Annotated in this window: 42 protein-coding genes (1 of these 42 only partly in view); 20 read left to right on the forward strand and 22 right to left on the reverse strand. The window is 62.3% G+C overall.

The window, feature by feature from the left end; translation table 11 throughout:
* The 3 genes in view from ACDK93_RS04280 to ACDK93_RS04290 are tightly spaced (at most 58 nt apart) and all read left to right on the forward strand, a layout consistent with a single transcriptional unit that may run on beyond the window.
* A protein-coding gene (locus ACDK93_RS04280) for an ABC transporter permease (RefSeq protein ID WP_458071353.1) crosses the window boundary here: on the forward strand, positions 1-289 show its 3' end. 530 nt of this gene lie to the left of the window's left edge; 289 of the gene's 819 nt are visible here — the last part of the coding sequence; the start codon falls outside the window, past its left edge; it ends in the stop codon at positions 287-289.
* On the forward strand, positions 279-1,637 hold the full coding sequence (locus ACDK93_RS04285; RefSeq protein ID WP_458071354.1) for an ABC transporter ATP-binding protein: 1,359 nt from the start codon (positions 279-281) through the stop codon (positions 1,635-1,637). Before ACDK93_RS04280 ends, ACDK93_RS04285 begins: the two co-directional genes overlap by 11 nt.
* A 58-nt stretch (positions 1,638-1,695) precedes the next feature.
* On the forward strand, positions 1,696-4,848 hold the full coding sequence (locus ACDK93_RS04290; protein ID WP_458071355.1) for a glycosyltransferase: 3,153 nt from the start codon (positions 1,696-1,698) through the stop codon (positions 4,846-4,848).
* A gap of 460 nt (positions 4,849-5,308) precedes the next feature.
* On the opposite strand, the gene ACDK93_RS04295 is transcribed toward ACDK93_RS04290, so the two are convergent.
* Positions 5,309-6,241: a glycosyltransferase family 2 protein gene (locus tag ACDK93_RS04295; RefSeq protein WP_458072337.1), complete on the reverse strand. Its 933-nt coding sequence runs from the start codon at positions 6,239-6,241 to the stop codon at positions 5,309-5,311.
* A 52-nt stretch (positions 6,242-6,293) separates the two neighbouring features.
* Positions 6,294-8,096 carry a hypothetical protein gene (locus ACDK93_RS04300; RefSeq protein WP_458071356.1) on the reverse strand — a complete coding sequence of 601 codons (1,803 nt, stop codon included), beginning with the start codon at positions 8,094-8,096 and terminating at the stop codon, positions 6,294-6,296.
* Between the two features lie 440 nt (positions 8,097-8,536).
* Here ACDK93_RS04300 and wecB point away from each other — a divergent pair, with 440 nt between their 5' ends.
* A complete protein-coding gene (wecB, locus tag ACDK93_RS04305) occupies positions 8,537-9,676 on the forward strand; it encodes a non-hydrolyzing UDP-N-acetylglucosamine 2-epimerase (RefSeq protein ID WP_458071357.1) in 1,140 nt (379 codons plus the stop codon).
* Positions 9,677-9,752: 76 nt separating this feature from the next.
* Positions 9,753-11,834, forward strand: coding sequence for a glycosyltransferase (locus ACDK93_RS04310; RefSeq protein ID WP_458071358.1), 2,082 nt, complete (start codon positions 9,753-9,755; stop codon positions 11,832-11,834).
* A 275-nt stretch (positions 11,835-12,109) separates the two neighbouring features.
* Here ACDK93_RS04310 and ACDK93_RS04315 read toward each other — a convergent pair whose 3' ends face one another.
* A complete protein-coding gene (locus ACDK93_RS04315; protein ID WP_458071359.1) occupies positions 12,110-13,054 on the reverse strand; it encodes an electron transfer flavoprotein subunit alpha/FixB family protein in 945 nt (314 codons plus the stop codon).
* Positions 13,055-13,110: 56 nt separating this feature from the next.
* On the reverse strand, positions 13,111-13,857 hold the full coding sequence (locus tag ACDK93_RS04320) for an electron transfer flavoprotein subunit beta/FixA family protein (RefSeq protein WP_458071360.1): 747 nt from the start codon (positions 13,855-13,857) through the stop codon (positions 13,111-13,113).
* Positions 13,858-14,146: 289 nt separating this feature from the next.
* Between ACDK93_RS04320 and ACDK93_RS04325 the strand changes: the two genes are divergently transcribed.
* Together ACDK93_RS04325 and ACDK93_RS04330 are read left to right on the forward strand one after the other, a co-directional pair.
* Positions 14,147-15,133 carry a glycosyltransferase family 2 protein gene (locus ACDK93_RS04325; protein WP_458071361.1) on the forward strand — a complete coding sequence of 329 codons (987 nt, stop codon included), beginning with the start codon at positions 14,147-14,149 and terminating at the stop codon, positions 15,131-15,133.
* The gene (locus ACDK93_RS04330) at positions 15,126-16,061 is read left to right on the forward strand and encodes a glycosyltransferase family 2 protein (RefSeq protein WP_458071362.1); all 936 of its coding nucleotides are present in this window, start codon (positions 15,126-15,128) and stop codon (positions 16,059-16,061) included. Before ACDK93_RS04325 ends, ACDK93_RS04330 begins: the two co-directional genes overlap by 8 nt.
* A gap of 44 nt (positions 16,062-16,105) precedes the next feature.
* Here the strand turns inward: ACDK93_RS04330 and ACDK93_RS04335 are convergent, their stop codons facing one another.
* Entirely contained in the window at positions 16,106-17,707 is a 1,602-nt protein-coding gene (locus ACDK93_RS04335; protein WP_458071363.1) for a 4Fe-4S dicluster domain-containing protein, read from the reverse strand.
* 179 nt (positions 17,708-17,886) lie between these two features.
* Between ACDK93_RS04335 and ACDK93_RS04340 the strand changes: the two genes are divergently transcribed.
* The 8 genes from ACDK93_RS04340 (at position 17,887) to ACDK93_RS04375 (ending at position 27,236) form a co-directional block, all read left to right on the forward strand.
* Positions 17,887-19,284, forward strand: a complete 1,398-nt coding sequence (locus tag ACDK93_RS04340; RefSeq protein WP_458071364.1) for an amidase — start codon at positions 17,887-17,889, stop codon at positions 19,282-19,284.
* A gap of 85 nt (positions 19,285-19,369) precedes the next feature.
* Positions 19,370-20,287 (forward strand): sulfate adenylyltransferase subunit CysD, encoded by a 918-nt coding sequence (cysD, locus tag ACDK93_RS04345; protein WP_458071365.1) that lies wholly within the window; start codon positions 19,370-19,372, stop codon positions 20,285-20,287.
* A complete protein-coding gene (gene cysC, locus ACDK93_RS04350; RefSeq protein ID WP_458071366.1) occupies positions 20,287-22,164 on the forward strand; it encodes an adenylyl-sulfate kinase in 1,878 nt (625 codons plus the stop codon). The genes cysD and cysC overlap by 1 nt, the downstream gene beginning before the upstream one ends.
* Before the next feature lie 79 nt (positions 22,165-22,243).
* On the forward strand, positions 22,244-22,879 hold the full coding sequence (locus ACDK93_RS04355; protein ID WP_458071367.1) for an alpha-ketoglutarate-dependent dioxygenase AlkB family protein: 636 nt from the start codon (positions 22,244-22,246) through the stop codon (positions 22,877-22,879).
* A gap of 100 nt (positions 22,880-22,979) precedes the next feature.
* Positions 22,980-24,080, forward strand: coding sequence for a glycine cleavage system aminomethyltransferase GcvT (gene gcvT, locus ACDK93_RS04360; protein WP_458071368.1), 1,101 nt, complete (start codon positions 22,980-22,982; stop codon positions 24,078-24,080).
* 102 nt (positions 24,081-24,182) lie between these two features.
* Positions 24,183-24,578 carry a glycine cleavage system protein GcvH gene (gene gcvH, locus ACDK93_RS04365; protein ID WP_179482440.1) on the forward strand — a complete coding sequence of 132 codons (396 nt, stop codon included), beginning with the start codon at positions 24,183-24,185 and terminating at the stop codon, positions 24,576-24,578.
* Between the two features lie 701 nt (positions 24,579-25,279).
* The gene (gene metJ, locus ACDK93_RS04370) at positions 25,280-25,795 is read left to right on the forward strand and encodes a met regulon transcriptional regulator MetJ (protein WP_458071369.1); all 516 of its coding nucleotides are present in this window, start codon (positions 25,280-25,282) and stop codon (positions 25,793-25,795) included.
* Between the two features lie 391 nt (positions 25,796-26,186).
* Positions 26,187-27,236 carry an energy transducer TonB gene (locus ACDK93_RS04375; RefSeq protein WP_458071370.1) on the forward strand — a complete coding sequence of 350 codons (1,050 nt, stop codon included), beginning with the start codon at positions 26,187-26,189 and terminating at the stop codon, positions 27,234-27,236.
* A 74-nt stretch (positions 27,237-27,310) separates the two neighbouring features.
* Here ACDK93_RS04375 and ACDK93_RS04380 read toward each other — a convergent pair whose 3' ends face one another.
* A complete protein-coding gene (locus ACDK93_RS04380; RefSeq protein ID WP_458072338.1) occupies positions 27,311-28,588 on the reverse strand; it encodes a serine hydrolase domain-containing protein in 1,278 nt (425 codons plus the stop codon).
* Between the two features lie 271 nt (positions 28,589-28,859).
* Between ACDK93_RS04380 and ACDK93_RS04385 the strand changes: the two genes are divergently transcribed.
* Complete coding sequence (locus ACDK93_RS04385; RefSeq protein WP_458072339.1) at positions 28,860-30,128, forward strand: NTP/NDP exchange transporter; 1,269 nt, start codon at positions 28,860-28,862, stop codon at positions 30,126-30,128.
* Between the two features lie 3 nt (positions 30,129-30,131).
* On the opposite strand, the gene ACDK93_RS04390 is transcribed toward ACDK93_RS04385, so the two are convergent.
* The 3 genes from ACDK93_RS04390 to mtgA form a co-directional block, all read right to left on the reverse strand.
* Positions 30,132-30,560, reverse strand: a complete 429-nt coding sequence (locus tag ACDK93_RS04390) for a CBS domain-containing protein (protein WP_458071371.1) — start codon at positions 30,558-30,560, stop codon at positions 30,132-30,134.
* Positions 30,561-30,680: 120 nt separating this feature from the next.
* Positions 30,681-31,619 (reverse strand): glycosyltransferase family 2 protein, encoded by a 939-nt coding sequence (locus ACDK93_RS04395; protein WP_458071373.1) that lies wholly within the window; start codon positions 31,617-31,619, stop codon positions 30,681-30,683.
* 73 nt (positions 31,620-31,692) lie between these two features.
* Positions 31,693-32,430: a monofunctional biosynthetic peptidoglycan transglycosylase gene (gene mtgA / locus ACDK93_RS04400; protein ID WP_458071374.1), complete on the reverse strand. Its 738-nt coding sequence runs from the start codon at positions 32,428-32,430 to the stop codon at positions 31,693-31,695.
* A 128-nt stretch (positions 32,431-32,558) separates the two neighbouring features.
* Here mtgA and hslO point away from each other — a divergent pair, with 128 nt between their 5' ends.
* Positions 32,559-33,458: an Hsp33 family molecular chaperone HslO gene (gene hslO, locus ACDK93_RS04405; protein WP_458071375.1), complete on the forward strand. Its 900-nt coding sequence runs from the start codon at positions 32,559-32,561 to the stop codon at positions 33,456-33,458.
* 66 nt (positions 33,459-33,524) lie between these two features.
* On the opposite strand, the gene ACDK93_RS04410 is transcribed toward hslO, so the two are convergent.
* Complete coding sequence (locus ACDK93_RS04410) at positions 33,525-36,422, reverse strand: bifunctional diguanylate cyclase/phosphodiesterase (RefSeq protein WP_458071376.1); 2,898 nt, start codon at positions 36,420-36,422, stop codon at positions 33,525-33,527.
* 273 nt (positions 36,423-36,695) lie between these two features.
* Here ACDK93_RS04410 and ACDK93_RS04415 point away from each other — a divergent pair, with 273 nt between their 5' ends.
* On the forward strand, positions 36,696-37,610 hold the full coding sequence (locus ACDK93_RS04415; RefSeq protein ID WP_458071377.1) for a hypothetical protein: 915 nt from the start codon (positions 36,696-36,698) through the stop codon (positions 37,608-37,610).
* Positions 37,611-37,716: 106 nt separating this feature from the next.
* On the opposite strand, the gene ACDK93_RS04420 is transcribed toward ACDK93_RS04415, so the two are convergent.
* The 5 genes from ACDK93_RS04420 to ACDK93_RS04440 all read right to left on the reverse strand — a co-directional run bounded on the left by ACDK93_RS04420 (position 37,717) and on the right by ACDK93_RS04440 (position 42,323).
* Complete coding sequence (locus ACDK93_RS04420) at positions 37,717-38,619, reverse strand: DUF4097 family beta strand repeat-containing protein (protein ID WP_458071378.1); 903 nt, start codon at positions 38,617-38,619, stop codon at positions 37,717-37,719.
* Between the two features lie 21 nt (positions 38,620-38,640).
* A complete protein-coding gene (locus ACDK93_RS04425; RefSeq protein WP_458071379.1) occupies positions 38,641-39,093 on the reverse strand; it encodes a hypothetical protein in 453 nt (150 codons plus the stop codon).
* Entirely contained in the window at positions 39,090-39,653 is a 564-nt protein-coding gene (locus tag ACDK93_RS04430) for an RNA polymerase sigma factor (RefSeq protein ID WP_458071380.1), read from the reverse strand. Before ACDK93_RS04430 ends, ACDK93_RS04425 begins: the two co-directional genes overlap by 4 nt.
* Positions 39,654-39,832: 179 nt before the next feature.
* The gene (locus ACDK93_RS04435) at positions 39,833-41,680 is read right to left on the reverse strand and encodes a phosphoenolpyruvate carboxykinase (GTP) (RefSeq protein ID WP_458071382.1); all 1,848 of its coding nucleotides are present in this window, start codon (positions 41,678-41,680) and stop codon (positions 39,833-39,835) included.
* 64 nt (positions 41,681-41,744) lie between these two features.
* Positions 41,745-42,323: a TetR/AcrR family transcriptional regulator gene (locus ACDK93_RS04440; RefSeq protein WP_458071384.1), complete on the reverse strand. Its 579-nt coding sequence runs from the start codon at positions 42,321-42,323 to the stop codon at positions 41,745-41,747.
* A gap of 134 nt (positions 42,324-42,457) precedes the next feature.
* Between ACDK93_RS04440 and ACDK93_RS04445 the strand changes: the two genes are divergently transcribed.
* Together ACDK93_RS04445 and ACDK93_RS04450 are read left to right on the forward strand one after the other, a co-directional pair.
* Positions 42,458-43,417 carry an alpha/beta fold hydrolase gene (locus ACDK93_RS04445; protein ID WP_458071385.1) on the forward strand — a complete coding sequence of 320 codons (960 nt, stop codon included), beginning with the start codon at positions 42,458-42,460 and terminating at the stop codon, positions 43,415-43,417.
* Between the two features lie 12 nt (positions 43,418-43,429).
* A complete protein-coding gene (locus ACDK93_RS04450; protein ID WP_458071386.1) occupies positions 43,430-45,946 on the forward strand; it encodes an acyl-CoA dehydrogenase in 2,517 nt (838 codons plus the stop codon).
* 132 nt (positions 45,947-46,078) lie between these two features.
* Here the strand turns inward: ACDK93_RS04450 and ACDK93_RS04455 are convergent, their stop codons facing one another.
* The 7 genes from ACDK93_RS04455 to fusA all read right to left on the reverse strand — a co-directional run bounded on the left by ACDK93_RS04455 (position 46,079) and on the right by fusA (position 57,348).
* Positions 46,079-47,089 (reverse strand): diguanylate cyclase domain-containing protein, encoded by a 1,011-nt coding sequence (locus ACDK93_RS04455; protein WP_458072340.1) that lies wholly within the window; start codon positions 47,087-47,089, stop codon positions 46,079-46,081.
* Positions 47,090-47,107: 18 nt separating this feature from the next.
* The gene (locus ACDK93_RS04460; protein ID WP_458071387.1) at positions 47,108-47,674 is read right to left on the reverse strand and encodes a chemotaxis protein CheB; all 567 of its coding nucleotides are present in this window, start codon (positions 47,672-47,674) and stop codon (positions 47,108-47,110) included.
* Positions 47,661-48,530, reverse strand: coding sequence for a CheR family methyltransferase (locus ACDK93_RS04465; protein ID WP_458071388.1), 870 nt, complete (start codon positions 48,528-48,530; stop codon positions 47,661-47,663). The genes ACDK93_RS04460 and ACDK93_RS04465 overlap by 14 nt, the downstream gene beginning before the upstream one ends.
* A gap of 6 nt (positions 48,531-48,536) precedes the next feature.
* On the reverse strand, positions 48,537-52,187 hold the full coding sequence (locus tag ACDK93_RS04470; protein ID WP_458071389.1) for a response regulator: 3,651 nt from the start codon (positions 52,185-52,187) through the stop codon (positions 48,537-48,539).
* Between the two features lie 109 nt (positions 52,188-52,296).
* Positions 52,297-53,217, reverse strand: a complete 921-nt coding sequence (locus ACDK93_RS04475) for a CPBP family intramembrane glutamic endopeptidase (RefSeq protein WP_458071390.1) — start codon at positions 53,215-53,217, stop codon at positions 52,297-52,299.
* 152 nt (positions 53,218-53,369) lie between these two features.
* Positions 53,370-54,971 carry a peptide chain release factor 3 gene (locus ACDK93_RS04480; RefSeq protein WP_458071391.1) on the reverse strand — a complete coding sequence of 534 codons (1,602 nt, stop codon included), beginning with the start codon at positions 54,969-54,971 and terminating at the stop codon, positions 53,370-53,372.
* Positions 54,972-55,218: 247 nt separating this feature from the next.
* Positions 55,219-57,348, reverse strand: coding sequence for an elongation factor G (gene fusA / locus ACDK93_RS04485; RefSeq protein WP_458071392.1), 2,130 nt, complete (start codon positions 57,346-57,348; stop codon positions 55,219-55,221).
* Positions 57,349-57,671 lie beyond the last annotated feature (323 nt).

The following is a 57,671-nucleotide window of genomic DNA, read 5'->3' on the forward strand; positions in this document are numbered from 1 at the left end:
CGGCGTTTATGCCCGCGATGTGGGACAGTTGACCGGGCTGATCGTCATTGCCTTGCTGTACACGTCGCCGGTATTTTTTCCGCTGGAGCAGATGAAGCCTCTGATCCAGGCGGTGATGCGGCTTAACCCGTTGACCACGCTGATCGTCCAGGCGCGCAACGTGCTCTTGTGGGGGCAAATGCCTGATTGGTCAAGCCTGGGGGTGTACACACTGGGCGCTTTTGTTGCTTGTTGGCTGACGTATGTCTGGTTTCAGCGCACCCGGGCGGGGTTCATCGATGTCCTCTGAATTCGGCCGGAATTCCGCATCAAAACCATTGATTCGCGCGACGGGTATCGGCAAACGCTACCTCGGCTATGCCAAGCCGCACCATCGGCTGCTGCAGATGATGGGACGGAAAAGCTACGCCAAGGAATTCTGGGCGCTGCGCGAATTCGATCTGGAGGTCTGGCCGGGCGAGACGATCGGCATCATCGGCAAAAACGGTTCGGGCAAGTCGACGCTGCTGCAGATCATTTGCGGTCTGATCGCGCCGACCACCGGCAAGATCGAGGTCAATGCTCGAGTGGCCGGCTTGCTCGAGCTGGGCGCCGGTTTCAATCCCGAATTTACCGGGCTGGAAAACGTCTATCTCAAAGCCGGGCTGCTCGGCATGGGCCGGGCCAAGGTGGATGCCAAGCTGGATTCGATCCTGGCCTTTGCGGAAATTGGCGATTTCGTGAATCAGCCGGTGAAAACATATTCCAGCGGCATGTTCGTGCGGCTGGCGTTTGCTGTCGCGGTGGCGGTGGAACCGGACGTGCTTGTCGTCGACGAAGCGCTGGCCGTGGGCGATGCCTATTTTCAGCGCAAGTGTCATCGGCGCATTCAGGAGCTGCAGGAGTCCGGCAGCACGCTGCTGCTGGTGACGCACTCGACCGATGTAGTGGAGCGCATGTGTGACCGTGGAGTGGTCATCCAGTCCGGCAGCAAGATGTACGACGGGCCCGTGCGTGGCGCGATCTCCGATTACCTGAAGCTGATTTTCGGCTCGCATATCAGCGAACCCACCGAAGTAGCGGTGGCGGTGCAGGTAGTGGCCGAGACAGCGGATCAGGCGGCGACCGCACTGCTGGATTCCGGCGGCAGCGACGTGCTTTCGCAGCGCATGGGCTACAACCGCGACGAGATACGCATTGGCAACGGCAAGGCGCTGGTGGCTGATCTGCATGTCGCGGGGCAGTCCGGTGTGCCGATGCTCGTGCCGGGTCAGGACGCCGAAATTCTGGTCAAGTACGTTTTTTTGCAGCGGCTGAGCCGAGTGATCTTTGGCATGCGCCTGCGAACGCTGGAAGGCGAGCTTGTCTACAGCACCAATACCTTCCTGGAAAGCGGCGAGCTTTTTACGTATGAAGAAGGCAGCGTCGTCGTTGGGCGCTGGAAGTTTGGTGCGCACCTCATCCCCAAGCAGTACATGATGATGTTTGGCATCTCGCAATTCGATGATGTGGGCCAGGAGACGATTGCCATCGACAGGCGCTCGGATGTCATGCTGTTGTCCGTCTTGGGTGACACCGGCGCGGCGCAGGGCATTGCCAATCTGCAGGTGACATTCGATATTGAAACAACGTCCGCAGGCACGTCATTCGGGCAATAGCCCCTGTGGCTGAAGTGGTGTCCCGCGATCGATAGGGCTAGCTTTCAGGAACTGCATCTTGCGCACTACGCTGAATATCCAAGACCCGCTGTTCATTTCCGCGCCCAACGGCGGCGGCATCCTGTACGCACATCGCCATCTTCTGATACCGCTGATCGAGGAGGACGCCACTGGCTTGTCGATCATGGCCGACGGCTTGCTGTGGAGCGTACAGACCGCGGGAGCTCCCATTTTTCGGCGCATCAGGCAAGGGCAGTTCGGAGCGATCGAGCTGGGGACAGCGCCGCTGGATCTGCACGACGTACTGGTCCACGATTGCGGTACCTATGCCGTATTTACAGAAACAAACCAGGTCGTAAAGCTGGGGGATGATTTCAAGGTCGAGGAGAGTTGGTCGTTTGGCGACGAACCGGATTGTGCGCATGTCAACTGCATTGCGATGTACGAGGGCCGATTGGTTTGCTCGTTGTTTGGAGCGTTCACCACGCATAGGGGCTACAAACACCAGACACGCAAATCTGGCCGTGTCGTTGATGTCAAAACCGGCGAGGTATTGATCGACCGACTGTCGCAGCCGCACTCGCTGGTCGTAGCAGGCGACCGGCTCTGGTTGTGCAGTTCGGAAGATTGTTCGGTGCAATGCTACGACGAGCATTTTCAACGTCTGCGGGAGGTAACGCTGCCCGGTTACACGCGGGGTCTGGCTGTTGGCGCGCATCTCATCTATGTCGGCCTCAGTCGCTCAAGAAATCTCAAGTCGGGCGAAGCCGGTGAGTTCGGTTCTGCGGTGGTTGCGTTGCTTGATCGCGAGTCGCTGAACGTCATCGGGTACATGCCGATACCTTGGAACGAGATTTACGATATCAAGATCGCTCCCTCGGCCGACGTGGTTGCCGATGCCATGGCATCGGCGTGGGTCTATGAGCGTACTTTGCATGCAGCGCAAGTAGCCGATCTTCAGCGCGAGTGGGGCGATAGCCAGAGGACGCTGGCGGAGCGGGAAAAGGAACTGCGGCTATCGAAAGAATCTCTGTTGGCGCAGCAAATTGAAAGCCGGGGCGAAATCGTCAAGCGCGAAGCGCGAATCCAGTTACTCGATCAGACTCTTGAACAAGCGCGTGCCGAACTTGCGCTAATCAAGTCCAGTCGATCGTGGCGCTGGACCCGGCTTCTGCGGGTTATCCAGCGTACGATCCAGAATCGTGGTCTGAGCCTCGAAGATCGTCGCAGGCTGCTTCGGCTTCCAACTGCCAGCAACGCTGCTGCATCCGGGGATCAGCGGGAGGTCACCGGCTCGCCACGCGTCTGGTCGCCTCCCACGGACGTGTTACCCGCGCCCCGGGCACAAGCGAGCCGCGACTTTTTTTTCTGGGCTGTCATCGACTGGCACTTTCGCATTCAGCGGCCGCAGCAATTGGCGCGTGAATTGGCTGTGGCGGGCCACCGGGTGTTCTACGTTTCAAATAATTTTATCGATCGCCCTGAGCCTGGATTCAGCGTCGAAGCGCTTGATGATGACAGTCGTCTCTTTCAGATTCACCTGCATCTGCAGGGTAGCCCCACCATTTATCACGCGGCCCCGAGCGCGTCGGCCCAGGCGCAACTTAGTGCCGGCGTTTGCCTGCTTCTCGCATGGACGAAAAGCGCGGCTTGCGCCTCGCTGATCCAGCATCCGTACTGGATGGAGACGGCTCAGATTTTGCCCAACCAGCGACTGGTCTATGACTGCATGGATCATCATGGCGGCTTTGCCGACAACTCCGAAGAGGTCCTCGCGCGCGAACATGAATTGATGCGCGACGCTGATCTGTTGGTTGTGACGTCCGACTGGTTGTACGACGAGGCGGGAAAATACAATCCGCGACGTACCATCATCCGCAACGCTTGCCAGTATCAGCACTTCGCCAATCCGCCCGCAAAGATTTTCAAGGACAGACAGGGTCGTAAAGTGATCGGCTACTACGGCGCCATTGCCGAATGGTTTGATCTGGATCTGATGGAAAAGGTCGCGCGGAAATTCAGTGACTGTCTTTTGCTTCTCGTTGGTGCCGATACCAGCGGAGCCCACCGGCGGCTGCAGCCGCTGGGCAACGTAGAGTTCACCGGCGAAGTACCCTATGCGGACCTGCCGTATTACCTTGAGGGGTTCGATGTTTGCCTGCTTCCTTTTCAGGTGATTCCGCTCACGCTTGCGACAAATCCGGTAAAGGTCTACGAGTATTTGAGCGCAGGCAAGGAGGTGGTCTGCGTCGATCTGCCGGAAATTCGCCAATTTGGCGACCTGGTGCGCACGGGAGCTGACCATGCGTCTTTTATTGAGGCGGTAGCTGCCGCCCTTGGGCAATCTGCCGATCTTTCGTCCGTTGCGAATCGTCGAAGCTTCGCCGCGGCCCAGACGTGGGCGCACCGCGTGCGTGACCTGGTCAGCGCTATCGATGAATTACCTCAGCCACGGGTAAGCGTCATCGTCGTGACCTACAACAATATTGAGCTGACCAAGGCCTGTCTCGACAGTATCGAGCGCTACAGCGATTACAGGAATCTCGAAGTAATTGTGGTTGATAACGCGTCGGTTGACGGAACGCCTGCCTATCTTCAAGAGTGGGTGGAAAAGGCCGACGGCAGACAAATCGTTCTCAACGCGGACAATCGCGGATTTGCTGCGGCAAATAACCAGGGATTGACTCAGGCGAGCGGTGATTACCTGGTCATGCTCAATAACGACACGTATGTCACGCCGGGTTGGGTTGCCAAGCTGCTACGCCATCTGCAGCGCTCGGACACGCTGGGCATGGTCGGTCCTGTGACCAATAATATTGGCAACGAGGCGCGTATCGACATTCGATACAGCACCATGGACGAAATGCGCGCAGCGGCAGCCGAGTTCACGACGCGCCATGCCGGGCAGTTGACTCCGCTTCGCACCGCGGCATTTTTCTGCGTCATGCTTCGTCGCTCGGTTTACGAAAAGGTCGGACCGCTGGATGAAATGTTCGGGATAGGCTTTTTTGAGGACGACGATTATTGTCGGCGCGTCGAGATCGCCGGCTGGCACATTGCGTGCGCCGACGATGTATTTGTTCACCATCATCTTTCCGCGTCTTTCGACAAGATGAAGCAGGGAGCGCGCCAGGCGCTCTTCGAGAAGAACAAGGCAGCGTACGAAGCGAAGTGGGGCGCATGGACACCGCACGCGTATCGGCGAAGTTAGTGCGTTTGGGCAACGACTCGGGCGCCGATAGCCTTTGATTGCCGACTAATCCTGGTCTACGGCTGCACGTTATGTGACTCGTGAATGTTCTATGTGCTGCGCCCCCGAGATAAGCTACTTGCACCGCGCGCATCCCGGAACTATGTGCGCCGCAGGCCCAAGCCCGAACAGCGTGAAGCTATTCGTGACTGCGGATAGCCTCTGCGTATAGCCCAACCGTCTGAATGGGGCTGCTGAACCGCAATGCAATGACTGGGCTGGATGTTTGCAGGCAGAGGTTTGGATCGGGAATCTTTACCGCAGAAGAGCGTGGTGCATACGGTAGCGCCAGGGAAAACAGCGGCTCGCCGCTGGCGCAATGTGAAACACTTCTCGTATCAGGTAACTCCAAAAAACGAGGGGCTTCGGTGATAGCCAGCATCGTCAATCCGTGCCGGGGCAGCAAATGCCCCCGCAGCTGTCAGTGATCGCTCTCGAAAAATGGGTAAGAAAGGTAAGCCAGCGCTTTAATCTCCCGACGCCCGCGTGTCACCGTATCGAGAATGAGCCCGGTGACAAAGCTGAGGGAGCTGAGCAGCATGATGCCGGTAGCCAGGATAGCGGTGGGGAAGCGTGGCACGAGGCCGGTCCGTATGTATTCTTCCAGCAAGGGAAATCCCAGCGCTAGTGAAACAACCGCCAGCGCTGCAGCAATTGCTCCGAAGAATGTCATTGGCCTTTCGTGTTTGAACAGCTGCACGATCAGAAGCAAGATGCGTATACCGTCTTTATACGTGCTGAGCTTGCTGACGGAGCCCTCAGGGCGGCCGCCGTAATAGCCCGACAGATGTCCTACCGGCATCTGCATCTCCAGGGCGTGAACGGTCAGTTCGGTTTCTATACCGAAGCCGATTGAAGATGCCGGGAATGACTTCACATATCGTCTTGAAAAGACCTTGTACCCCGACAACATATCCTGCACCCGATCACCAAAAATCATTCGTACCGCGCCCGTCAACATACGATTGCCGAGCCGGTGGCCGGCCCTGTAAGCCTCGGTTGCCGTCGCCCGGCGCACGCAGTTGACGAGATCGAGCCGGTCGTTGATCGCCATATCAAGCATCTGAGTCGAAATGGAGGCGTCGTACGTCTGGTCGCCATCGACGATCACGTAAAAGTCGGCTTCAATATCACGGAACATCCGGCGCACCACGGCGCCCTTGCCCTGCTGCGATTCACTTCGAACGATCGCGCCTGCCGCCAGAGCGTTCGTCTTCGTGGCATCGCTGGAGTTGTTGTCGTAAACATAGACGCGTGCATGAGGCAGCGCGCGCTTGAACGACTCAACGACACCCGCAACGGTTGCTCCTTCGTTGTAGCAGGGAATCAGTACGGCAATATCTGGCCTTGGCATCGATCCATCCTTTTCAAAATCAGCGGTTGCCGTGGAGCCGTGGCTTGGCGTTCTACTCTTGATGCGCTGGCTTCGCAGCAGTTGCTTCACCGAAATGGCCAGTCAGCATGTGAAAGGCTTCCTTGCCATCGCGCTGCATGAAATCGGTTTCGCTGACCGTGTGAACTCCGGCTGCCGCAAGCGCCGCGGTGTAGGTATTCCGATCTTTTTCGTTCCAATAAACCAGGCGTATTTCCGGCCGGTTTGCGTTGGCGGCATGAGCTGACGCAATCGATGCTGGGCTGATATCCAGAAGATAGGGAACGCGGTTTTCCGTCAGCAGAGCGAAGGACATGAAAAACCCCCATTCTGGAAATGCATAAACGGCGTGCTGGCCTGTGCTTAGCGCCTGCTCGGCCAGGATGGTCAGCGCGTTGGATGATCTCCCTACGCCGCCCGTGCGCTCCAGCTCGTTGAAGTAGTGCTGCTGCTGAAGAAAATTGCCGCCCACAGCGAGCAGGGTGAAAGCAAGGATCAGTATTTTGCGCAGTCGGTAGCCTTCCGCTGGACGTAGTGCATTGACTATGCGGCCCAGCAGGAGCGCCAACAGGATGTACATCAATGGTGTCAGCAGCGCAAAGTGGTGCGCTCCCAAGCGGCCGCCGAAGACGCTCGCCACGGCGAGATAGGAGAGCGGCAGCAAGACCATCATCAGGTCCACATTATCCTTGCGGCGCCGGTACACGCTCATGGCCAGCGTTCCCACCATCCCCAGGGCGCTGACTACAAGAAGATAGATCTTTGCACTGCCCCATGCCGAATGCAGAGAGGCACCGAGCGTCATCATTTCATTTTCGTGGTTTGTCACAGCCAGCTTTGCAAATCCGAATACGATGCCTAGGTTTCTTAGAGGGCTGCCACTTCCCTGGAGGGGTTGCAGCGTGTTGAGACCGGAGTGGATGCTCTGCATCAGCTGCTGGAAACCTCCCACGGCCAGATACATCGACAGGTAGCCCAGCAGGTAAGGCGCCAGCCCTACTGCGACTCCAAGGCACCAGACAACCATAGCTTTTTTGCGGGAGGCAGCCTGTCTCAGCGTTATAGCCACCATCGCTGGATAGAAAAAAATCTGCACGAAATAGCCATAGGCTGCGAGTCCGCAGAACAGCCCTGAGAAAAAGACTCGGCGGCTACTGATGCCGGCATCGCTCGTTTCACTTGCCTTTTCAGGCAGCAGTATCAGCAGTGCCACGGTCAGCCAGGCAAAACCGCCCAAGACAATGTAATTCTGATCCCGGAACGATCCGATGAATGCGATATCGGTGGCAATTGCCAATCCGCAGGCCAGAGCCAAGGCGCCTGACCGGGTAAGCCGCGACACAATCGTGGTGCTGGCTGTCACGATGATCAGGCCGAATAAGGCCTGCGCCAGGCGGATGCTGGTGACCGATGAACCGAGAACGGCCAGAACCGGGATGGCTAGATAATAATTCTGTACGCCATGGTAGTAGTTCCCCAATATATTGAAGAAATGCGTCGGAAGTTCGTAGACCGGGTTATGCAGGCCTGGATTTAGTATGCGGGCAGCGAGGTAGTCGGGATTGACCTCGTCCATGTACAAACCGGGTAAGCCAATGCTTCTGAGGCTGCAGAGCAAAAACAGTAATGCGACCGGTAGGCAGGGATAGTCGCGCAGACGCCGCCAGGTAAGTTGCATGAATTGTCGCGCTGTCATGGGTGTGGTGCGGGTCCAGACCATCGTCGTGAAATAGCAGATCGCGTGTCTGCCGCCCTGGCGGTGCGTGCCATCTTTACATTGTTCCGCGTTCGAAAAAGCCGTCGATCCGGCCTGCTCATCTGCAAAGTGATAGATCAAGTGACGATGTTAGCAAACACGCTCTGGTAAATAGGTCAGATGCAATGAGCCTTGCGCTGACGCTCATTATATGGTTCTGACGAAAGTCCCTTCGCAGCGCCGTCGAATACTTCAGGTGTGCCGAAAAGGTGGACTGGCCTCGCCAACACGCTGGGCGCAGTTCCACCGGTCGCTGATTGAGTCAGTTAATATCGAGCGCCTGTAAAGGCAGTCGGTGTCGGGGCAGCCCAGTGGCGCCATGGTTGGCATTTTAAGGAATCGCGCATGCACGGCGCCACGCAATTCGATCGAACCGGGATAGACCGACTGTTCTCTTGCTGGTTTTTTGTCACGGCTGGACGGCGCGAGCTCATCCGGCAGCATGGTTCTACCGTAGCTTAGAAGTACCCTTTGCCTTGATGCAGCGTTAGTACCGGGTTGGAGCCAGAACCGTAGTCGCCATGACCAAAAAAAAGCATTTGCTCTGCATCATCGGAACACGGCCTGAGGGCATAAAAATGGCGCCCTTGATCAAGGCGCTGAAACACGAGCCGTGGGCCAGGGTTACGGTACTGGCCACAGCCCAGCATCGGGGTCTGCTTGATCAGGTGTTATCGCTGTTCGGCATATGCCCGGACATGGATCTCGACATCATGCGTGACAACCAGACGCTGCCTCAGCTCACAGCCAGACTGGTCACGGCGCTGGACGATGCGTTTGCGGACATTTCGCCAGACGCTGTGCTGGCACAGGGAGATACGACGACGGTGATGACCGCGGCGTTGGCAGCATTCTACCGACATATCCCTTTCGGCCATGTCGAGGCGGGCCTGCGAACGCATGATCTGGACAACCCGTTTCCGGAGGAAATGAACCGGCTGATTGCCGGTCATCTTGCGCGTTGGCATTTTGTACCGACGCAGAGATCGCGTCGAAATTTGCTGCGTGAGGGCATTGCGGACTCCTCGATCCATGTCACGGGCAATACGGTGATTGACGCCCTGCTTGAAGTCGCAGCAAAGGATTGGACACTTGACTTGCCACTCGATCCCGTCAAACGACTTGTATTGGTGACCGCTCATCGCCGCGAAAATTTTGGCGAGCCGTTGCGCGCCGTATGCAGGGCCATCCGCACCTTGATCGATCGATATCCTGATATTGAGGTGGTCTATCCTGTGCATCCCAATCCCAACGTGAAGGCGGTGGTGTGCGAACTGCTCGACGGGCACCCGCGCATCCACTTATGCGAGCCGCTCGACTACGCACCTTTTGTCGAAGCGCAGAAACGGGCATTCCTGATTTTGACGGACTCTGGCGGCGTGCAGGAGGAGGCTCCGGCGCTCGGCAAGCCGGTTCTTGTGATGCGTTCGGAGACGGAACGCCCCGAGGCGGTGGATGAAGGTGTGGTCCGGCTTGTCGGTACGGACGAAGCGTTGATCGTGTCCGAAGCCTCCCGCCTGCTTGACGACCCACAGGCGTATCGCGACATGGCGATAGGCGCTTCACCTTACGGTGATGGCAAAGCGTCGCAGCGCATCGTCAGCGTACTGCGCGATGCACTTTGCATCGCCGGTGACACGGCACTGCTGGAAGTGCGATAAGCATGCGACTATCAGGAACATGAGTGTGATTGAGCCGCTTGCCCGATACCCACGCCGAGTCGCCCGGGCTCGGCGCATGGTCGACTACTTGCTGGATTCTTTACGACTATCTTTAGCTTCGGCGCGTGATCTTTATCGCCGGAGAGCTCTTGCGCCGCCGGCCGTTCCTGTCGTTCCCAAGCTGAAAGATTTCGAACCCGCGGCTGAGTCAAGGCCACAGAAAGAAGCGGTATATCCATCCTTTCGCTATGAAAAAGCGCCCCTGGTCAGCATCGTAATACCGGTATACAACCATCTGGATCAGACGGTTCGATGTCTGCGCTCGCTAGCATCCGTAGGCGCAAATTGCACGTTCGAGGTCATTGTTGTCGATGACGGTTCAACGGACGGTTCCGCAGAGTGGCTTAACGTCTGCCTGAATGTCCGGCTGCATCGAATGCCTGCCAACGGCGGCTTCGTCGCTGCGTGCAATGATGGGGCTGCTATCGCACGCGGCTACTATCTGGTGTTCCTCAACAACGATACCGAGGTGACGGCCGATTGGCTTGATGCGCTGATTCGGTGTTTCACCAGCGAGGCACGCTGTGGAATGGTAGGCGCCAAATTGGTTTTTCCAGACGGAAGTTTGCAAGAGGCCGGTGGCATTGTGTTTGCCGACGGTAGCGCCTGCAATTACGGCCGCGGCGGTAATCCGCAGGATCCCCGATACGATTTTGTGCGCGAGGTGGATTACTGCTCGGGTGCGTGCGTTGCCATACCCAAGGCGCTATTCGAAGAGCTGGGCGGATTTGACCCGTATTACGCGCCGGCCTATTACGAAGACACCGATCTGGCTTTTTCGGTGCGTGCGGCAGGCTATCGTGTGATCTATCAGCCACGCGCCTGCGTTGTTCACTTCGAGGGTCAGACGGCCGGCACAGACGTTGCTCGAGGGGCGAAACAGTTCCAGGCAATCAATCGCAAAAAATTCATTTCCAAGCGGCGATCGGCGCTCTCGGGGCAGCCGTCCCCTCTCGATTTTTCCCAGCACCCCGAATGTTCTGCCACCCATCGCGGTGGCAGGCGCGTGCTGATAGTGGATGCGCACTATCCTCACGCGGATCGGGATTCCGGTTCCCTGCGCATGCTTAACATGCTCATTCTTCTGCGTGAGCTGGGTTGCCACGTGCAGTTCTGGGCTCAGCAGGGAATGTATCGGGATGATTATTCCAAGGCCCTCGAAGAGCATGGTATAGAACTCGTCATACCTCGATCGCGGGGCGAAGCATTGCGCTGGTGGTACGACCATGGCTCTGAACTGGACATCGTGCTTATGTCCCGACTGCCGGTTGCGCTTGGTTCGATGCGGTTGGTACGTCGCTACGCTTCCAAAGCATCGATTATTTTCGATACCGTCGATCTGCATTTTTTGCGGATCGCCAGAGGCGCCGCACTGCACCTCAGCAACAAGGAGGCCGTGTGGGCCGATGAACTGCGGCAGAAAGAGCTTGGCCTGATGCAGCAAGCCAACCTGACGCTGGTCGTGAGCGAATATGAACAGGCCCTGCTCCAGCAGCTCGTGCCTGCGGTAAACGTAAAAGTACTTTCCACCATCCATAAGGTCCATGGTCGCCAGTCAGCTTTTTCAGGACGATCCGGGCTGCTTTTTTTGGGAAATTTTGAACACGATCCGAACGTCGACGCGGCGCGCTGGCTCGTCGAGACAGTGATGCCGCTTCTTCGGGATCGTATTCCCGGCGTCAAGCTGCATATCGTTGGTTACGCGGCCGATGTTGCACTCGCCGGTTATGCTGGCGGGGACGTACTGGTTCATGGGTACGTTGCTGATCTCGCGCCCATTTTTACAAATATCAAACTGGCATTGGCGCCGTTACGTTATGGCGCAGGAGTCAAGGGCAAGATAAACATGGCGATGAGCTACGGCGTTCCTATCGTCACCACGACGATCGGTGCGGAAGGGATGGATCTGCTCGACAGACGTGATGCGATGATTGCCGACGATGCCCAGGATTTTGCCGACGCCATTGTCGAGGCCTACGATGATGAAGGCCTCTGGATAAGCCTTTCCGACTGCGGGATCGATAACGTAAAGCGTCATTTTTCGCCGGAAAAAGCACGAGACGTACTGAAAGATATTTTGTGCCTCTCAGCCAGATGAAATGACCGAAGGCAGCCTCGGGTTTACCCAATGAGAGCAGGCAGGTTTTGCCTTTCCAGGGCGCCAGCAACTTCTCAGTGCAGGCGCCAGCCAACGTGCAGGGACAAGGACTGCCTCTGAGCAAATGCTGATTCAGTGAAATACTGTCCAAACCACCCAGAGCGAACATTGGTGGATGCCTTCTTCGGATGGCTCCATCAAGTGGGCGCCGTTAGGAAAATGGGTGGCATCGTCAAGCCGCCCATTTCAGGTTATTGGCGGCAGCTCGCTTTCACTTAACCGATAGCCTGTTCCAGCTCCGGCAGTACCTTGAAGAGGTCGCCGACCAGACCGATATCGGCGATCTCGAAGATCGGCGCTTCGCCGTCCTTGTTGATGGCCACGATGGTGCCAGCGTCCTTGATGCCCGTCAGATGCTGGATGGCGCCGGAGATGCCGATGGCCATGTACAGCTCGGGGGCGATGATCTTGCCGGTCTGACCGACCTGCATCTCGTTGGGCACGTAGCCGGCGTCGACGGCGGCGCGCGAGGCGCCCACGGCGGCGCCGATCTTGTCGGCAAACTTGTAGATGATGTCGAAGTTCTCTTTCGAGCCGACGCCACGGCCGCCGGAGACGACCTTGCCGGCGCTCTGCAGGTCGGGACGATCGCTGCTGCCCTGCTTCAGTTCGATGAAGCGCGTATGCGTTGGCAGCGTGACGTTAAGCGAAAGGGCTTCAACCGGCGCACTGTTCGCGCCACTGTTGGCGGCCGGCCACGAGGCCGTGCGGATGGTCGCGACCACGGCATGATCGGCATTGGCCTCGACCGTGATGATGGCGTTGCCCGCGTAGATCGGCCGCTTGAACGTGTGGCTGGATTCGATAGTCATGACGTCGCTGACCTGGGCCACGCCAAGCAGGGCGGCGACGCGCGGGGCGACGTCCTTGCCGAACGTGGTGGACGGTGCGAACACGTGGCTGTAGCCGTCGGCGGCCTTGGCGATCTGCGGCGCCAGCACGGCGGCGAGCGGATGCGCGTTCTCAGGCCTGGCGACGGTCAGTACCTTGCTGACGCCTTCGATCTTGGCGGCTTCGGCAGCGACGGCGTCGATGCTGTCACCGAGCACCAGCACATCGATGGCTTCGGCCTTGACGGCGACGGCGGCGCTCACCGCGCGGGCGGTGGAAGAATTGAGTTTGCCGTCCAGATGTTCGGCAATGACGAGAATCTTGCTCATGGGAAATCTCCGGGATTTCTATATAAATGTCGGGCGGCCAGATATCAGGTTGCGAGTTACAGCAAACCTTTCTGCTTCAGCGCCGCGACGAGTTCGGCGGCATCTTTCACCATCACGCCCTTGCCGCGCTTGACCGGCGGCGCGTAGTGGGTGGTTTTCAGATGGTCATGTGCCTCGACGCCCAGCGAGGCGAACTCGATGCTGTCGATGGGCTTGGACTTGGCCTTCATGATGTCGGGCAGCTTGATGAAGCGTGGCTCGTTGAGGCGCAGATCGGTGGTGATCACGGCCGGCAGCTCGACTTCGATGGTTTCCAGGCCAGCATCGACCTCGCGCGTCACCGTTGCTTTGTTGTCTGCAATTTCGACCTTGCCGGCAAAGGTGGCCTGCGGGCGATCCCACAGCGCTGCGAGCATCTGGCCGGTCTGATTGGCGTCGTCGTCGATCGCCTGCTTGCCGACGATAAACAGCCCGGGCTGCTCCTTTTCGATCAGCTTGAGGAACACCCGCGCCGCCGTGAGCGGCTGTACGGCGTCGGAAGTGACCACGTGAATCGCGCGGTTGGCGCCCATGGCCAGGCCATTACGCAGATGGGCGGTGAGATCGGCCGGGCCGATACCGACCACGATGACCTCCTCGGCGACACCTTTCTCGCGCAGGCGCAGCGCTTCTTCCAGCGCAATATCGTCGAACGGATTGGCCGACAGCTTGACGCCGTCGGTGACCACGCCGCTGCCGTCGGGTTTGACCTGAATGCGCACGTTGTAATCCACCACGCGCTTGTAGCCGACCAGAATTTTCATCAACGATTCCTCTAAATAATGTCCACGGGGACGCGTGTAGCGATGAGACAGTGCACTATTCTAACCCGAGCGGACGTGCCGGCCCGACTGCCTTGAGGTCTTTGAAGCGGCTATCCGGCGGGTTTGCGAGTTATTGCTTCGGTATCATGCTCGACCCCCGCGTGAAGCGGAGACGAAAATCGCCGTTTAAAACGATCCCGGCGTTCAAGCGGCATTTGGACGCAGCAATCGGACGACGGCGTATCTGGACGGTCCCGCTTCACTTTCGCGCTTTTCTCAACGAGCAACCATGCCGCCACTGCGCCTTTCCATTGTGATGTGCACCTACAACGGAGCGACGTATCTGCAGGCGCAGCTCGATAGCCTGCTGGCGCAGACACGCTTGCCCGACGAGATGGTGATCAGCGACGACGCGTCGACCGATGGCACGCCAGCAATACTTGAAGCATTCGCCGTGACCGCCGGCGGTCTTGGCATCGACGTGCGCGTGTCGCGCCACACCAGCAACGTCGGCTTCGTGGAAAATTTTTCATCGGCGCTGCGTCAGGCCAGTGGCGACGTGGTGTTTCTTTGCGATCAGGACGATATCTGGCGCGCCGACAAGCTGGCCGTGATGGCGGCGCGATTCGCGCAGGATCCGGACCTGCTGCTGCTGCACAGCGATGCGCGGCTGGTCGATGCGCAGGGCAGGTCGCTGAACTGCTCGATGTTCGAGGCGCTGCAGATGACGGCGCAGGAAAAGCAGGCCATCCACGATGGTCGCGCGTTCGAGGTTGTGATGCGGCGCAGTTTCGTCACCGGCGCGACGGCCGCTATGCGCCGCGAGGTGATCGCGCTGGCGCTGCCGATCGCGGCGGACTGGATTCACGATGAATGGATCGCGGCGGTGGTGTCGGCGGTGGGAAAATTAGATTTCGTCGACGCGCCACTGATCGACTACCGCCAGCACGGCGGCAACCAGATCGGCGCTCGCAAGCGCACGCTCGCCATGAAGTGGCAGGATCTAATTCTTCCACGCGGCAAGTTTCTGGCTGACGAAGCGATGCGGCTTAGGCGCCTCGAAATGTTTCTGATGCAGGCGAGTTTCTTCGATGGCGCGGTGCGGGCGGCGCAGGTTACGCACAAGCGCGCGCACTTCGAGCGGCGCGTGGCGATTGGCCGTCTGCCACGCTACCGTCGAGCGATACCGGTGCTGCGCGAAGCGCGCGCGGGCGACTATCGACGCTTTGGCACCGGCGCGCGTTCAATGCTGCGGGATTTGTTGCGCCATGACTGATACCGCCGCGATCGATACATCGACGGTATGCGCGGTCATCGTTACCTATCAGCCCGATGCGGTCGCCCTGAATGCGCTGCTCGACGCGGTGACGCCGCAGGTCGGCGCCGTGGTGGTGGTCGATAACGCCAGCGATGGCGTCTGGCAGCAAGCCATCGAGCACAGCCGACCGGATGTCGCCCTGCTGCGGCAGCCGTGCAATGTCGGGCTGGCGGTTGCGCAGAATGCGGGCATCGACTGGGCGCGCACGCACGGCTACCGCCACGTGCTGCTGCTGGATCAGGACAGTGAGCCGGGTGTGGGTATGGTGGCGGCTTTGTTGAAGGCGCTCCAGGCGCTTTCAACGGAAAACAAGGTGGGTGCTGTCGGCCCGCGTTTTCACGACGGGCGCGAGGATCGCGATGCGCCGTTCGTGCGTGTGGGCTTTCCCCGCAGCCAGAAGCTGTGGTGCGAAACCGATGCGCAGTGCATCTCCTGCGACTTCCTGATCAGCTCTGGCGCACTGATTCCGCTGGACGTGATCGATCAGGTTGGCGCAATGGATGCCGGGCTGTTTATCGACAACGTCGATATGGAGTGGAGCTTCCGCGCTCGCGCCAGAGGTTACGCCTTGTATGGCGTCTGTGCCGCGACCATGCATCATCACCTGGGCGACGAGCGGCGAGCGCTGCCGTTTGGCTTGGGCAAGATCGTGGTGCACGGACCGTCGCGGCTGTACTACATGATGCGCAACCGGCTGCGGCTGTACGGCATGCGGCAGACGCCTTTCGTCTGGATCGCGCAGGACGTGCCGCGTGTGCTGGTGAAGCTGCTGCTTTTCGGCGTGCTGATTGGCCCGCGCTGGCGCAACCTGCGTTTCATGCTGCGCGGACTGTGGGACGGATTGATGGGCCGGCAGGGCGCTTGCCCGGCCGACCTCTTGCGCTGATACATCCGAAACCTTGCCGCCGCGATGGCGCGACGGCAAGGCAGTTACATGTTCTGGTAATTCGGCCCCGAGCCGCCCTCCGGCGTCACCCAGTTGATGATCTGGTACGGGTCCTTGATGTCGCAGGTCTTGCAGTGCACGCAGTTGGCGGCGTTGATCTGCAGGCGCTTGCCGGCCGCATCGTCGACGATTTCGTAAACGCTGGCCGGGCAGAAGCGCGTGCAGGGGTTGCCGTATTCCTCCGCGCATGTCGTGACGCAGATCGACGTGTCGGACACGTGCAGGTGGACTGGCTGATCCTCGTCGTGCTCGGTCGCCGCAAAGTACACGCCGGCCAGACGATCGCGCGGCGGCAGCGTGCGCTGCACGTAGTCGCGCTTGGGTTCTTCCTGCGCGCCGAGCTTGTGCAGCGACGACCAGTCGGCCTTGTTCTTCAGCGTCCACGGTGACGCGCCGCCGAGCGCGGTTTCCCACGCGGCGTTCATCAGGCCGAACCACAGGCCCTTCTTGAACGCCGGCTTGATGTTTCGGACCTTCTTCAGTTCGGCCACCACGTCGGAGGCGCGCAGCTTCGCGTCGAAGCCGGCGGGCTTGAAGTCATTCGCGGCCAGATGCTCGGCGGCGAGCATGCCGCTCTTGATCGCCTGGTGCGTGCCTTTGACCTTCGGCACGTTGAGCAGGCCGGCGGTGTCGCCGATCAGCAGCGCGCCAGGCATCTCCACATTGGGCAGCGACTGGTAGCCGCCGGTGACGATGGCGCGCGCGCCGGCGGAAAGAATTTCGCCGCCCTCGAGCAGCGGCTTCAGCGAAGGGTGGTTTTTCCACTGCTGGAACGCCTCCCACGGTTTGTAGTCGGGGTCGCTGTAATCAAGACCGCTGACGTAACCCAGCGCCACGCGGTCGCCGTCCAGGTGATAGATGAAGCTGCCGCCGTAGGTGCGGTTGTCGGCGGGCCAGCCGAAGCTGTGCACGATCTTGCCGGGCGTGCCGCGACCGGCGGGCAGCTGCCACAGCTCCTTGATGCCGATCGAATAACCCTGCGGGTCCTTGCCGTCGTCGAGCTTGAAGCGTTTGATCAGCTGTTTTGTGAGGCTGCCGCGCGCGCCTTCGGCGAGCACGGTGACCCTGGCCTTGATGTCGATGCCCTGCGCGTAGCCGGCCTTGTGCGAGCCGTCCTTCGCCACGCCCATGTCGCCGATGCTTACGCCGGCGACCGAGCCGTCTTCATTGAAGATGGTGTCGGCGGCGGCAAAGCCGGGAAACACGTCGACGCCCAGCGCCTCGGCCTGCGGTGCCAGCCAGGCGCACATGGCGCCCAGCGACACGATGAAGTTGCCGTGGTTGCGCAGGCCCGGCGGCACCGGCAGCTTGCGCCCACCGTCCTTGCTGAGCAGCCAGAATTCGTCCTCGCCGGCCGGCACGCAGATCGGCGGCGGGTTGTCGCGCCAGCCGGGCAGCAGCGCATCCAGCGGTTGCGGCTCGATCACCGCGCCGGAGAGAATCTGTGCGCCGATGGTCGAGGCCTTCTCGATCACGCAGACGGTGGTCTCGGGTTTTAGCTGTTTCAGTCGGATCGCGAACGACAGCCCGGCCGGCCCGGCGCCGACGACGATCACGTCGTATTCCATCGTTTCGCGCTCGCTCATGGCTGGCTCCGTGTCTACTAAAGTTGTGCGTGGGTCGGTTGCGAACCGATTATCAGGCGGTATTGTCCGGGTTCGTGTGCGGCGCGGCAACGCATGCCATATAACGTGCAATGCTCGCCCGGCTTGCGTTCTGTTAACCGCACCACGCGATAATCGGCCGACATAGTCAAGGAGAGCCCATGAATTCGACGTCGCCGATTGCCGATCTCGACCTGCGCCGCGCCACGCTGTGCCAGCTGCTGCACTGGCTGGCGAGCGGGCGCGTGCAGGCGCGCGCGCTGTCCGAGGTTTATCTGGAGGCGATCGAACGGATCAATCCGGGCCTCAACGCTTTTGTCGATCATCGCCCCAGCCTGATGCAGGACCAGGCGCACATGGCCGATCGCCGCCGCCGTGACGGTGCGATCGGTCGGCTCGACGGTATCCCGATCGCGCTGAAGGACAACTTCGACGTGGCCGGCTGGCCAACGCGCGCCGGCCTGCCCGGGCGTCGTGAGCCGGTCGAGCACGATGCGCACGTGGTGCAGCGCCTGCGCGCGTCGGGTGCGGTGCTGGTGGGTCGAACGAATATGGACGAAGGCGCGCTGGGTACCGTGACCGACAACCCGCATTTCGGTGCCACGCACAATCCCCATCGTCATGGGTATACCGTCGGAGGTTCGTCCGGCGGCGCGGCGGCTGCCGTGGCAGCGGGTCTGGCCGTGGCCGCGATCGGCTCGGACAGCCTTGGCTCGATCCGCATTCCGGCCAGCTATTGCGGCGTCTACGCGCTCAAGCCCACGCACGGCGAAATATCGGCGCGCGGCCTGGTGCCGGCCGCGCGCCGGCTCGATGCCGTGGGTCTGCTGGCACGCGGCGTCGATGACCTCACCGTGCTGCTGCAGGTGCTGGCCGGATACGACGCCGACGACGCGCGCTCGCGCCGGCGCCGCGTGGCATTCGCGCTGCCGGACTGGGAGCCGGGCAATCTTCGCGCGGGCTTTGTGCCCGATTTGGCTGCGGTCGGCGTGCAGCCGGAGGTTATCGAGGTATTCGAAGCGGCCATGGCCAAGCTGCCGCACGCGCTGGGCGATCGGCGCACGGTGGATTTCGACGACTGGGATTTCGCGCGCACGCGTCGCGCTGGCCTGCTGTTGATGGAGGCCGAGATGCTCGGCACGTTCGCAGCCGATCTGGCCGACACGGAGCATCCCGTATCGCCGCGCTTCCGCGACATGCTCGGCTACGCCGCACGCAAGAGTGCCGCCGACTATGCCGTCGCCGATCGCGTGCTCGATGCCGCTACGCTAAAGATGCGCCGGCTGTTCGCTCAGGTCGACGTGCTGATTCTCCCCACCACCTCACAGGGGGCTTTCCCACTCGATGGCCCGATACCGCATTCGCAGGCGGATCTGGCCAGTTTCGCCAGTCTGGCCGGCTGCCCGGCCATCAGTCTGCCGATGGGCACTTTGCCCGACGGTATGCCGATCGGCCTCCAGTTGGTCGGGGCGCGGGGCTCGGACCTGCGCCTGCTGGAACTGGCCGCGGTGTGCGCCGCGACCCTCGACGCCGAGCCGGCGTATCCGGTGATTCCCTGATCATCGCGTACCATGAGAGGCTCTCGATTCACTCGCCCGTATCGACCGGCCATCCCCGCCACTGCGCATCGATTCGAACAAGGTCATGACTACAGATTTTAAGCTGCCGCAGTCGCATCTCGATGATCTCGAGGCCGAGAGCATCCACATCTTCCGCGAGGTGGCGGCGAGTTTCCGGCATCCGGTGATGCTTTATTCCATCGGCAAGGACTCCTCGGTGCTGCTGCACCTGCTGCGCAAGGCGTTTTTTCCGGCGCGCCCGCCGATGCCGCTGCTGCATGTCGACACCACCTGGAAGTTCCGCGAGATGATTGCCTTCCGCAATGAGGTCGCCGCGGCCGGCGACGTCGAAGTGCTGGTGCACATCAACCAGGATGGCGTGCGCCAGGGCATCTCGCCGCAAACGCACGGTGCGACCGTGCACACCGACGTGATGAAGACGGTGGCGCTGAAGCAGGCGCTGAACAAACATGGCTTTGACGCAGCCATCGGTGGCGCCCGTCGCGACGAGGAAAAGTCGCGCGCCAAGGAGCGCATTTTTTCCTTCCGCAATGCGCAGCACCGCTGGGATCCGAAAAACCAGCGCCCCGAGTTCTGGCATACCTACAACACGCACATCCGCAAGGGCGAGAGCGTGCGGGTTTTTCCGATGTCCAACTGGACCGAGATGGACGTCTGGCTGTACATCCAGCGCGAGAACATTCCGGTTGTGCCGCTGTATTTCGCCAAGCCGCGGCCTGTCGTGGAGCGCGACGGTGCCCTGATCATGGTCGACGACGAACGCTTTGTTCTGCATGAGGGCGAGTCGGTACAGCTGCGCGAGGTGCGGTTCCGCACGCTGGGCTGCTATCCGCTGACCGGCGCAGTGGAGTCCTCCGCATCGACGCTGGCGGAAATCATCGACGAGATGGCGCGCTCGCGCAGCTCCGAACGGCAGGGGCGGGTGATCGACCAGGACCCTTCGGCATCGATGGAGCGCAAGAAGCAGGAGGGCTATTTCTGATGGCTGACTCGAAAGGTTTGCTCCGCTTCATCACCTGCGGCAGTGTCGACGATGGCAAAAGCACGTTGCTCGGCCGCCTGCTGTACGACGCCGGCATGGTGCCTGACGACCAGCTCGCTGCCCTCACGCGGGACAGCCGCAAGCTGCACGCCGAGCTCGACGACGCGCTGGATTTTTCCCTGCTCACCGACGGCCTCGACGCCGAACGCCAGCAGGGCATCACGATCGATGTGGCCTACCGCTACTTTCACACCGCGCGACGCAGCTTCATCGTGGCCGACTGCCCCGGACACGAGCAGTACACGCGCAACATGGCCACCGGCGCCTCGCACGCGGAGCTCGCCGTGGTGCTGGTGGATGCGCGCAAAGGCCTGCTGACGCAGACGCGGCGACACACGTATATATGTGGGCTGCTCGGCATCCGGCAGGTGGTGCTGGCCATCAACAAGATGGACCTGGTCGATTTCGATCAGTCGGTGTACGACGCCATCGCGGTGCAGTATCGCGAACTGGCGCGGTCGCTCGGCATCGACCGCGTGCAGTGTCTGCCGGTGGCCGCGCCAACCGGAGAAAACGTGGGCAGTCGCTCCGCGCGCATGCCCTGGTACGACGGCCCCTGCCTGCTGGAATTGCTGGAATCGATCGACGTGCTGGCCGCGCAGATCGCTGACTTCCGCATGCCGGTGCAGTGGGTGAACCGGCCCGATCAATCCTTCCGTGGCTATGCCGGCACGATCTGCGGCGGCAGCGTGGCGTGCGGCGACGAGATCATCGTTCAGCCCGGCACACAAACAGCGCGAATCGAACGCATCGTCACGGCGAGTGGTGATCTGCCAAGCGCTTCGCGCGGGCAGGCGGTCACGCTGTGTCTGGATCGCGAGGTCGATGCCAGCCGTGGCGACGTCATTGCGACGGCGCTGCGCCCCGCGCCGGTGGCCGATCAGTTCAACTGCCACGTGCTGTGGCTGGGCGATGCGGTGATGCTGCCCAACCGCACCTATCTGCTGAAGATCGGATCGCGCGAGGTGAATGCCCGCGTCATGTCGATCAAGTACAAGGTGGACGTCAACACGCAAGCCAAGCTGGCCGCGCGCCTGCTCGAACTCAACGAGGTCGGCTACTGCACGATGGGGCTGGATGGCGATATTGCCTTCGAGGCGTTCGCGACCAATCCCACCCTCGGCGGCTTCATCCTGATCGACCGCCAGAGCAACGCCACGGTGGCCTGCGGCATGCTCGACTATGCGCTGGGCCGCTCGTCCAACGTGCAGTGGCAGCATGTCGACATCGACAAGGTCGTGCGCGGCAACAGCAAAGGCCAGCGTCCGCTGTGCCTGTGGTTCACCGGGCTTTCCGGTGCCGGCAAGTCGACGATTGCCAATCTGGTGGAAAGGCGGCTGCACGCGCTGGGCTATCACACCTATTTGCTTGACGGCGACAACGTGCGCCACGGCATCAACAAGGATCTGGGGTTCACGCCCGAGGATCGCGTCGAGAACATCCGCCGCATCGCCGAGGTGGCGCACCTGATGGTGGACGCCGGGCTGATCGTGCTGGTGAGCGTGATTTCGCCGTATCGCAGCGAGCGGCGTTCGGCGCGCGAGCTGTTCGCCGAGGACGAATTCATGGAGGTGTTCGTCGACACGCCGCTGGAAGAGTGCGAACGCCGCGATGCCAAAGGCCTGTACCAGAAAGCGCGTGCGGGGCTGATCCGCAACTTCACCGGCATCGACGCGCCCTATGAGCGGCCCGAAGCGCCGGACGTGCATCTGCTTTCATCCGGGCAGCACGCCGAGAGTCTGGCCCGTCAGTTGACCGAGCAGCTGTTTGCCAGAATCACCCCGTCCTACGATGACGCGGACAAGCCGACCGAATAGTTGAACGGGGTTTTATGGCGGGCAAGATCTCCGAGGCAGCAGGCTTCCCTCATGACGGATCGGGACACTGGGGGAGTGCATGGCGTCGAGCGTTTTGAACCCCACCGCGCAGCGCATCGATCTGGCCGGCGCCGACGTCACGCTGTATCCCGCGTGGCTGGCGCCGCACGAGGCGGATGCGCTGTATGCCGATCTGCTGGAAACCGTGGCCTGGGAAACGCACTACATCAAACTGTTCGGCCGTGAGGTCGCCTCGCCACGGCTGAGCTGCTGGATCGGCGACGCAGGCACCGGCTACACGTATTCGCGAACGCGCTTCGAACCGCGGTCGTGGCTGGCATCGCTGGCCAGCTTGCGAGTTCGTCTCGAGAGAGACGGCAAGGGATCCTTCAATAGCGTGCTGGCCAATTTCTATCGCGATGGCAGCGACTCGATGGGTTGGCACAGCGACGACGAGCCGGAGCTCGGTCCGCGCCCGGTGATCGCCTCGCTGAGCCTGGGCGCCACGCGAGCCTTTCGTCTGCGGCGACGGTTGCCGCGCGGCGTTCGTGCCCAGCGGGGCGACATTCGGAGCCTGCCGCTGACGCACGGCAGCCTGCTGCGCATGGCTGGCGACACGCAGCAGCTCTATCGCCACGAGATTCCCAAGACGCGCGCAGCGATCGGTGGGCGAATCAACCTCACCTTTCGCTGGATCGATCCAACACAAGCCTGAACGCGGCGAAACGTGTCGCTCGCGAATATCGCTTACGTTCGTCGCTTGGATTGCCCGGACCCGGCGGCGATAATGGCAAACTTTCCCGCAGGCTGCCGTCATGACCGACAAGACCGTACTCAATGCCACCCATCGCGCGCTGGGCGCCCGCATGGTCGACTTCGGCGGCTGGGACATGCCGATCAACTACGGCTCGCAGATCGAGGAACATCATGCGGTGCGCCGCGACGCGGGTATGTTCGACGTGTCGCATATGACCGTAATCGACCTTCACGGCGCGCGCGCGCGCGAGTTTCTGCGCCATCTGCTGGCCAACAGCGTCGACAAGCTCAAGGTCACCGGCAAGGCGCTGTACTCCTGCATGCTCAACGAGCGCGGTGGCGTAATCGACGACCTGATCGTGTACTTCTTCGACGAGTCGCACTTCCGTCTGGTGGTGAACGCGGCCACCCGCGCCAAGGATCTGGCATGGATCGAGAGGCAGGCCGCCGCCTTCGCGGTGGAAGTAAAAGAGCGCCCCGATTTCGCAATGATTGCGGTGCAGGGTCCGAACGCGCGTGCCAAGGTGGTTGGCTTGTTGCACGAGGCGGATCGTCCGCGCATCGAGAAGCTGGGCAAGTTTTCCGCTGCCGCCGCGCAGGGCCCCCACGGTATGCCGCTCTTTGTGGCCCGCACTGGCTACACCGGCGAAGACGGCTTCGAAATCATCGTGCCGCAAGAGCATGCCGTGGCGCTGTGGGAGGCGCTGGTCAAGGCTGGCGTCGCTCCCGCCGGACTGGGCGCGCGCGATACGCTGCGACTGGAAGCGGGGATGAACCTCTACGGTCAGGATATGGATGAGGAAGTCCTGCCATGGGAGGCCAACCTGGCCTGGACGGTGGCGCTGGATGAAGGGCGCGACTTTATCGGCCGCGCCGCGCTCGAGGCGCAGAAGGCCGCTGGCGTGCCTCGCGTGATGGTCGGCCTGGTACTCGACGACAAGGGCGTGCTTCGGCACGGCCAGAAGGTACTCACGGCCCAGGGCGAGGGCGAGATTCTTTCTGGAAGCTTTGCCCCAACGCTCAACAAGGCGGTGGCGTTCGCGCGTATTCCCGCCGGTGATCCGGGCGATATCCGCGTGGATATCCGCGGCCGCGAGGTGCCGGTGCGACTGGTGAAATATCCGTTCGTGCGCGACGGCAAGCCTTGCGAAGGCATCTGAAATCCGCGCTTGGGTGGTTCAGTCGCCGGACGTTTTTTGCTGCGCCGTATGCGGCTAGAATCCACCCATCCCCCTCCTGCTAACCAACCACTGGACCCGATCATGAGCGAGATTCCCGGCGATCTGAAATTTCTCAAGTCCCACGAGTGGGCCCGCGTCGAAGACGACGGCTTGGTTCGTGTGGGTATCTCCGACCACGCCCAGAGCCAGCTTGGCGATCTGGTGTACGTCGAGCTGCCGGAAGTCGGTGCCGACATCAAGGCAGGCACGGGTGCTGCCGTGGTCGAGTCGGTGAAGGCGGCATCGGACATCTATTCGCCGATCTCCGGTGAAGTGGTCGAGGTCAACGAGATCCTCAGCGACAAACCGGAGACCATCAACGAAGATGCCTACGGCGACGGCTGGATCTTCCTGGTCCGCCCCAGCGATCGTGCCGAGCTCGACGAGCTGCTCGACGCCAACGAATACGAAGAGCTGGTCGAAAACGAAGACCACTGAATCGTATCCGCCAATTCAAAAGATCAACGGCCGCTTTTGCGGCCGTTGATCTTTTGAAGGCCTGCTTTGTCGAGCACGAATAACGGCGCTATCGAACACCTGCCACGGAACTCAAGTCGACGGATGGTAAGACGGCGTCGAGTGGAAAATCTTCGCGCTCATGCATGCGACGAATGGTCAGTCGATTTCGTCGCTCGATCTCGCTTCACGAAGGCAGTGACTTCCGCCCGCGGCACCAAAATTTTTCGTCGAAGAGGCGTGCCGCGGAAGATCGGTCGACCTCTGCGCATCTTCTTCGAGCGGTTCGTCGGTCGTTGGAATTGAAAAATTTCCGGGCCGAGAAAAAATATTTTTGTCCTGCCAGTGGCGTCCCGTTCATGTCCGTGACGCCTTCCGTGCGGGCAGAATTCGGCGCTCTTTTCAACGTCTTGAAATGCCTTGGCTTTTATATCGGATTGAAGCTGTTGCATTAAAACCCCTTGAAACAAGGGATTTCGTCGTTCTTATGTATTTATATGAAAAATATATTTGGACGTATGGACGTCCATAACAATATTAGTCTATAGCTCCGAAACCGTTGGTGTGATGCGGTTTGAGGGACTTATAAAGGGGGTGAAGTGAATTGATTTCATGGCTAAAATCAATTGACAGCTGAAATCTTCAGGGATAGCTTTCGCAACAGATCACGGGGAATGTGCGTTATGGCAACAGCAAAATTCATTAAGCCGTACGTCGAGCACGGTGAAAAGGCAAACGCGGTACGCAAGATCACCGTCTCGATTCCGCTGCATGTTTTGCGGCGGCTTTCCGATTTGCGTACACACCGTCAAGTGAACAACCTTCGGCACGCCACCAACAGCGACCTGTTGGTCGAGGCGTTCCTGCACGCTTTTACTGGGCAACCACTGCCAACTGATGAGGAGCTGAGACGAACTATGGCCACTGCCAAAAAAACCACCGCAAAGAAACCGGCCGCCAAAAAAGCCGCCAAAAAATCCACCGTAAAGAAAGTCGCCGTCAAGAAGACTGCAGTCAAGAAAGCGGCCGTGAAAAAGGTTGCCGCCAAGAAGACGGCCGCCAAGAAAGCCGTGAAGAAGGCTGCTGCCAAGAAGCCGGCAGCGAAAAAGGTTGCCGCCAAGAAGCCGGCCGCCAAGAAAGCCGTGAAGAAAGCTGCACCGGCCAAGGTGGTCAAAGCCACCAAGACCTCCAAGAAGTAAGCAAGGCTCTACGTACACCCATAAAACTAGGTCATCGATACTTCTTTCCCCGCGGTGCCCAGCGCGGGGAAAGCACTTCGAAAAGATTCGTCCCGGCTTGCCGGGACGCTTCGTTTCCGGGGTCTGAAATATCCGGCGGCGACTTTCGATCGCGGTTCGGGTTTCGAGGGAACTTGTGAGGCTGGCGGGCTTTGCGACGTATCGGCATGCGGCGAATCTTCTTGCGTGATTTGCGGCGGCCGCCTTATCCGAGTGCTTGATGCGCCCGACATTTGCCGTGCTGCGTCATTGGGGTTACCTTTCACACATCCGCGCCGCGACTCGTCAGGGGACTGGTCGCTCCTACAGGGGTAAAAAGCGCGGGTATCTATTCGATACTCAGCGAGAGACCATGGATACCCGATACCTACTCGATATGCGTCGTCGTGCGCGCGGGGCTGCCAAGCCCCTGGTTGTTGCCATCATCGTTGTGCTCGCCGTGCTGGTCATCGGCGCATGGTTTTTGATCATCAAGCCGCATCAGGAGATGATGGCGGAAGACGCGGGAGGTCATCCGGCCGCACCGCCGGCGGCGTCGCCCGGAGCGGCGCCAGTACCGCCGGCGAACGTGGCGTCGATGGACGTCAATCAGCTGCTCGAAGAAGCGCGTCGGGCCATCAACGAACAGCGTTATCTCGCACCGGCGGGAAATAACGCGTTCGAATTCTATCTTCGCGTTTTGGCCAAGCAGCCGGGCAACCAGGTGGCGGCCGATGCACTGCGCGAAACTTTCCCCTATGCGGCGACATCGGCGGAGCAGGTCATCAACGCACGCGACTTCAACGAATCCCAGCGTCAGATCGATCTGCTGGCCAAGGCTGATCCGGCCAACTTCACGTTGACCATCCTGCGATCGAAGCTCGACGCTCAGCGCAAGCTGCTGGACAAGCAACAGCAGCAAGTCATCGATCAGCAGAAGGCGCAGCAGCTGGCGGCGCAGAGGGCCGCTGCGGAAAAAGCCGAGGCGGATAAGTTGGCTGAGCAGCAAAAAGTTCAGGCAGCTGCGGAGGCGGCAGCGCAGCTGAAGTCGCGTCAGGCGCGTGCAGTGCAGTCAGAGCCGGGCGCACCTGCTGCTCCAAGACGTCAGGCGGCAAGTGCGACTGAAAGTGTTGCGGCAGCCCCAAGCGGTGGCGCAACTTCGGAAGCAGTATTGGTGAAGTCTGCCGAGCCCAGCTATCCATCGGCAGCGCTCCGCTCTCACCAGACCGGCTGGGTTGTGGTGGCATTTACGATTGGTGCAAATGGCCGAACAAGCGACGTGCATGTGACGAGCTCGCAGCCGCGGCACGTCTTCGACAGTGCAGCCGTTGATGCAGTAAATCGTTATCGGTTTACTCCGGCGATGAAGGACGGCGAGGCGATCCCCACTACAAGGCAATTGAGAATTGAGTTCAATCCCTAAAAAACGCTAGCGCAACAAGACAACGCGTATTGAACGCGTTGTCTTGTTGCGTCGACGGGATGTTTTCAATGATGCTAGCGTGACGTTTGGAGTTTGCGGTTTCGATTGTGGAGCTGTCTTGGGGATGGCGCATTTTCCTCGACGCCAGCCCAATCGACATGGGGCAGCCCCAGCAAATCATCAAACACCATCGGCATCAGTCCGCTGGGAACCGGTCCGGTCGAATTCCACAGGGTCACCACGCCGGCGTGATACTTCGGGAAGAATCCGATCATGGTGCGATAGCCGGCGACGGCGCCAGCATGATATATCAGCGTTTCGCCGCCGTAGTTGTAAACACGCCAGCCCAGCGCGTAGTAAGCCGACTTCAGGCGCGCGCGGCGCCAGGGCGTGGCGCGCAACTCGGTCGGTGTGGCCACGCCCGGGGTGTGCAGCACGTCGAGCAATGGTTGTGGAAGGACGTCCGGACGTCCGCCCATCTGCGCGCTCAGCCACTTTTCCATGTCGCGCAGGCTGGCATTGACCCCGGCTGCCGGTGCAATTCTATAGTAGGTTTCCGTGGGCTCGAAGGGAATCCAGCCGTTTGCCGAGGGGCGGTGCGGGCGTGCCCAGCTCTGGCTGGATTCCAGCGCGGCCAGACCGTAGCTCGCCGTGGTCATGCCCAGCGGATAGAAGATCCGCTTGTCGACGAGGCGATAGAAGAAGTCGCCCGTGCGTGCCAGCACAATGTCGCCGATCATGCCGAAGGCCACGTTCTGATAGCCATAGCACTGGCCGACGCCGCAGGCCATGTCCACCTCATCGAGCTTGCGCACCAGCTCTTCATAGGGCACTTCGCCTTCGAGCATGCTGTCGTAGGTGTTGCGCGGCAGACCGAGGCGCTGGCCGAGAATGTCGCTCAGCGTGGCCTGCGCGCCAGCCTGCGCGTCCTTCAGTTTGAAGTAGGGCAGCACATCGACCAGCTTGGTATCCCAGTTCAGCTTGCCGTCCTGGACGAGCAGGCCGGCAAGTGCGGTCGCAAAGGCCTTGGACAGCGAGGCCAAGCGGAACACGGTATCAGGCGTGACGGGTTTCTGGGTCGACGCGTCGGCATAGCCTACGGTGCGTTCCAGCACAACCTTGTTGTCGATCACCACGGCGGTTGCCAGCCCAGCCACGGCATGACGATCCGCCAGCTGATCGAGCCAGCGTTGATAGTCGGCCAGCGTCTGCTTGACGCGCGCTGCTGGCAGGATCTGTTCAACCGCGGCCTCAGGGACTTTTCGCGCTGCCGCAGGGGGCGTCTGGGCAAATGTCGCACTCGCCAAGGTGCATACGCCGGCGATCAGCAGAAAACACTTTCTTGCACACATAATTTTTGGCTTCATGCGGCGAACGATCCAGCCGCGAATGGATGAATTGACGAGCGTTGGCGCGGAGAACCACGCCCTGTCTTTTTGATTGTCGTGCACTTCATGGCGGTCCACAACGGATGGGTGCATTTGCGGCCGTGAGTCGAGCCGCTGAGGCGCCGCGGCGCCGCTCGCGCGTGCTAGTCTTTTCGCGAATGCCCTGGACAAGCCCGTGAACTCATCTCGTGACGCTACGGCGGGGCCATCCGGCGAGGATCAAGCCGCCGCGCCGATGCTTTCGGCGCTGGCGTTCTTTTTCGTGATGACGTCGTATTACATCGTGCGACCCGTGCGCGACCAGCTCAGTGGCGCGGTGGGCTCGACGCCGCTGCCGCTTTTCTACGGTGCGGTCTTCGCCGTGATGCTGCTGCTCACGCCGGCGTTCGGCCTGCTTGTCGCCCGTTATCCGCGCCGCCAGCTACTGGGTTGGAGCTACAGCTTTTTCATCCTCTCGCTGCTCGCCTTCGTGCCGGCATTCATGGCACAGGACCTCATCGGTGCGCGTCAGCTCGGCGTCGCGTTTTTCGTGTGGGTGAGCGTATTCAATCTGTTTGTGGTGTCGCTGTTCTGGAGCTTCATGGCCGACATCTTTTCCAGCCGGCGCGCGCGCCGGGTTTTTTCGCTGATCGCGCTGGGAGGTATGGCCGGTGCGATCTTCGGTCCGCTGATCACCAAATTTCTGGTGGTGTTGATCGGCGTGGCGTTGCTGCTGGTGGTCTCGGCTGTTGCACTGGGGCTGGCTCTGGTCATCCTGCTGATGATTTCCGCCGAGCACGATCGCCAGCCCGGCAGTCACGGCGACGAGGCGGTGGGAGGTTCGCTCTGGGCCGGCGTGCGCGAGCTGTGGACGCGCCCGTTTCTGCGTTACATGGCGCTGCTGATGCTGTTCGGCGACGGCATCGGCACCCTGGCCTATGCGCTGGTGGCCGATTACGCCAAGGTGCACTTCGTCGGCAACGTGGCGCGCACGTCGTTTTACAACGATCTGGATCTCTACACCAACATACTCGGCGCGGCGCTGCAGCTGACGCTGACCCCCTGGTTGATGATCCGGCGCGGCGCAGGTTGGGGCCTGGTGCTGGCGTCGCTGGTCAACGTGGCCCTGCTAGCCGGCGCCGCGTGGCTCGGCGGCGGCAGCGTCGTGCTTTTCGGCTACGGCGTTTCCGTGCTGGTGGTGATGATTGTCACCACGCGCGGCTTCGCTTACGGCATGACCAAGCCGGCGGTCGACTCGCTGTACACCCGTGTGCCGCGCGAAACGCGCTACAAGGGCAAGAACTTCGTCGAGACGGCGGTATGGCGCCTGGGCGATGTGCTGGTGACCGGTGGCGTGAACGGCTTGCACGCGCTCGGCTTAGGCGTCGCGGGTCTGGCGATGGTTGGCACTGGCGTGGCCGCGATCGCCACCGCCGTAGCGCGTCGGGCTGGTTGGTCAGCTGACCTGGCGCCCGAAGCACCTGCGCTGATCGCCGAAGCCTGGCCGGTCAGTAAACGGAGCTGATGCTCAGCTGGTGATGTAGCGCTGCAGATGTTCGATCTGCTCGGCCTGCGCGTCGATGACCGCCTTCACCAGATCGCCGATCGAAATCAAGCCAACCACGGCATTGTCGCTGATCACCGGCAGATGGCGAACGCGGCTGTCGGTGCACAGGCGCATGCAGTCGAACACGTCAGTGTCAGGGGCTACCGTCAGTGGCTCGATGCGCATGATGTCGGACACGGCCGTTTCGGCCGATGAGCGCCCCTGCAGAATCACATTGCGCGCGTAGTCGCGCTCCGACACGATGCCCAGCAGCTGCTCGCCGCGCATCACCAGCAGCGCACCCACGCGGTGCTCGGCCATTTGCCTGATCGCGTCGAGCACCGGGGCTTCCGGCGCAATCGTGAAAATCGTGCTGCCCTTGCTTTCCAGCAGATGTCTGACCTGGTGCATGACGGGGTCTCCCACAGGCCCGGACGGGCCGAGTCCGCTGAGTCTACTGCTGCCTCACGACGGGTGATAGTGACCCGGGAGGCTGGTTGCAGGCCGACGATCATCGCGCCTGCCAACGCGTCACCTCGACTGACGCGGCGGTCGCTGTTCCTCGATGAAATACAGCGGCCGCCGCTTGCTCTCCGCATAGTTTCGGCCCAAATATTCGCCGATCACGCCAAGCGCCAGCAATTGCACGCCCCCGAGAAACAGGATGACCAGGATCAGGGTCGGGTAGCCGCGCACCACATCGCCGTAGAACAGCGCCCGGATCAGCACGAAGAAACCGTAGACGAAGGCGAATCCCGCGGATGCGACGCCAACCCACGTGGCCAGCCGCAGCGGCGCTGTGGAAAACGAGGTGATGCCCTCGATCGCCAGCTGCGCCAGTCGCCAGTAATTCCACTTGGTGACGCCGGCCTGGCGTGGATCGCGCAGATACCGTACGGCGGTCTGCCTGTAGCCGATCCAGGTGAACAGGCCTTTCATGAAACGCTGGCGCTCCCGCATCTGCGCCAATGCATCCAGTGCGCGCCGCGACAGCAGGCGGAAGTCGCCGGTATCGCGGGGTATCGCGGTATCGGACAGCTTGTTCATGCTGCGATAGAACGCTGCCGCCGTGAAGCGCTTGAAGCGGGTCTCGCCGGCCCGCGCGCTGCGCGTGGCGTAGACGACGTCAAAGCCGGCGCGCCACTGTTCCACCAGGGCGGGGATGAGTTCGGGCGGGTCCTGCAGGTCGGAGTCGATTACCACGGCGGCGTCGGCCGTCACGTGGTCGAGGCCGGCTGTCATCGCCGCTTCCTTGCCGAAATTACGCGAGAGCTTGATCGCGCCGGCGCGCGGATCATCCGCGACCAGTCGCTCGATGATGGACCAGGTGTCGTCCTTGCTGCCGTCGTCGACGTAAAGCACGTCGCACTCCAGCGAAAGACCATCCAGTACCTTGCTCAGACGCCCGTGAAAAGTCGTCAGCACATCCGATTCGTTGTACGCGGGAACAACAACGGTGAGTTGCGGCATGGCTGGCGCCGGGGAAAGGATGCGCCATGCTAACCAAGTCGCGTCGATCAGGCGAATGGATCGAAGCGGATGCTCAGCGCTTCGCGCGTGGCGCCCGGCCTTCGATATAACCGGGCCCACCGAGCTGGTTCATCTGCTGCTCGATCCAGCCGGCGCGGCGCATCACATACGAACTGGGCTGGTCGGCATGCAGGCGCCGGGGGCTCGGCAGCACAGCGGCAAGGCGAGCCGCCTGGGACGGGCCAAGCCGCGCCGGCGCGCTATGGAAAAACGCATCGCTGGCCGCACCGACACCGTAAATGCCGTCGCCCAGTTCGGCGATGTTGGCGTACACCTCCAGAATGCGCTGCTTCGGCCAGGCAAGTTCGATCAGCACAGTGAAATAAGCCTCGAGCCCCTTGCGCACAAAGCTGCGCCCGTTCCAGAGAAAGAGATTTTTGGCCGTCTGCTGGCTGATCGTGCTGGCACCGCGCAAGCGGCCGCCGTCATCGGCCTCGTCGATGGCGCTGTGGATGGAGTCGAAGTCGAAACCGTGGTGATAGGGGAATTTCTGATCCTCACCGGCCACCATGGCCAGCGGTACCCATGGCGAGATCTGGCTCCATGGTACCCAGCGCTGGCGCAGGCGAAAAGTCGGGTCGTGATGGATCCAGGCACCTATCCGGCGTTCCACCATCACCGCGGAAGTCCACGGCGGTACAAAGCGCAGCACAAGCACCATCAGCCACGTCACGCCGAACCACGCCAGTGCGATGATGATCAGCAGTCGCAGCAGGCGGCGCAGCGGAGAGCGGCGGGAAAGCTCGGGCATGGGCGACATGTTATCGGGAGAGTCGCGAGTATAAAGGCGTTGTTCCTCTGCGTCCGTGCCCCCATCTGAACACCTTTGCGGCATCGCTTGCGCGGCCGCCATACTTCGATCTCACAAGGGCCACCGTTTTGGAAAAGCTGCCAGTCGACGATGTTCTTTACCGGTTTCTGCTGGAGCAGGCGGGTATCCGCGGCGCGCTGGTCCGTCTGGGCCCGGCCTGGCGTGAGGTGGCCGGACGTGCGGAGTATCCGCCGTCGCTGCATGCGGTGCTGGGCGAAGCGCTGGCCGCCAGCGCGCTGCTTACCGGCAACATCAAACTCGATGGTGCGCTGTCGATCGAGTTGAAAAGCACCGGTGCGCTTCGTCTGCTGTTTGCCGAGTGCAACGACCAGGGCCGCCTGCGCGGCCTCGCACGCTGGAACGACCCGCTGCCCGAACGGCTGGAGCTGCCGGCGCTGCCGGAGGCCATCATGGCGATCACCATCGGCAACGTGGAGCGCGGTCAGCGTTATCAGGGGCTGGTGGGTCTGCAGCACGCGAGCGTTGCCGCCGCGCTGGAAAATTACTTCGTCCAATCCGAGCAGCTGCCGGCGCGGATCGTGCTGGCGACCAGCGGCGACTACGCCGTCGGCCTGATGCTGCAAAAAGTGCCCGATGAAGGCGGCCGCGACGCGTCGCATGACGCGGATGCGTGGAATCGCGTGGTCCAGCTCACCGCCACGCTTGGCGCGGATGAACTGCTCACCACGGCGCCTGCGGAATTGCTGTATCGGCTGTATCACGAGGAGTCGGTTCGACTGTTTGAGTCGCGCCCCTTGGCATTCGGCTGCAGCTGCAGCCGCGAGCGTGTCACGGCCATGCTGCGATCGCTGGGTCGCGATGAGGTAGAAGCCGCGCTGGAGGCGCGCGATGGCGAGATCGAAGTGATCTGCGAGTTCTGCGCGCAGCGCTACCTGTTCGACCGCATCGACGCCGAGCACCTGCTCAGCGACAGCTCCGTGTTGAGCACGCCGGACACGGCGCAGTAGCGACGGTCTGGCTTGTAGTCGAGTAGCGCTGGCCGCGTACCCTCCACGGCGCAGCCGATCGACCGGTCAGTTCGTCCGCGGTGGCGTAACTGCGCCCAGCCACGTTTCGGCGGCCTGGGCAGCGGCGAACAGAAAACCCTGGCCGTAGCGGCAGCCGACGCTCATCAACGCCTGCCGCTGCGACTCTTCCTCGATGCCTTCGGCGATCACTTTCATCTGCAGTGAATCGGCCAGGACCTGGATGGCGCGGACGAGGGCGAGGCCCTGGGTTTCCTGGTCGTCGTCCGGCAGCTCGGTGATGAAGGAGCGATCGATTTTCAGGGTCTCGAACGGATATTGGTGCAGGTAGCTCAGCGACGAGTAGCCGGTGCCGAAATCATCCAGCGCGATGCCCACGCCGTGGCTGCGCAGGTTCTGCAGCATCTGCTTCACCTGGTTCGGATTTTCCAGCAGGGCGCGCTCGGTGACTTCGATGCGGATGCAGTGCGTGGGCACGGCGTAGCGCTCGAACAGCGCCAGCAGTTTTTGATCCAGATCGGGCAGGCGAAAGTGTCGGCCGGAAACGTTGATGCTGACGAAGCCATCGGCGCCGATCAGCTTCATGCCCTGTTTGCAGACCTGTTCGAAGATATGCCAGTCGATCGCCTCGGCGCAGCCGCAGTCCTCGGCAATCAGCAAAAAGTCCTGCGGCAGCAGCAGGCCGCGCTGCGGATGGTGCCAGCGCAGCAGCGCCTCGTAGCCGACGACCCGGCCATCGGCCAGTTCCACGATCGGCTGGTAGAACGGCACGAATTCGTTGCGGCTGAGCGCGTGGCGAAGATCGCTCTCCATGTCCAGCAGCGAGAGCGCCTGGCGCCGCAACCGCTCGTCGAACATTGCGGCACGGTGGCGGCCTCCATCCTTGGCGTTGTACATCGCCGCGTCGGCGTCGCGCAGCAGTTCTTCAGGCTGCTTGTAGTGCGGGCTCGAGAGCGCGATGCCGATCGATGCGGAGGTGAAGATTTCCTTGGTGCCGAGCCGGAACGGCGTCTGCAGTTCGACGATGATGCGGTCGGCGACGACCATCGCCTTGCTGGTGTCGGCTATGCCCTCCAGCAGCACGGCAAATTCATCGCCACCGAGGCGGGCGACTACGTCGCGGGTTTTCAGACAGGCGCGGATGCGCCCGCCGACCTGAAACAGCAGATCGTCGCCGACCAGGTGACCGACCGAATCGTTGATGACCTTGAAGCGATCCAGGTCGATGAAGAGCACCGCGAACTGCTCGGCCGGGTTGGCGGTATAGCGCTGCATCGCCTGTTCCAGCCGCTGCAGCAGCAGGGTGCGGTTGGGAAGTCCGGTCAGCGAATCATGCAGGGTCTCGTATTTCAGCCGCCGCTCGACGCGCTCACGCTCGGCGATCTGTTCGCGCAGGTCGCGGTTGGCCAGCGCCAGCGCACGGGTGCGTTCGGTGACGCGCCGCTCCAGGCTGGCGTAGGCCTGCTTCAGCGATGAATCGGCGTGGCGCCGCTGCAGCGCGTTGGCGACGTGGTAGCTGACGAAGGTCAGCAGTTCCTGGTCGCGCTCGTGATAATTGTGTTCGAGTGAATAGCTTTGCAGCGCCAGCACGCCCATCACCTTGTCGCCCCACACCAGCGGCACGCCAAGCCAGCAGACCGAGCGCGAGCCAAAGTGGGATATCTCGCCGGCTTCCACCAAACGATCGATATCTGTCGGGAAGGCCAGCAGCGGCTGGCCGTGCCGCAGCACGTATTCGGTGGCGCCGCGGCCATGCGCGCGCGGCGGTCGCAGGTTATCGATTTCATCGACCGAATAGGGGAACGTCAGCGTGTTGGTTTCTTCATCGACCAGCGCGATGTAGAAATTGCGAGCGTACAGCAGTCCACTGATGGCCTGATGCACGGCGGCATAAAAATTGTCCAGGCTGATCGCGGTATTGGCCAGTTCGGCAATGCGGAACAACGCGGCCTGCAGGCGTTCACCGCGCTGGCGCTGCAGCACCTGCTGGCGCAGCACCCGGTTGGCCTCGCGCAGCGCCGCCGTGCGATCGGTCACGCGGCGACCCAGCTCCAGGTGCGCCTCACGCCGCTCCAGCGCCGTCTGGACGTGCTGCGCTACGTAGTTGAGCAGCTCCAGGTCATGCCGGGAATAATGCGTATCCGCACGATAACTCTGCACCACGATGCCACCGACGACGCGGCCGGCGCGCAGCAGCGGAACGCCCAGCCAATGCTCGCAGCTGGGCCCCACCAGCACGAACTGTTCGTCGAACTGGCGCTCTAGCTCCTCGATCGAACCCATCATTGGGCGGCCTTCCTGCAGCAGATTCCAGGTCAGGCTGTGCAGCATGCCCTGCAGCGGCATGTCCTGATCGGGCGGCGGCGGATCGGTGTCGACCGTGTCGACGTAATAGGGGAAGCGGACGGTGTCGTTCGTTGCATCGTGCAGCACGATGTAGAAATTTTCGGCGTACATCAGGCTGCTGACGATCGCATGCAGCGAGCGCATCATTTCGGGCATGTCGTGCTCGGCGCCGGCCTGTTCGGCAATCGCGTAAAGCGCTCGCTGCAGCCGCTCAGCCAGCGCGAGCCGTGAAATCGCTTCGTACAGGCGGCTGGTTTCGGCCAGCTGGCGCAGACGCGTATTGGCCAGTCGACCCAGCCACTTGAGCTGTTCGCGCGCGCTCTCCGGCAGCGGTTGACCGTCCCATGCCAGCATCATGAAGCGCGCACCCTGGGGGTCCTCCGCCAGGTCGAGCTGTCCCTCCGCGGCGCATGGCTCTTCTTTCTGGCGCCAGCAAAGCCGTCCTTCGGTGCCCAGGCTGACAACCATCAGCTCGCAGATATCCATCACGCTGGCCGCGTCGCTCGCTTCGAACAGCCGTTCGATCGCGTGACGCAGGGACGCAAGATCCCGTACCACGAGGAATGGCTGAGACGGGCGTGTCGTGGGTGTGACGCTCATACGACTTGATCGTTTCCCGGCCGCGCTTGTGGATTGCGGTATCGATAAGTTATTTTCTTGTGTAAGCTTATATCGCGTAAGTTGGTTCGGTAGCCAGCATTGTTGACGCATGGGGAACACTCACAACATTCGAAGGTCCTTGACGGGCCCGAACCTGCTTTTCGTTGAGCTGGACGGGGATATTTGCCTTGATCGATAGTGTTAGTTATTTGTAAAGTTGCGTTATACTTCCGCTGTCACTGATCCATCCGGAAATCTTGCTCCCACACGCCGATGCGCCGACTTTATTCACCACTGCTGATGCTTCTGCTGCCGCTCGCCGCGGCCGGGCAGTCTGCGGCCGGCGATGACGCGACAGCCGAGCATCTGCTGTCGCAACAGCCGGCGCAACTGGCGCCTGCGGGAGCCGGCGTGTCGGTTCCGCTGTGGCTTGGGCCCAACGGGCACGTGCTCGCTCTGAAGGCCGACAAGTTCAGCAGCGCCGATGCACTGCGCAGCGCCACGTTGCTGTCGTTTCATGTGGTCGATGCATCGAGTGTCAACTCGACCGGTCTGCAGTACGGCCTGGCGCCCAATCTCCAGGCCAACGCGGAAGTCAGCCAGCGCACCTGGGTCAACCAGCCCACCCGTATCCTCGGCAGTGAAGTGGGGGCGACCTACAACGCCGGCCGCTACAGTCTTGGCCTCAGCGTGGGCGCCAACAGCACGCAGGACAGCAGCGCCACCCTGCCACGCATATTGCCCGGTGCGGCGGCGGGCGTGGACGGCCTGTCGAGCTTCGACAGCAGCGCCCAGGTCAATGCGCGCGGGCGGCTCGCGTTGGGTAACACCAGTGGCATCGATCTGGGTGCCAGCGTCGGCCGCATCCATCTGCTGCCCGGCAATCTGCTGGGTGTGAATGCACTGGACCAGAAAGCCTTGAGTTTCGGCGTGGATCACGGCTCGGTCAGCGGCATGCTGATCGGCCGTACGATGGAGCCGCAGGTCGGCATTCCCGGCGGGAGTCTCGCACCGGACCGGCGCTGGAACAGCATCGATCTGGGTGTTACCTGGCGCCTGCCATGGCGCGGCCAGCTGAGCGTGGGCGCGCAGAATCTGTGGTCGTCGGGCACTCCAGCCAATACGCCTGCGGGGCCGGAGCCGGATCAGTCACGCACGCCTTACGTGCAGTATCACCAGGATCTCTGACGGTTCGCCGGCGAAAAGCCGCGACCCGAGAATCATACCGACGCCGTCGCCCATGCGACGGCGTTTTTGTCTAGCCAACGCGACAACGTCTGGTCGGGTCAGCCAATCAGTTCTGCTTCCGGACGCGCAGGTCGCCGCTGAACGTTTCAACGTTGATCTTGCCGCCGTCGCTGCCCAGACGCACGTCAAGGCTGCTGCCGGGACCATGCTCGGCTTTCACCGGTGTGCCGAAGTCGCTGCGCAGGTCGCCACTGAAGCTGCTGGCATGCAGTGAGCCGGAGACCGCCGAGGGCAGCTGCAGCATCACATCACCGCTCATGCTGTCGATGCCGAGACTGCCGTCCGGCGTGATGCCACCGGACAGCTGCACATCGCCGGAGACCGTACTCAGAGTGAATTTTTTCCAGGGTCCGCCGCTGGCCTGGATATGACCGGATATGGTCTCCAGTTTCGCCTCGTTGCCGAGCGTGGGCGCAAGGATATCGCCGCTGACCGTCTGCAGACTGGCCGTGTCGGCGTGGCCGCTGAGTTCGATATTGCCGCTGACGCTGTTCACCTTGAGCGAGGGCGTGCGTGCGCTGATGCGCGCCCGGCCGCTGACGCTGTCGACCTGGATGCCTCCCCCGTCCAGGCCATCGATGACCGCGGCTGCGCTGACCACATTGACGTTCAGCGCGGCCGCTTTTGGCACGTGCAGTTCCAGCGTGCTGGGCGACATCCGGCTATCGCTGCTCCAGTTCAGCCAGCCCGAGCCACCCTGCGGTTCGACCTTTATCGAGAGATCGCCATTGCTGCCGGTGATCGCCAGCGGTTTGCTGCCATCGCCGAGCTGGCCGGTGACTTGCACTTCGTTACGATTCCAGCCGGTGACCGTAACGTCGCCGGCCACGTTGCTGACGCTGACGCGCACGGTGGGGCTGGCGTCATGGCGCAGGTTGATTGGCATGTCGGCCAGCGCCTGACCAACGCAGAGGCACAGCAGCAGGGGAAAGTAGCGGGCGGTTTTCATCATTTCGTTCCAGATTTTCAATCAACCCGCGTCGCTGGCCAGCTGACGCAGCTGGTTCTGCTGACGCTCGGTTTGGATAAGCAGTCGCTGCAGCGCCGGTGAGTGGGGCGCCTGCTGCATCGCCTGCTGCAGCTCCATGCGGGCGGCATTGAGCTGGGTCGCTGCACCGGCCAGTCGCGGGTCGGAGGGCTTCCAGTTTTGTGTTGGCGCCGTGGTGCTGGCCACCTGTGTTGCCATGGTTGCGCTCCTGGCATGCCATCCGACGGCGCCGGCAAGCACGGCGGACGCGGCAAAGCTGGCGGCGATGAGCCAGCGGCGCCGGCCTTCCGATCGAGACGATGCGGGCGGCGCCGCGTCGGCAAGGTTCGGTCCGGCTTCGTCCAGCGCAGCATCGATCGACGCCCATAAATCCCGCCGCGGCGCCATGGGCTGGCGCAGGTCGCGCATTTGTCGACGCCATTCAAATTCGTTCATGTCCTTTCTCCCGCATCGGCGGATCCCAACATTTTGCGCAGCAAGCCGCGAGCGCGGTGCAGTTGTGCTTTCGACGTACCTATGGCCATGCCCAGCTCGTTGCCGATCTCTTCGTGGCGCCAGCCTTCGATATCGTGCAGCACCAGCACCGCGCGGGCGCGCGGCGGCAGTAGCGCGATGACGCGCTCCAGCTCATCGCGCTCGGCGGCGCAGAACGGTGTCTGACCCGGATCGGGCAGATGTTCGTCATCGACCATGCTCACAGGATCCGCGCCGCGGGCGCGGATATCCATCAGTGCGACATTGACGGCAAGCCGGTACAGCCAGGTACCGAAGGCGCTTTCGTGGCGAAACTCCGGCAGCTTTTGCCAGGCGCGTACAAACGCGTCCTGGGTCAGATCTTCCGCCCGCGAGTGGTCATAGCCGGCCAGCCGGAACACCGCACCATGCACGCGGCCCACGTGCAGGTGGTACAGCCGCTGGAACGCGCGCCGGTCGCCAGCGGCTGCCGCGCGGACGTCGTCACTGTCGTTGGCTACCGCAGTGGCGACGGGTGACATGGAAAGTCCGATGGCGTGGCTGGCGAGGTTCATCTTGCCAGCTTGGATGCATCCAGGCGCAGAAGGGTTTGAATCGCGCTGTCGGTAGTGCGCTGGACCTGCGCGTTGCGCCGATGCGCCTGGCTGGTTCCTGCAGGTATCCGACGACGAACGCCTGCGAGAAGGTGCTACTCAGATGCTCACGAGGCTACCGCTTTCCGCCGTGGCTGTTCGGCCGCCGCGGCGAGTGCGTCTGCCACCCGCTGCTGCTCTTTTCGCAAGGTCTCCGGAAGACGGGGCGCGAACGTGTCGAGATAAGTGCCAATGGCGGCGAGCTCATCCTGCCAGGCGCCGTTGTCGACCTCGAGCAGCGCGTCGAGACTGGCGCTATCGATTTTCAGACCGTCCAGATGAAGTTCGGCGGCCTGCGGCAGCGTGCCTATCGGGGTTTCTACGCCGGCCACGCGGCCGGCGACGCGATCTATCATCCACTGCAGCACGCGCAGGTTGTCGCCGAAGCCGGGCCACAGGAACTTGCCGTCCGCGCCCTTGCGGAACCAGTTCACGTGGAAAATTTTCGGCAGCTTGGCGCCGCCCTGATCGAACGACAGCCAGTGCGCAAAATAGTCGCCGTAGTGATAGCCGCAGAAGGGCTTCATCGCCATCGAATCGCGGCGCAGCACGCCGATTTCGCCGGTCGCCGCGGCCGTGGTTTCCGAACCCATCGCCGCGCCCATCAGCACGCCGTGCGTCCAGTCGCGCGCTTCCATGACCAGCGGCAGCAGCGAGGGGCGGCGACCGCCGAACACGATCGCGCTCAACGGCACGCCCTGCGGCGCTTCGGCTTTTTCCGACCAGGTCGGGCACTGTCTGGCGCTGACGGTGAAACGCGAATTCGGATGCGCGGCCGCGCCGTTGGCAGCGTTGTAAGGGCGGCCCTGCCAGTCGGTCACCGGCGTGCCCGGCAGGCCTTCCCACCACGGCTGGTTGTCGGCCGTTACGGCCACGTTGGTGTAGATGGTGTCGTGCGCAATGGTGGCCAGCGCGTTGGGGTTGCTGCTCTCGCTGGTGCCGGGGGCCACGCCGAAAAAGCCGGCCTCGGGGTTGATGGCGTATAGACGTCCATCCTCCCCTGGGCGCATCCAGCAGATGTCGTCACCGATGGTCCAGACTTTCCAGCCGTTCTGGCGGTAGCCTTCGGGAGGAATCAGCATGGCAAGGTTGGTCTTTCCACAGGCGGAGGGAAACGCGGCGGCGATGTAGTGCGTTTCGCCCTGCGGATTTTCGATGCCGACAATCAGCATGTGTTCGGCCAGCCAGCCTTCCGTATGCGCCTGGTTGCTGGCGATGCGCAGCGCGTGACACTTCTTGCCCAGCAGCGCGTTGCCGCCGTAGCCGGAGCCATATGACTGGATCGAAAGCTCTTCGGGAAAGTGCATGATGAAGCGGCGCTCGGGGTCGAGATCGCCGATGGAATGCAGGCCTTTGACGAAACGTCCTTCGCGCTCGATGCGCGCCTGCGCGGCGGCGCCCATGCGGGTCATGATGCGCATGTTGGCGACGACGTAGGGGCTGTCGGTAATTTCCACGCCGCAGCGCGCCAGCGGTGAATCGATCGGCCCCATGCAGTAGGGGATCACATATAGCGTGCGGCCCACCATGCAGCCGTTGAACAGCGCGTCCATCTTCGCGTGCGCTTCGGCCGGCGCCATCCAGTGATTGTTCGGGCCGCTGTCCTGCTCGTCCGTGTGGCAGACGAAGGTCAGGTGTTCGACGCGCGCCACGTCGGACGGACTGGAGCGATGCAGGTAGCAGCCGGGATGGGTCTGCTGGTTCAGCTCGATCAGGTCACCGGTCTGCAGCATCTGCCGTACCAGAGCCTGATATTCGGCGTCCGAGCCATCGCACCAGTGCACCCGCTTGGGGCGGGTCAGCGCGGTCACGTCGTTTACCCACTGCTGCAGTGCTTCGAGCGTGCTCGACATCGGTGTCCCTCTCTGGTCTTGCGTGAATTCAGAGCGGAAACGGTAGTTTGCGCAGATTGGCATTGCAAGACGTGATGCAGCAAAGCTTGCCGTGGGCGTTGCCTTGATTGTTCTGGACCGCCTTGGTTTACGCCGGGATCAGCGTGGCAATCATGTGCTCGACGTAGGCGTCGAACTCTTCGTGATTGATGCGCGGCAGGCCCAGCGTGAAGTTCAGCTGCAGAAAGCCCACGTAGGCCGCGTAGGTCAGACGGGCGCGATTGAGCGCCTCGGTGGAAGGCAGCCCGGCCTCACTATAGGCCGTCGTGAGAAACTCCATGCGCCGCTGCGACACGCGCGCCATCACCGGCACCACCTGCGGGTGATCGAGCGCCTTGAGCAGGGCCGCGTAAACGCGATGCGGCTGCAGCTCGTGCGCCACGCGGCGAAACAGTTCCGGCAGACGCTTGCGCGGGTCGGCGATCTGCTCGATCTGGTTGATCACTTCGCGCTCGCCGTATTGCTCCCAGCGTTCCAGCGCCGCGTTGAGCAGTGCCTCGCGTGTGCGGAAATGCCAGTAAAAGCTTCCCTTCGTGACGCCCAGCTGGCGTGCCAGCGCTTCCACCGCCAGGGCACCCACGCCCTGTTCGGCAATCAGATGCAGGGCGGCAAGCTCCCAATCCTCGGCGGAAAGGCGGGTACGTTCGGGTTTGATCACGACGTTCATGCGGGCATGGTAGCTACACGCCCGCTATTTGTAATGCGGCGCCAGCGAAAACGGCTGAAATCCCTGCCAATCGCCGGGACTGCGGCAAGCCGGCGTATTGACGCCGCTTGCCCGCTGAGCCCATACTCTCCCGTATGGTTATCCCGAATGCCGCCACTGTCGAGCTAAGCCGTCTGCCCGTGGCCGATCTGGATCTGGCGGTGGAGACGCACAACCCGAGCGGTCGCCCTGTGCTGCTGTTCTCGCACGGCTTCGGTCAGACGCGCGGCGCATGGCATGGGGCTGCAACGGCAATGGCGAAGGAAGGTTGCCGCTGCGTGACTTTCGATTGCCGCGGGCACGGCGAGAGTGATCGGGTGGCTGATGGCGCCTATCGCATGGAGCAGTTCGCCGACGATCTGATCCGCGTCAGCATGGCGCAGCCCGAGCCGCCGATACTGGTCGGTGCGTCGATGGGCGGACTCATGGGTATGCTGGTAGCGGGAGAAGTCAGGCCGTCGCCATTTCGGGCGCTGGTGCTGGTCGACATCACGCCACGCTGGGAGTCGGCGGGGGTCGAGCGGATTCTGGCGTTCATGCAGGCCTACCCTGACGGCTTCGCCAACTACGCCGAAGCCGCGGAAAAAATTGCCGGCTATCTGCCGCAGCGTCGCGAGCGCAAGACGGAGGAGCAATTGCGGCCGCTGCTGCGCCAGGGTGCCGACGGACGCCTTCGCTGGCACTGGGACCCCGCATTGCTCGCCGGCGTCGTCAGCGACAGCGAGCGCTACCAGCCGCGCCTCCTGGCCGCGACGTCGAAGATCGAGATACCGGTATTGCTGCTTTCCGGCGCGCGCAGCGACGTGGTGTCGAGCGATACCGTAAACGAATTTCTGCAGCACGTGCCGCATGCGCGGCACGTGGAAATCGCTCAGGCCACGCACATGGTGGCTGGCGATGCCAATGACGCCTTCACGCGTGAAGTGACGCGGTTTGTGCAAGATCTGGCCCGGCAGGATCCGGCCGCGTCGCGCGCAGATCGGCAAGTGCATTCGAACGACGAAGAGCTGGACCGACCCGATAGCCGGCAACGCGCCGGTGCTGTTCAACCGTGATGAGGTGTTGACATGTCCGTGTTACTGACCATTTTGGCGGCGCTCATTGCCACCGGCGCCTGCGCATACCACCGTACCAGCCTGCGCACGTGGGCGATTTCCACGATAGTCGCCACCTTCGTGGTCGGGCTGTTCTCGGGCGCGACCTGGATCATGCTGATCCTGCTGGTCATCGAGCTGGCCATCGCCGTGCCGCTGCTGATGGTGAGCTTCCGTCGCCGCAACATCACGGCGCCGATCCTGAAAACCTTCGCCAAGGTCACGCCGAAGCTTTCCGATACCGAACAGACGGCGCTGGAGGCCGGGACGATCGGTTTCGAGGGCGAGCTGTTCTCCGGCAAGCCGGACTGGAGCGTGCTGATGAAGCAGCCCAAGCCGATGCTGAGCGTGGAAGAGCAGGCTTTCATGGACGGCCCGGTGGAAGAGCTGTGCGGGATGCTCGACGACTGGCAGATCACCCACGAGCTGGCGGATCTGCCGCCGAACGTGTGGGACTTCATCAAGAAAAACAAATTCTTCGGCATGATCATTCCGAAGTCCTACGGCGGCCTGCAGTTCTCCGCGCTGGCGCATTCGGCGGTGCTGCAGAAGCTCTCTACCATCTCCTCGACCGTTGCCTCGACGGTTGCCGTGCCCAATTCGCTCGGGCCGGCCGAGCTGCTGCTGCACTACGGCAGCGATGAGCAGAAGAACCACTACCTGCCGCGCCTCGCCGTGGGCGAGGACATTCCGTGCTTTGCGCTGACCGGTCCCTACGCCGGCTCCGACGCCACGTCGCTGACGGATTACGGCATCGTCTGCAAGCAGACCGTCGACGGCGTCGAGACGCTGGGTTTGAAGCTCACGTTCAACAAGCACTACATCACGCTGGCGCCGATCGCCACGGTGGTCGGCCTGGCCTTCCGCATGTACGACCCGGAGCATCTGCTTGGTGAGAAGGAAGACCTGGGCATTACCCTGGCGCTGCTGCCGCGCGCCACGCCGGGCCTGCAGATCGGCCGCCGTCATTTTCCGCTGAACGTGCCGTTCCAGAATGGTCCGGTGCAGGGCAAGGATGTGTTCGTGCCGATGTCCACGCTGATCGGCGGACCGCACATGGCCGGCCACGGCTGGCGCATGCTGGTGGAGTGCCTGTCGGTCGGTCGCGCGATTTCGCTGCCGTCCAGCGCCACCGGCGCCGTGCGCGGCGCCGTGGCTGCCACTGGCGCCTATGCGCGCATTCGCAAGCAGTTCGGTTTGTCCATCGCCCGCTTCGAGGGCGTAGAAGAAGCGCTGGCGCGCATCGGCGGCTTGACCTACGCCACGGCCGCCTTGTCGAAGTCGACCGCCGCGGCCGTCGACCGCGGCGAGAAGCCGGCGGTCACGTCGGCTATCGCGAAATACCATGCCACCGAGTGGGGCCGCGAGGTCGCTGCCAACACCATGGACGTGCTCGGCGGCAAAGGCGTGCAGATGGGTCCGAAGAATTACGCCGGCCGTTCGTTCCAGGCCGTGCCGATCGCCATCACGGTCGAAGGCGCCAACATCATGACGCGCAGCCTGATGATCTTCGGTCAGGGCGCCATCCGCTGCCATCCATACGTGCTGAAGGAAATGCAGACGCTGGCGATTACGGACCGCAGCGAGCAGCTGAAGACGTTCGATCGTCTGCTGTTCAGCCACCTTGGCTTTGGCGTGTCCAACGCCGTACGCAGCCTGGTGCTGGGCTTCACCGGCTCGCGTCTGGGCGAGAGCGCCGGCGATGCCTACACCCGTCGCTATTACCGCAAGCTCGACCGTTACTCGGCCGCACTGGCTCTTTGCGCGGACGTCTTCATGGGCGTGCTGGGCGGCAAGCTGAAGTTCAAGGAAAAGCTGTCGGCTCGTCTGGGCGACGTGCTGAGCAACCTGTATATCGCCAGCGCCATGCTCAAGCATTACGAGGACGGCGGACGGCCCGAGTCTGATCGCCCGCTGCTGGCCTGGGCGTTCCATGAGTGCATGTGGCGCACCCAGACCGCGCTGGATGGCGCGATCCGCAACTTCCCCGTGCGTCCTGTCGCTTGGTTGCTGCGCGCGCTGGTATTCCCGTTCGGCCGTCGCGAAGTGCCGCCGTCCGACCGCCTCGGTCGCCGCGTCGCTGCCTTGATCACAGGCCCCAGCGAGGCGCGCGATCACCTGCTGGAATACGTCTATCTCACCCCGACGGCCAACAACACGGTGGGCCGTCTGAATGCGCTGCTGCCGGAAGTGATTCTGGCCGAGCCGGTGGATCGCAAGTTCGCTAAGGCGCAGAAGAGTGGCCAGTTCAAGTCGCTGGAATACGTCGATCAGCTGGCCGAGGCTGAGAAAGCAGGTGTGTTGACGGCGACCGAGGCGGCCCTGCTCAAGCACGTGCGCGAGAGCCTGTACGAATTCATCTCGGTGGACGATTTCCACACCGACGAACTGCGCGCTTTCAAGACGCGTGCGGATCGTCAGGCCGAGGCGCAGGCCGACGCATGGATTCGAAAGCCCGAAGTGCGCACGCCGGAAAGTGCGGAAGGCTGAGGCGTCCTGGCCCAGGGTATCCGGGTCACCCGAAGAGTCAAAAACAAAGCGGCGGGCAGTAAATCTGCTCGCCGCTTTGTTTTTGCCCACGGCTTTCCGATCGCGAGATCACTGAAAAAGTGGCGCTGCAATTCACGCCGCCGCGGCAGGAGGGCCGGCCAGCACGCAGCGATTTTTTCCGGCGCGCTTGGCTTCGTACATCGCCCGATCGGCCGCCTGGATCAGCTGCTCGTCGGCATCGTGCCCATCGCTCTGAAGATAGTGCGCTACGCCGATGCTGGCACCCACCCGCACGGTGATCGTGCTTTCACCAATCATCAGCGGATAAGCTTCGGCCAGCGCATCGCAGAGCGACTGGCACAATTGCACGGCCATCAGCGGATCCTCGATGTCTTCCAGGATCAGCGCAAATTCGTCGCCGCCGAGTCGCGCAACGGTGTCGTTGCTGCGCAGCTGTGCCTGCAGTCGCGCGGCGATTTCCTGCAGCAGCACATCGCCGGTGGGATGGCCGTGTTCGTCGTTGACGCTCTTGAACCCGTCGATATCGATGCAGGCGAGCGCAAAGCTGCCGTGGTGGCGCTGTGCACGCTGGATCGAGCCGCGCAGGCGGTCGTGGAACAGCATGCGGTTGGGCAGGCCGGTGAGCGTGTCGTGGCTGGCCTGGTGGCGCACCATCGCCTCGATGCGTTTGCGCTCGGCAATTTCCGCCGTGAGCTGTTCGTTACGCTCGGACAGCGCCGCAAGCGTCTGCTCCAGCTCGGCGCGGGCCGCATAGAGTTCGAGGAATACGCGCACCTTCGACTGCAGGATCACGTCGTTGATCGGCTTGGCCACGTAATCCACCGCGCCGGATCGATAGCCTTTCAGCTTGCTCAGATCGTCGGCGTAGGCGGCGGTGACGAAAATGATCGGCGTTTCGCGTAGCTGCTCCGATTCGCCGAGCAGTGCGGCGACTTCGAAACCGTCCATATCCGGCATGTTGACGTCGAGCAGGATCAGCGCGAACTGATGGTCCAGACAAAGCCCGAGCGCGGCGTTGCCGCTGCTCGCCTCGAATATGTCCGCGCCGCAGCGCGCCAGCAGCCGGCGCATGGCGACCAGATTGGCAGCGGTATCGTCAACAACGAGGATTTTCGGCAGCATCAGGTCCAACGCACGGGTTCAGGCCAGACAAAGGCGGTTGAGCAACGGGGCAATCGCTTCGAGCGGCAGGCAATAATCGGCGCCTGCCTTTTCCAGCGCGGCGCGGGGCATGGCGGGGGCCTCCGCACCCTCGGGTGCCTGCACCACGGCCACGCCACCGCGCCGGCGTATTCTCGCCAGTCCCTCGGCGCCATCGCTGTTTGCTCCGGTGAGCACCACGCCGATCAGTCCGGCGCCGTAAACGTCGGTCGCAGAACCGAACATCACGTCGATCGAAGGCCGGGAATGGCGCACGTGCTCATCCACAGACAGTGCGAAGTGGCGATCGTTCTCCAACAGCAGGTGATAGCCGGCAGGCGCCACATGCACCATGCCGCCGACAGCCGGCTGCCGCTCGCGCGCCTCGAGGATTGGCAGCGTGGAGTGACTGGCCAGCAGCTCGCACAGAGCCGACACATCGCCCGAAGTATGGCAGCAGATCAGCAGCGTTTGCGTCAGCCGGCGATCGATGCCGCTCAATAGTATCCGCAGCGCGTGAAAGCTGCCCTGGGAGCAACCGACGGCGATCGCCTCAGGCAGACGCATCGCGCTCCCCGTGGCCGGACTGCAGCTTTCGACGGTACAGTCGCAGGCTGGCGTCCATGGCGGTGAAGTCCGCCGCCGCCGGCGCAAAATCGAGGCTCTCGCGCAGCCCGAGACACAGATATCCGCCGCGCACCAGGCTGTCGCGGAACAGAGCGAGCGTACGGTTCTGCAGCTCGTTGGAGAAGTAGATCAGCACATTGCGGCACAGCACCAGGTGCGCCTCGCAGAAGACCTTGTCGCTGACCAGATTGTGGTTGGTGAAGGTGATGTTCCGGCGCAGGCGTTCGTGCAGACGGATGAAGTCGTAGCGTGCGCTGTAATAGCTGGAAAGCGAATGACCGCCGCCCGCTTCGATGTAATGGCGCGACCAAAGCTGAGCATCCTTGGCCGGGTAGATGCCTTCCTGCGCGCGCTTCAGCGCTGCGGCGTTGAAGTCGGTAGCGAAGATGTGGCTGCGTTCGTAGAGGCCGGCCTCCTCCAGCAGAATCGCCAGCGAATAGACCTCCTGCCCGTTGGCGCAGCCGGCCTGCCACACGTTGATCCGCGGGTAGGAGGCCAGCAGCGGCAGCACCTGCTCGCGCAGTGCGCGGAACACCGCTGGATCGCGAAACATCTCCGACACGGGCACTGAAAGCCCCTGGACGACCTGGCCGACAAAGTCCGCCTCGTGCAGCAGCCGCGCGGTCAGCGCGCTGATGCTGTCGCAGTGATGCACGTGCATAAGCTGGCGCACGCGCCTTGTCAGCGAGGCCGGCGCGTACTGGCTGAAATCGAAGCCGTAGCGGCGCCTCAGCGCCAGTACGAACAGATCGACCTCGATCTGTTCCAGTTCGATGTCAGGCGGCGGTGCCGACATGCGCGTTCATCGCTGCAACCAGACGCGAATCATCGAGGCGAGCTTGTCGATGTCGATCGGTTTGGAAAGATAGTCGCTGGCACCGGCCTCGATGCATTTCTCGCGGTCGCCGCGCATCGCCTTGGCGGTGAGCGCAATGATCGGCAGGCGGGCGAATCGCGGCTGCGCGCGGATGGCCCGCATGGTGTCATAACCGTCCATGACCGGCATCATGATATCCATCAGCACAAGCTCCGGTGCTTCGTCATCGGCCAGCGCTCTGAGCGCCTTCTGGCCGTCCTGCGCCATGGTAACCACCAGGCCCCAACTGCGCAGCACCTTGGACAGCGCAAACAGGTTGCGCATGTCGTCGTCCACCAGCAGCACGCGCCGGCCGGTCATCTCGGCGCTGGCCAGCGCGTTGCCGCCGTTCGCCAGACGCCGGGGCGCATGCTGGATGCTGTGCAGGAAGAGGCTGACCTCATCGAGCAGGCGCTCCGGCGAGCGGGCGCCCTTGATCACGATGGAGTCGGTGTACTGCCGCAGCAGCAGGTTTTCCTCGCGGCTGAGGTCGCGGCCGGAATACACCACCACCGGCGGCACGCCTTCGGACGCCGTGGACAGGTGCTCGAGCAGCTCCAGCCCGGACATGCCGGGCAGGCCCAGGTCCAGCACGATGCAGTCGTAGCGGGTGGTGGCGGTTTTCTCCAGCGCCTCCTCGGCCGAAGCGGCTTCGTCGATCAGCACATTGTCGGCGCGCAGCATGGTGCGTACCGCCGTGCGTGAGTCGGCCTCATCGTCGACGATCAGCAGATGGCGCTGATGGCCCTCCGCAAAATGCAGCAGCTTCTCGAACGCCGCCGTGATCGATTCGCGGCTTACCGGCTTGGTGAGAAACCCCACGGCGCCTAGCTCCAGCCCGCGGGTGGCCTCGTCGGTGGCGGAGATGAAATGCACCGGGATCGCGCGCGTGGCGGCATCCGCCTTGAGGCGGTCCATCACCGTCCAGCCGTCCATCATCGGCAGCATCACGTCCAGCAGAATGCCGGTGGGGTGATGCTCGCGCGCGAGCTGCAGGCCGTCCTCGCCGTTGCTCGCGGCCAGCGCGCGGTAGCCTTTGCGGTGAATCATGTCGATCAGGATGCGGGTGAAGGCGGCATCGTCCTCGATCACCAGAATGGTGGTCTGGCCGGGCTGAATCGCGCGTCGGTCGTCGTCGATGTCATCGGGCAGCAAATGCGGTGAGCCCGTACGAGCGAGGGCCGACACGGCGGTGCGCGGCAGGTTCTCGATGGCGTCGCCGACATCGTCCGGCGGCGTTTCCGGCAGCAGCACCGTAAAACAGCTGCCGCGACCGGGTTCACTCTGCAGCACGATATCGCCGCCCATCAACTGGCTCATCCTGCGCGAAATGGCCAGACCCAGGCCGGTGCCGCCAAACTGACGGCTGGTACCTGCGTCGACCTGTTCGAACGCGTTGAAGATGTGCTGAAACTTGTCGGCCGGAATGCCGATGCCCGAATCGGTGACGCTGATGGCGATCAGCGGTTGCCCGGCCAGGTCGTTCGGCACAGCCAGCTCGGCGTGCGGGCGGCCGATGCGCACGCCAACGTTGCCTGTGGCCGTGAACTTGAATGCGTTGCTGAGCAGATTGTTGGCGATCTGTTCGAGCTTGGCACCATCGGTGCGCAGAACGGCTGGCAGGTCAGGGTCGATGTCGGCGGTGAAGCCCAGCTGCTTCTTTTCAGCCACATGCACAAAGGTGCGCATCAGCCGGCGCTGCAGGTCGGCCAGCGGCAGCTCGTCGATCATCAGCTCCATTTTGCCGGCTTCGATCTTGGACAGGTCGAGGATGTCGTTGATCAGGTGCAGCAGGCTGGTGCCGGAGTCGTGAATGATCCGCGCCGATTCGATCTGCTCCTCGTCGAGATTGCCGGTGTCGTTGTCCGACAGGCTGCGCGACAGGATCAGCAGGCTGTTCAGCGGCGTGCGCAGCTCGTGCGACATGTTGGCCAGGAATTCGGATTTGTACTGGCTGGCGCGCGCAAGCTCCTCGGCCTTTTCCTGGGTCTCCAGCTGCAGATCCTCCAGCACGCGTTTCTGCCGGTTGAGGCTGTCGGTTTTCTCGCGCAGTTCCTCGTTCGAGGCCTGCAGCTCTTCGGCCTGCACGCGCAGCTCTTCTTCGGAGGCGATCAGCCTTTCGGACTGCTCTTCGAGCTCCACCGTCTTGGCCTGCAGCGCGTCGTTGTTTTCGCGCAGCACATCTTTCTGCTGGCGCATCACCAGCTCGGACAGACGGAGCTCGTCGGCCTGTTCCTGCGTGCGCTCGAGCAGATCCTGCGTCCTGACCGCGCGGTTGAGGTTTTCCAGGGTCAGCGCCACGATCGGCAACAGCTCGTCGAGCAGCTGCTGGTGCAGTGGATCGATGGCCGTAAAGCCGGCCATCTCGATCACGCCGATCAGCCGGTCGCGGAACAGCACCGGCAGAATGACGACGGTGTTTGGCAGCGCTTCACCGCTGCCCGAATCGATGCGCACATAGTTGGCCGGCACGTCGTTCACGAATATCGGCTTGCGCTCGATCGCGCACTGACCCACCAGGCCTTCGCCCGGTATGTAGCTGTCTGCGGTCGGGTTGCCCAGCCGCAGGCCGTAGCTGCCGAGCAGGTCGAGTCGAAAGCGCGTCTCGTCGAAGGAATAAAACAGGCCCACGCCCATGTTGAACAGCGGCACAAGCTCGCTGGTCAGCCATTGGGCAAACTCGCGATGCGTGGTCGCCTCCTGCAGCCGGTGCGAAATGCCGCTGACCTGCGTCTTGAGCCACGTTTGCGACTGCGTGTCGATGGCCATCTGCTTGAACACCTGCAGACCGCGAGCGATCTTGCCGATCTCGTCCTGCCGGTTCAGCCGGCGGATCTCGAAGTCGTGATCGTGGTCGGACAGCCGCGCCATCAAATCGGTGAGCCGCCGCAGCGGTCGCGTCACCAGTCGTGAAGTCAGGCGCACGATGGTGAAGCCTAGCAGCAGCCCGAGCAATGCCGCCACGATGCTGGTGATGCGGGTAGTGCGCAGCGACGCATCCAGGCGCTGGCTGCGCACGCTGAGCAGCTGGTTTTCCTCCGCCACCATGCGGTCGAGCACGCCCTGGACGTCCTCGATGGTGACGGTGCGACGCTCCAGATAATTCGACTGGATACGCTGGCGCTCGAGCGCGGCCGCTGCCGGATCGCTGATGGCGAGCTGGGACATCGGGTTGAGCGCGTTGGCGGTGAATTCCTGCTGCCAGCGGGTCGCCATGGCTTCGATGGTGCCGATGCGCGACTGCTGGATCGCGTTGTCCGAGGTCAGCTGGCGCATCTGGGCGAGGTGCGCGAAGAGGTCTTTATTGCCGTTCTCGAACATTGCGCGCTGGTCAGGGCGCTGAAACAGCAGGTAGCCGCGGGCGCCAATCTGCGCCGTCTGCGCTGCGCGACGCACGTCACCGATGGCCAGCAGCACTTCGTAGGTATGGGTTGTCCACTGCCGATCATCCTGCTGCTCTCGCAGCGAGCTCATCGTCACTGCACTGGTCAGCAGAAACAGCGCCAGCAGCAGGCCGATGCCCAGTGCGATCTTGCGCTGCAAGGGCTGATTGGCCAGCCATGACTGCTTCGATGATGGGGGGTGTGTCGCTGGCATGCGCTGGCCGTCAGGGTTCAGGAGCAATCGTTGGCAGCCACCGTGGCGATGGTCCGCGTACGACAGAGTAGCCGTTGTCACGGCCCCGCCATAGCGTGGCGCCCGGCCGCTATACCGGCGCGGCAGGACCTCCGTGCCGGCGGCGCAACGGCACGATGGAATCCCGCCGTTGCACCACGATCAGCAGGGTTGCCGTGAACAGCGAGCACACCAGCAGCGCCACCACCGATGCTTCGGCACCGAACGCGCCACCGCTGAGCCACGCCGGTCCCGTGCGATAGGAAATTAGCCAGCCATCGACCGTGCTGCCGGAAACAGGGATGCCGTACACCGTGCCCTGCATGATGTTCCAGCCGGCGTGCAGGCCCATGCATGCCCACAGCGAGCGGGTCACGTGATACAGCAGGGCCAGCATCACGCCCGCCTCGACGGCAATGGCCGTCGAACTCCACAGCGTGGCGCCGGGGTTGAAAATATGTGCGCCGCCGAAAAACAGCGCCGACACCGCGACGGCAATCCACGTGCCGCAACCTTCCTCGACGATGCGAAACAGCACGCCACGCATCACGATCTCCTCGCCAATGCCGGCACCCATGCCGGCCACCAGCAGCTGCGGCAGCCAGTTCACGTTCGGGTTGATGCCGATGACGTGGTATGCGCCGCACAACCACAGTACGCCGACGACGATGCAGAAGAGTGCTGCGCCCGTCGCTAGGCCGGTGATGCCGGAAGTAGGTAGCGTTGCCATCGCGAATTCACGCATGCGGCGGCATTCGATCAGTTTGACGAGCAACAGATAGGCGATCAATGCCGGCAGCAGTTGCAGGCTGAGTGTGACTAGCGCCAGCTTCAGCGGTGAGGCTGCTTTTGGCGCCCAGCCCAATAGTCCCAGCGCGATGTGGATGATAAAGCCGACGGCAAACAGCATCGCTGCGAAAAAGACGATCCGTGCGGCTGCAGAAAACACCAGCCAGCGCTGCCAGCGCGGTGCATCGGGCGGCGTGGAAAAGGCAAGCGGCGTGGTCTGCATGGCAATCCCGGGTGAGGGTCGATGCCTCACGTGTTCGCGCGGCGCCGTTCGTACCGTTCTCGTCGCCGGCGTGCGGAGAGTGGGTTTTGCAATGAAACCCAAGGCCCGGAAAATCGCTCCGAGTGCTCGGCGCCGCGGATCAAAAGAAGCGTTTAAGCGACCACCGCCGCGGCGTGTTCGCGCGTATTGGCAAAGCGCACCTGCGGCCAGCGCTCCTGCGCCAGCTGCAGGTTGACCCTCGTCGGTGCGATATAGACCAGCTCACCGGCGCCGTCGATGGCGAGGTTCATTGCGTTCTTTTCGCGGAATTCGGCCATCACCTTTTCGTCGTCGCAGTGCACCCAGCGCGCGGTGGTGACGGTGACCGGCTCGAAGCTGGCGTCGACGTTGTATTCGTCCTTAAGGCGATAGGCCACCACGTCGAACTGCAGCACGCCGACCGCGCCCAGGATAAGGTCGTTACTCATCACCGGTCGGAAAAACTGTGTAGCGCCTTCCTCGCTGAGCTGGGCCAGGCCCTTCTGCAGCGCCTTCATCTTCAGCGGATCGCGCAGGCGCGCGCGGCGGAAAAGCTCCGGCGCGAAGTTCGGGATACCGGTGAAATTGACCGATTCGCCCTCGGTAAACGTGTCGCCGATGGTGATGGTGCCGTGGTTGTGCAGGCCGATCACGTCGCCGGGGTAGGCGGTTTCGACGATCTCGCGGTCGCTGGCCATAAAGGTCAGCGCGTTGGCGATGCGCACCTCCTTGTTGGTCCGCGTCTGCACCATTTTCATGCCGGCGGTATAAGTGCCCGAGCACACGCGCATGAAGGCGACGCGGTCGCGATGCGCCGGGTCCATGTTCGCCTGGATCTTGAACACGAAGCCGCTGAGCTTTTCTTCCTCCGGTTCCACCTCACGCGTAAGTGTGGCGCGGGGCCGCGGCGAGGGCGCGTTCTCGACGAAAAAATCCAGCAGCAGCTGTACGCCGAAGTTGTTCACCGCCGAGCCGAAAAACACCGGCGTCTGCCGGCCGGCGAGGTATTCGTCCATATCGAACGACGGTGCGGCGCCTTGCACGAGTTCGAGCTCTTCGCGAAGCTCGCGCATCGCCTCGTCGCCGATCTTTTCCAGCAGGCCGGGCGCATCGAGACCCTTGAAGATGGTCGAGTCCTGGCGGGTGAAATTCTTGCCCGGCTCGAACACGTGCACTTCGTCCAGCAGCAGGTGATATACGCCCTTCAGCCGCTTGCCCATGCCGATCGGCCAGGTCAGCGGCGCGCAGGCGATGCCCAGCACCGATTCCACTTCGTCCAGCAGTTCGATCGGCGAACGGCCCTCGCGGTCGAGCTTGTTGATGAAGGTCATGATCGGCGTGTCGCGCAGGCGGCACACCTCCATCAGCTTGATCGTGCGTTCCTCCACGCCCTTGGCGCAATCGATCACCATCAGCGCCGAATCCACCGCGGTCAGCACGCGATAGGTGTCTTCGGAAAAGTCCGCATGGCCAGGTGTGTCGAGCAGGTTGACGATCTTGCCCTCGTACGGGAACTGCATCACCGAAGAGGTCACCGAAATGCCGCGCTCCTTTTCAAGCGCCATCCAGTCTGACGTGGCGTGGCGGGCGGCCTTGCGGCCCTTCACCGAGCCGGCCATCTGGATCGCGCCGCCGAACAGCAGCAACTTTTCCGTCAGCGTGGTCTTGCCCGCGTCAGGATGGCTGACGATGGCAAACGTGCGGCGGCGGCGGGTTTCTTGGAGATGCGAAGACATGCGGGCAGGTCGGCTGGAGCGTCAACCCGTAATGATACCGCGGATCAGCCCGCGGCCAGGAGCAAAGCCCACGTAGGTTGGCGGTGAGCGCAGCGAACCCCAACATAGGGCCGGCTGGCTTGTTGGAGTTCGCTGCGCTCACCACCAACCTACGCGTCGACCAGACAAAAAAGAACCCGAGGATCGCTCCCCGGGTTCTTTGAATAGCGCACTGACCCTCAGGTAAGCGCGCCATGGAAAAAGAAGCTTACTTCGCTTCCTTCTCCATCAGCTTCTCGACCATGCTGGCCGGCACTTCTTCGTAATGATCGAAGATCATGGTGAAGTTGCCGCGGCCGCTGGTGGCCGAACGCAGGAAGTTGATGTAGCCGAACATTTCAGACAGCGGCACGAAGCCCTGCACGAAGGCCGACATGCCCTTCTGGCCCTGGTCGGAGATGCTGCCGCGACGACGGTTGATGTCGCCGATGACGTCGCCGAGATAGGTCGCTTCGGTGACCACTTCCAGGGCCATGATCGGCTCGAGAAGCTTCGGTTTGGACATCTTCTGTGCCTCGCGGAAGCACGCGCGCGCGGCGATTTCGAAGGCCAGCGCCGAAGAGTCGACGTCGTGGTACTTGCCGTCGATCAGGCGTGCCTTGAAATCCAGCACTTCGTAGCCGGCGACCTGGCCCTGGCGCGACTCGACTTCGATGGCGTGCTGCACGGCCGGGATGTATTCGCGCGGGATGCGGCCACCGACCACTTCGTCGGAGAACACCACGCCCGAGCCGGACTCGCCTGGCTCGAAGATAATCTTCACTTCAGCGAACTGGCCCGAACCGCCGGATTGCTTCTTGTGGGTGTAGGTGTGCTCGACGGTCTGGCCGAACGCTTCGCGGAAGCTGACCTTCGGCTTGCCCATGTTGGCGTCTACGCCCAGCTCGGTGCGCATGCGATCCAGGGTGATTTCCAGATGCAGCTCGCCCATGCCCTTGAGCACGGTCTGGCCGGTTTCCTTGTCCACTTCCATGCGCAGCGACGGATCGGCCTTGACCATCTTGTAGAGCGCGGTGGACATCTTGTCGACGTCGTTGCGCGTCTTCGGCTCGACCGACACGCTGATCACCGGATCCGGGAAGCGCATGCGCTCGAGCAGAGCCGGGTGGGCCGGATCGCTCAGCGAGTCACCTGTCTCGGTGTCCTTCATCGACACGAACGCGCAGATGTCGCCGGCGCGCACTTCGTCGATTTCCTTGGTCGCATTGGCCTGCACTTCCACGATACGGCCCACGCGCTCTTTCTTGCCGCGGGTGACGTTCTGCAGCGTGTCGCCCTTCTTGATCACGCCCGAGTAGACGCGGCAGAAGGTGAGGGTGCCGAACTGGTCGTTGATGACCTTGAACGCCAGCGCGCGCGCCGGTGCGTCGTCGCGCACTTCCTGCTCGCCGATGACGTTACCGTCCTCGTCGACCATCGAGATGCCGCCGTTCTCGCCCGGGTAGGGCATGTAGTCGACCACGGCGTCCAGCAGCTGCTGCACACCCTTGTTCTTGTACGAGGAGCCGCAGAACACGGGCACCAGCTTGCCGGTGACGCAGCCCTTGCGGATGCATTCCTTCAGCTTCGCCGGATCGTGCTCGCCGGTGTTGATAAGCTGCTCGAAAGCGTCGTCGTCCATCGCCAGTGCGGTTTCCAGCATTTCTTCGCGCAGCTTCGGCAGCTGATCGATCCAGTCGTTGTCGACGGTGGAGCCGAACTTCAGGCGAGCCTTGGCTTCCTCAAACGAAACGGTTTCCCACTTGCTGTCCTTGTCGTCCGACGCCCAGATATAGGCCACGTTGGCGACCAGGTCGGCCATGCCGCAGAACTCGTCGCTGCTGCCCAGCGGAATCTGGCACAGCAGCGCCGGTGCGCCGAGGCGCTCGCGGATGCCCTTGACGCAGTGCGCGAAGCTCGCGCCGATGCGGTCCATCTTGTTGATGTAGCACACGCGCGGCACGTTGTACTGGTCGGCCAGGCGCCAGTTGGTCTCGGTCTGCGGCTCCACGCCCGCCACGCCGTCGAACACCACCACGGCGCCATCGAGCACGCGCAGCGAGCGGTTCACTTCGATGGTGAAGTCCACGTGTCCCGGGGTGTCGATCACGTTGATCTGGTGACCCTTCCACTCGGTCGACACGGCGGCCGACTGAATGGTGATACCACGCTTGCGCTCCTGCTCGAGGTAGTCGGTCGTGGTCGAGCCCTTGCCGTCTTTCGTGTCGTGCACGTCGACGATCTGGTGCTTCTTGCCGGTGTAGTACAGAACACGCTCGGTCGTCGTGGTCTTGCCCGCATCGATATGCGCAATGATGCCGATGTTGCGATAAAGGGTGAGTGGTTTGTTTCTGGCCATGACCTGGTTTCCGAAATGTCGAGCGTGGTTGGATGAGTAATCGTTGGGTAAATAACGTCGATCGGCGGGCCGCACGGGGCCGTCCGCCTCACGGCCGCGCTTCATAGGGCGTGCCTTGAATCCGGTTCAAAGGCATCGCCGGCGAAGATCGGCAGCGGCTAACTCATGATTTTAGCGTGTTTTCGGGTCCGAATTGTGATTCGGCCGATTTTCATGCGTGCAGGCACCCGATATGGCCCGCTGGGGCGGCCTTTTTGGCAAGCCAAGAGCGCCATCGGTTGGGCGGGCCAGACGCTTCGCCGGCCGCACAGGCTTGCCTGCGG

This window comes from Rhodanobacter sp. BL-MT-08, assembly GCF_054161255.1.

Bases quoted from the DNA above. Each gene is read 5' to 3' on its own strand.
- ACDK93_RS04285 (WP_458071354.1), top strand. From the start codon at position 279: ATGTCCTCTGAATTCGGCCGGAATTCCGCATCAAAACCATTGATTCGC.
- ACDK93_RS04295 (WP_458072337.1), bottom strand. From the start codon at position 6,241: ATGCCAAGGCCAGATATTGCCGTACTGATTCCCTGCTACAACGAAGGA.
- wecB (WP_458071357.1), top strand. From the start codon at position 8,537: ATGACCAAAAAAAAGCATTTGCTCTGCATCATCGGAACACGGCCTGAG.
- ACDK93_RS04310 (WP_458071358.1), top strand. From the start codon at position 9,753: ATGGTCGACTACTTGCTGGATTCTTTACGACTATCTTTAGCTTCGGCG.
- ACDK93_RS04315 (WP_458071359.1), bottom strand. From the start codon at position 13,054: ATGAGCAAGATTCTCGTCATTGCCGAACATCTGGACGGCAAACTCAAT.
- ACDK93_RS04320 (WP_458071360.1), bottom strand. From the start codon at position 13,857: ATGAAAATTCTGGTCGGCTACAAGCGCGTGGTGGATTACAACGTGCGC.
- ACDK93_RS04325 (WP_458071361.1), top strand. From the start codon at position 14,147: ATGCCGCCACTGCGCCTTTCCATTGTGATGTGCACCTACAACGGAGCG.
- ACDK93_RS04330 (WP_458071362.1), top strand. From the start codon at position 15,126: ATGACTGATACCGCCGCGATCGATACATCGACGGTATGCGCGGTCATC.
- ACDK93_RS04335 (WP_458071363.1), bottom strand. From the start codon at position 17,707: ATGAGCGAGCGCGAAACGATGGAATACGACGTGATCGTCGTCGGCGCC.
- ACDK93_RS04340 (WP_458071364.1), top strand. From the start codon at position 17,887: ATGAATTCGACGTCGCCGATTGCCGATCTCGACCTGCGCCGCGCCACG.
- cysD (WP_458071365.1), top strand. From the start codon at position 19,370: ATGACTACAGATTTTAAGCTGCCGCAGTCGCATCTCGATGATCTCGAG.
- cysC (WP_458071366.1), top strand. From the start codon at position 20,287: ATGGCTGACTCGAAAGGTTTGCTCCGCTTCATCACCTGCGGCAGTGTC.
- ACDK93_RS04355 (WP_458071367.1), top strand. From the start codon at position 22,244: ATGGCGTCGAGCGTTTTGAACCCCACCGCGCAGCGCATCGATCTGGCC.
- gcvT (WP_458071368.1), top strand. From the start codon at position 22,980: ATGACCGACAAGACCGTACTCAATGCCACCCATCGCGCGCTGGGCGCC.
- gcvH (WP_179482440.1), top strand. From the start codon at position 24,183: ATGAGCGAGATTCCCGGCGATCTGAAATTTCTCAAGTCCCACGAGTGG.
- metJ (WP_458071369.1), top strand. From the start codon at position 25,280: ATGGCAACAGCAAAATTCATTAAGCCGTACGTCGAGCACGGTGAAAAG.
- ACDK93_RS04375 (WP_458071370.1), top strand. From the start codon at position 26,187: ATGGATACCCGATACCTACTCGATATGCGTCGTCGTGCGCGCGGGGCT.
- ACDK93_RS04380 (WP_458072338.1), bottom strand. From the start codon at position 28,588: ATGTGTGCAAGAAAGTGTTTTCTGCTGATCGCCGGCGTATGCACCTTG.
- ACDK93_RS04385 (WP_458072339.1), top strand. From the start codon at position 28,860: ATGCTTTCGGCGCTGGCGTTCTTTTTCGTGATGACGTCGTATTACATC.
- ACDK93_RS04390 (WP_458071371.1), bottom strand. From the start codon at position 30,560: ATGCACCAGGTCAGACATCTGCTGGAAAGCAAGGGCAGCACGATTTTC.
- ACDK93_RS04395 (WP_458071373.1), bottom strand. From the start codon at position 31,619: ATGCCGCAACTCACCGTTGTTGTTCCCGCGTACAACGAATCGGATGTG.
- mtgA (WP_458071374.1), bottom strand. From the start codon at position 32,430: ATGCCCGAGCTTTCCCGCCGCTCTCCGCTGCGCCGCCTGCTGCGACTG.
- ACDK93_RS04410 (WP_458071376.1), bottom strand. From the start codon at position 36,422: ATGAGCGTCACACCCACGACACGCCCGTCTCAGCCATTCCTCGTGGTA.
- ACDK93_RS04415 (WP_458071377.1), top strand. From the start codon at position 36,696: ATGCGCCGACTTTATTCACCACTGCTGATGCTTCTGCTGCCGCTCGCC.
- ACDK93_RS04420 (WP_458071378.1), bottom strand. From the start codon at position 38,619: ATGAAAACCGCCCGCTACTTTCCCCTGCTGCTGTGCCTCTGCGTTGGT.
- ACDK93_RS04425 (WP_458071379.1), bottom strand. From the start codon at position 39,093: ATGAACGAATTTGAATGGCGTCGACAAATGCGCGACCTGCGCCAGCCC.
- ACDK93_RS04430 (WP_458071380.1), bottom strand. From the start codon at position 39,653: ATGTCACCCGTCGCCACTGCGGTAGCCAACGACAGTGACGACGTCCGC.
- ACDK93_RS04435 (WP_458071382.1), bottom strand. From the start codon at position 41,680: ATGCCAATCTGCGCAAACTACCGTTTCCGCTCTGAATTCACGCAAGAC.
- ACDK93_RS04440 (WP_458071384.1), bottom strand. From the start codon at position 42,323: ATGAACGTCGTGATCAAACCCGAACGTACCCGCCTTTCCGCCGAGGAT.
- ACDK93_RS04445 (WP_458071385.1), top strand. From the start codon at position 42,458: ATGGTTATCCCGAATGCCGCCACTGTCGAGCTAAGCCGTCTGCCCGTG.
- ACDK93_RS04450 (WP_458071386.1), top strand. From the start codon at position 43,430: ATGTCCGTGTTACTGACCATTTTGGCGGCGCTCATTGCCACCGGCGCC.
- ACDK93_RS04455 (WP_458072340.1), bottom strand. From the start codon at position 47,089: ATGCTGCCGAAAATCCTCGTTGTTGACGATACCGCTGCCAATCTGGTC.
- ACDK93_RS04460 (WP_458071387.1), bottom strand. From the start codon at position 47,674: ATGCGTCTGCCTGAGGCGATCGCCGTCGGTTGCTCCCAGGGCAGCTTT.
- ACDK93_RS04465 (WP_458071388.1), bottom strand. From the start codon at position 48,530: ATGTCGGCACCGCCGCCTGACATCGAACTGGAACAGATCGAGGTCGAT.
- ACDK93_RS04470 (WP_458071389.1), bottom strand. From the start codon at position 52,187: ATGCCAGCGACACACCCCCCATCATCGAAGCAGTCATGGCTGGCCAAT.
- ACDK93_RS04475 (WP_458071390.1), bottom strand. From the start codon at position 53,217: ATGCAGACCACGCCGCTTGCCTTTTCCACGCCGCCCGATGCACCGCGC.
- ACDK93_RS04480 (WP_458071391.1), bottom strand. From the start codon at position 54,971: ATGTCTTCGCATCTCCAAGAAACCCGCCGCCGCCGCACGTTTGCCATC.
- fusA (WP_458071392.1), bottom strand. From the start codon at position 57,348: ATGGCCAGAAACAAACCACTCACCCTTTATCGCAACATCGGCATCATT.